This window comes from Streptomyces sp. NPDC079167 (genome assembly GCF_040686735.1).
Taxonomy (GTDB): Bacteria; Actinomycetota; Actinomycetes; order Streptomycetales; family Streptomycetaceae; genus Streptomyces.
Map to the genome: position 1 here is coordinate 1 of NZ_JBFBLO010000029.1, position 46,990 is coordinate 46,990.

The 46,990-nt window shown below is 71.6% G+C and carries 45 protein-coding genes and 3 pseudogenes; 21 read left to right on the forward strand and 27 right to left on the reverse strand.

Features of this window, described 5'->3' with window-relative positions:
• Both AB0P41_RS34700 and AB0P41_RS34705 read left to right on the forward strand, forming a co-directional pair.
• Positions 1–372: electron transfer flavoprotein subunit alpha/FixB family protein (locus AB0P41_RS34700; RefSeq protein ID WP_365936052.1), on the forward strand; the 372-nt coding region annotated here is incomplete at its 5' end.
• Between the two features lie 169 nt (positions 373–541).
• Positions 542–1,840, forward strand: coding sequence for an aldolase (locus tag AB0P41_RS34705; RefSeq protein WP_365936053.1), 1,299 nt, complete (start codon positions 542–544; stop codon positions 1,838–1,840).
• 40 nt (positions 1,841–1,880) lie between these two features.
• Here the strand turns inward: AB0P41_RS34705 and AB0P41_RS34710 are convergent, their stop codons facing one another.
• Entirely contained in the window at positions 1,881–2,909 is a 1,029-nt protein-coding gene (locus AB0P41_RS34710; RefSeq protein WP_356707255.1) for a LacI family DNA-binding transcriptional regulator, read from the reverse strand.
• A 183-nt stretch (positions 2,910–3,092) separates the two neighbouring features.
• On the opposite strand from AB0P41_RS34710, the gene AB0P41_RS34715 reads away from it, so the two are divergent.
• A complete protein-coding gene (locus AB0P41_RS34715) occupies positions 3,093–4,061 on the forward strand; it encodes an ROK family protein (protein ID WP_356707254.1) in 969 nt (322 codons plus the stop codon).
• A gap of 17 nt (positions 4,062–4,078) precedes the next feature.
• Here the strand turns inward: AB0P41_RS34715 and AB0P41_RS34720 are convergent, their stop codons facing one another.
• The gene (locus AB0P41_RS34720) at positions 4,079–4,255 is read right to left on the reverse strand and encodes a hypothetical protein (protein WP_187355896.1); all 177 of its coding nucleotides are present in this window, start codon (positions 4,253–4,255) and stop codon (positions 4,079–4,081) included.
• Positions 4,256–4,456: 201 nt separating this feature from the next.
• Here AB0P41_RS34720 and AB0P41_RS34725 point away from each other — a divergent pair, with 201 nt between their 5' ends.
• On the forward strand, positions 4,457–5,500 hold the full coding sequence (locus AB0P41_RS34725; protein ID WP_365936054.1) for an NUDIX domain-containing protein: 1,044 nt from the start codon (positions 4,457–4,459) through the stop codon (positions 5,498–5,500).
• An 18-nt stretch (positions 5,501–5,518) separates the two neighbouring features.
• Here the strand turns inward: AB0P41_RS34725 and AB0P41_RS34730 are convergent, their stop codons facing one another.
• Both AB0P41_RS34730 and AB0P41_RS34735 read right to left on the reverse strand, forming a co-directional pair.
• On the reverse strand, positions 5,519–6,199 hold the full coding sequence (locus AB0P41_RS34730; protein WP_365936055.1) for an MBL fold metallo-hydrolase: 681 nt from the start codon (positions 6,197–6,199) through the stop codon (positions 5,519–5,521).
• Between the two features lie 92 nt (positions 6,200–6,291).
• A complete protein-coding gene (locus AB0P41_RS34735; protein ID WP_356707252.1) occupies positions 6,292–7,656 on the reverse strand; it encodes a dipeptidase in 1,365 nt (454 codons plus the stop codon).
• A 194-nt stretch (positions 7,657–7,850) separates the two neighbouring features.
• Between AB0P41_RS34735 and AB0P41_RS34740 the strand changes: the two genes are divergently transcribed.
• Positions 7,851–9,116, forward strand: coding sequence for a geranylgeranyl reductase family protein (locus AB0P41_RS34740; protein WP_356707251.1), 1,266 nt, complete (start codon positions 7,851–7,853; stop codon positions 9,114–9,116).
• On the opposite strand, the gene AB0P41_RS34745 is transcribed toward AB0P41_RS34740, so the two are convergent.
• Positions 9,100–9,555: a nitroreductase family deazaflavin-dependent oxidoreductase gene (locus tag AB0P41_RS34745; RefSeq protein ID WP_365936056.1), complete on the reverse strand. Its 456-nt coding sequence runs from the start codon at positions 9,553–9,555 to the stop codon at positions 9,100–9,102. The genes AB0P41_RS34740 and AB0P41_RS34745 overlap by 17 nt on opposite strands.
• 138 nt (positions 9,556–9,693) lie before the next feature.
• Here AB0P41_RS34745 and AB0P41_RS34750 point away from each other — a divergent pair, with 138 nt between their 5' ends.
• Both AB0P41_RS34750 and AB0P41_RS34755 read left to right on the forward strand, forming a co-directional pair.
• On the forward strand, positions 9,694–10,425 hold the full coding sequence (locus AB0P41_RS34750; RefSeq protein WP_365936057.1) for a TetR/AcrR family transcriptional regulator: 732 nt from the start codon (positions 9,694–9,696) through the stop codon (positions 10,423–10,425).
• 170 nt (positions 10,426–10,595) lie between these two features.
• Positions 10,596–10,709, forward strand: a pseudogene (locus AB0P41_RS34755) (DNA-binding response regulator); the annotation flags it as partial.
• Here the strand turns inward: AB0P41_RS34755 and AB0P41_RS34760 are convergent.
• The gene (locus AB0P41_RS34760; RefSeq protein WP_356707248.1) at positions 10,670–10,966 is read right to left on the reverse strand and encodes a DUF6332 family protein; all 297 of its coding nucleotides are present in this window, start codon (positions 10,964–10,966) and stop codon (positions 10,670–10,672) included. The pseudogene AB0P41_RS34755 and the gene AB0P41_RS34760 sit on opposite strands and share 40 nt — an antisense overlap.
• Before the next feature lie 168 nt (positions 10,967–11,134).
• Here AB0P41_RS34760 and AB0P41_RS34765 point away from each other — a divergent pair, with 168 nt between their 5' ends.
• Positions 11,135–11,548: a MarR family transcriptional regulator gene (locus AB0P41_RS34765; protein WP_365936058.1), complete on the forward strand. Its 414-nt coding sequence runs from the start codon at positions 11,135–11,137 to the stop codon at positions 11,546–11,548.
• Between the two features lie 16 nt (positions 11,549–11,564).
• Here AB0P41_RS34765 and AB0P41_RS34770 read toward each other — a convergent pair whose 3' ends face one another.
• Positions 11,565–12,317 (reverse strand): maleylpyruvate isomerase family mycothiol-dependent enzyme, encoded by a 753-nt coding sequence (locus AB0P41_RS34770; RefSeq protein WP_356707246.1) that lies wholly within the window; start codon positions 12,315–12,317, stop codon positions 11,565–11,567.
• A 170-nt stretch (positions 12,318–12,487) separates the two neighbouring features.
• Positions 12,488–13,720 carry an MFS transporter gene (locus AB0P41_RS34775; protein WP_365936059.1) on the reverse strand — a complete coding sequence of 411 codons (1,233 nt, stop codon included), beginning with the start codon at positions 13,718–13,720 and terminating at the stop codon, positions 12,488–12,490.
• A 121-nt stretch (positions 13,721–13,841) separates the two neighbouring features.
• On the opposite strand from AB0P41_RS34775, the gene AB0P41_RS34780 reads away from it, so the two are divergent.
• Positions 13,842–15,056: an ROK family protein gene (locus tag AB0P41_RS34780; RefSeq protein ID WP_365936060.1), complete on the forward strand. Its 1,215-nt coding sequence runs from the start codon at positions 13,842–13,844 to the stop codon at positions 15,054–15,056.
• 45 nt (positions 15,057–15,101) lie between these two features.
• Here AB0P41_RS34780 and AB0P41_RS34785 read toward each other — a convergent pair whose 3' ends face one another.
• The 4 genes from AB0P41_RS34785 to AB0P41_RS34800 all read right to left on the reverse strand — a co-directional run bounded on the left by AB0P41_RS34785 (position 15,102) and on the right by AB0P41_RS34800 (position 17,493).
• Entirely contained in the window at positions 15,102–15,683 is a 582-nt protein-coding gene (locus AB0P41_RS34785) for a DUF4865 family protein (RefSeq protein ID WP_356707243.1), read from the reverse strand.
• 11 nt (positions 15,684–15,694) lie between these two features.
• On the reverse strand, positions 15,695–16,273 hold the full coding sequence (locus AB0P41_RS34790; protein WP_365936061.1) for a TetR/AcrR family transcriptional regulator: 579 nt from the start codon (positions 16,271–16,273) through the stop codon (positions 15,695–15,697).
• A 118-nt stretch (positions 16,274–16,391) separates the two neighbouring features.
• The gene (locus AB0P41_RS34795) at positions 16,392–16,916 is read right to left on the reverse strand and encodes an ATP-binding protein (RefSeq protein ID WP_356707241.1); all 525 of its coding nucleotides are present in this window, start codon (positions 16,914–16,916) and stop codon (positions 16,392–16,394) included.
• A 214-nt stretch (positions 16,917–17,130) separates the two neighbouring features.
• Positions 17,131–17,493, reverse strand: a complete 363-nt coding sequence (locus tag AB0P41_RS34800) for a hypothetical protein (protein ID WP_356707240.1) — start codon at positions 17,491–17,493, stop codon at positions 17,131–17,133.
• A 237-nt stretch (positions 17,494–17,730) separates the two neighbouring features.
• Between AB0P41_RS34800 and AB0P41_RS34805 the strand changes: the two genes are divergently transcribed.
• Entirely contained in the window at positions 17,731–18,864 is a 1,134-nt protein-coding gene (locus AB0P41_RS34805) for a PLP-dependent cysteine synthase family protein (RefSeq protein WP_365936062.1), read from the forward strand.
• 13 nt (positions 18,865–18,877) lie between these two features.
• On the opposite strand, the gene AB0P41_RS34810 is transcribed toward AB0P41_RS34805, so the two are convergent.
• The 3 genes from AB0P41_RS34810 to AB0P41_RS34820 all read right to left on the reverse strand — a co-directional run bounded on the left by AB0P41_RS34810 (position 18,878) and on the right by AB0P41_RS34820 (position 21,442).
• Positions 18,878–20,011, reverse strand: coding sequence for a PP2C family protein-serine/threonine phosphatase (locus AB0P41_RS34810; RefSeq protein ID WP_365936063.1), 1,134 nt, complete (start codon positions 20,009–20,011; stop codon positions 18,878–18,880).
• 95 nt (positions 20,012–20,106) lie between these two features.
• Complete coding sequence (locus AB0P41_RS34815; RefSeq protein WP_356707237.1) at positions 20,107–20,541, reverse strand: SRPBCC family protein; 435 nt, start codon at positions 20,539–20,541, stop codon at positions 20,107–20,109.
• Positions 20,542–20,611: 70 nt separating this feature from the next.
• Complete coding sequence (locus AB0P41_RS34820) at positions 20,612–21,442, reverse strand: DeoR/GlpR family DNA-binding transcription regulator (RefSeq protein ID WP_365936064.1); 831 nt, start codon at positions 21,440–21,442, stop codon at positions 20,612–20,614.
• A 279-nt stretch (positions 21,443–21,721) separates the two neighbouring features.
• Here AB0P41_RS34820 and AB0P41_RS34825 point away from each other — a divergent pair, with 279 nt between their 5' ends.
• Positions 21,722–24,124, forward strand: a complete 2,403-nt coding sequence (locus AB0P41_RS34825) for a hypothetical protein (protein WP_365936065.1) — start codon at positions 21,722–21,724, stop codon at positions 24,122–24,124.
• On the opposite strand, the gene AB0P41_RS34830 is transcribed toward AB0P41_RS34825, so the two are convergent.
• From AB0P41_RS34830 to AB0P41_RS34850, 5 genes are all read right to left on the reverse strand, one after another.
• Complete coding sequence (locus tag AB0P41_RS34830) at positions 24,094–26,526, reverse strand: right-handed parallel beta-helix repeat-containing protein (RefSeq protein ID WP_356707235.1); 2,433 nt, start codon at positions 26,524–26,526, stop codon at positions 24,094–24,096. The genes AB0P41_RS34825 and AB0P41_RS34830 overlap by 31 nt on opposite strands.
• A gap of 206 nt (positions 26,527–26,732) precedes the next feature.
• Positions 26,733–27,350 carry a hypothetical protein gene (locus tag AB0P41_RS34835; protein ID WP_356707234.1) on the reverse strand — a complete coding sequence of 206 codons (618 nt, stop codon included), beginning with the start codon at positions 27,348–27,350 and terminating at the stop codon, positions 26,733–26,735.
• Positions 27,351–27,491: 141 nt separating this feature from the next.
• Positions 27,492–28,316 (reverse strand): MOSC N-terminal beta barrel domain-containing protein, encoded by an 825-nt coding sequence (locus tag AB0P41_RS34840; protein ID WP_356707233.1) that lies wholly within the window; start codon positions 28,314–28,316, stop codon positions 27,492–27,494.
• A 45-nt stretch (positions 28,317–28,361) separates the two neighbouring features.
• Positions 28,362–28,847, reverse strand: a complete 486-nt coding sequence (locus tag AB0P41_RS34845; RefSeq protein WP_365936066.1) for a DUF6643 family protein — start codon at positions 28,845–28,847, stop codon at positions 28,362–28,364.
• 199 nt (positions 28,848–29,046) lie between these two features.
• Positions 29,047–29,769: a FadR/GntR family transcriptional regulator gene (locus tag AB0P41_RS34850; RefSeq protein WP_356707231.1), complete on the reverse strand. Its 723-nt coding sequence runs from the start codon at positions 29,767–29,769 to the stop codon at positions 29,047–29,049.
• A gap of 196 nt (positions 29,770–29,965) precedes the next feature.
• On the opposite strand from AB0P41_RS34850, the gene AB0P41_RS34855 reads away from it, so the two are divergent.
• The 4 genes from AB0P41_RS34855 to AB0P41_RS34870 all read left to right on the forward strand — a co-directional run bounded on the left by AB0P41_RS34855 (position 29,966) and on the right by AB0P41_RS34870 (position 35,560).
• Complete coding sequence (locus AB0P41_RS34855; protein WP_356707230.1) at positions 29,966–31,228, forward strand: SLC13 family permease; 1,263 nt, start codon at positions 29,966–29,968, stop codon at positions 31,226–31,228.
• A gap of 64 nt (positions 31,229–31,292) precedes the next feature.
• On the forward strand, positions 31,293–32,750 hold the full coding sequence (locus AB0P41_RS34860; protein ID WP_356707229.1) for an acyl-CoA synthetase: 1,458 nt from the start codon (positions 31,293–31,295) through the stop codon (positions 32,748–32,750).
• A 112-nt stretch (positions 32,751–32,862) separates the two neighbouring features.
• Positions 32,863–34,191 carry a GDSL-type esterase/lipase family protein gene (locus AB0P41_RS34865; RefSeq protein WP_365936067.1) on the forward strand — a complete coding sequence of 443 codons (1,329 nt, stop codon included), beginning with the start codon at positions 32,863–32,865 and terminating at the stop codon, positions 34,189–34,191.
• 76 nt (positions 34,192–34,267) lie between these two features.
• Positions 34,268–35,560 (forward strand): TerD family protein, encoded by a 1,293-nt coding sequence (locus AB0P41_RS34870; RefSeq protein WP_365936068.1) that lies wholly within the window; start codon positions 34,268–34,270, stop codon positions 35,558–35,560.
• A 19-nt stretch (positions 35,561–35,579) separates the two neighbouring features.
• Here AB0P41_RS34870 and AB0P41_RS34875 read toward each other — a convergent pair whose 3' ends face one another.
• Positions 35,580–36,755 carry a glycosyltransferase gene (locus AB0P41_RS34875; RefSeq protein WP_365936069.1) on the reverse strand — a complete coding sequence of 392 codons (1,176 nt, stop codon included), beginning with the start codon at positions 36,753–36,755 and terminating at the stop codon, positions 35,580–35,582.
• Positions 36,756–36,813: 58 nt separating this feature from the next.
• Here AB0P41_RS34875 and AB0P41_RS34880 point away from each other — a divergent pair, with 58 nt between their 5' ends.
• From AB0P41_RS34880 to AB0P41_RS34895, 4 genes are all read left to right on the forward strand, one after another.
• Positions 36,814–37,605, forward strand: coding sequence for an aspartate/glutamate racemase family protein (locus AB0P41_RS34880; RefSeq protein WP_356707225.1), 792 nt, complete (start codon positions 36,814–36,816; stop codon positions 37,603–37,605).
• Positions 37,606–37,663: 58 nt separating this feature from the next.
• Complete coding sequence (locus tag AB0P41_RS34885; RefSeq protein ID WP_356707224.1) at positions 37,664–38,227, forward strand: hypothetical protein; 564 nt, start codon at positions 37,664–37,666, stop codon at positions 38,225–38,227.
• 69 nt (positions 38,228–38,296) lie between these two features.
• Positions 38,297–39,928, forward strand: coding sequence for an apolipoprotein N-acyltransferase (lnt, locus tag AB0P41_RS34890; RefSeq protein ID WP_356707223.1), 1,632 nt, complete (start codon positions 38,297–38,299; stop codon positions 39,926–39,928).
• A gap of 10 nt (positions 39,929–39,938) precedes the next feature.
• Positions 39,939–40,418 (forward strand): NUDIX domain-containing protein, encoded by a 480-nt coding sequence (locus AB0P41_RS34895; RefSeq protein WP_356707222.1) that lies wholly within the window; start codon positions 39,939–39,941, stop codon positions 40,416–40,418.
• Positions 40,419–40,470: 52 nt separating this feature from the next.
• On the opposite strand, the gene AB0P41_RS34900 is transcribed toward AB0P41_RS34895, so the two are convergent.
• A complete protein-coding gene (locus AB0P41_RS34900) occupies positions 40,471–41,859 on the reverse strand; it encodes an MFS transporter (protein WP_365936070.1) in 1,389 nt (462 codons plus the stop codon).
• 502 nt (positions 41,860–42,361) lie between these two features.
• Here AB0P41_RS34900 and AB0P41_RS34905 point away from each other — a divergent pair.
• On the forward strand, positions 42,362–43,030 hold the full coding sequence (locus tag AB0P41_RS34905) for a hypothetical protein (RefSeq protein WP_356707220.1): 669 nt from the start codon (positions 42,362–42,364) through the stop codon (positions 43,028–43,030).
• A gap of 175 nt (positions 43,031–43,205) precedes the next feature.
• Here AB0P41_RS34905 and AB0P41_RS34910 read toward each other — a convergent pair.
• The 5 genes and pseudogenes from AB0P41_RS34910 to AB0P41_RS34930 form a co-directional block, all read right to left on the reverse strand.
• Positions 43,206–43,640, reverse strand: a pseudogene (locus AB0P41_RS34910) (transposase); the annotation flags it as partial.
• 8 nt (positions 43,641–43,648) lie between these two features.
• Positions 43,649–44,332, reverse strand: coding sequence for a hypothetical protein (locus AB0P41_RS34915; protein ID WP_365936071.1), 684 nt, complete (start codon positions 44,330–44,332; stop codon positions 43,649–43,651).
• A gap of 119 nt (positions 44,333–44,451) precedes the next feature.
• Positions 44,452–44,665: pseudogene (locus tag AB0P41_RS34920) on the reverse strand (leucine zipper domain-containing protein); the annotation flags it as partial.
• Positions 44,649–45,158, reverse strand: a complete 510-nt coding sequence (locus AB0P41_RS34925) for a hypothetical protein (RefSeq protein WP_365936072.1) — start codon at positions 45,156–45,158, stop codon at positions 44,649–44,651. The gene AB0P41_RS34925 and the pseudogene AB0P41_RS34920, both read right to left, overlap by 17 nt.
• Before the next feature lie 22 nt (positions 45,159–45,180).
• Positions 45,181–46,254 carry a MerR family transcriptional regulator gene (locus tag AB0P41_RS34930; protein ID WP_365936074.1) on the reverse strand — a complete coding sequence of 358 codons (1,074 nt, stop codon included), beginning with the start codon at positions 46,252–46,254 and terminating at the stop codon, positions 45,181–45,183.
• Positions 46,255–46,374: 120 nt separating this feature from the next.
• Between AB0P41_RS34930 and AB0P41_RS34935 the strand changes: the two genes are divergently transcribed.
• Positions 46,375–46,990 (forward strand): transposase family protein (locus tag AB0P41_RS34935; protein WP_365936073.1); only part of this gene is annotated, 616 nt, incomplete at its 3' end.

The window sequence follows — 46,990 nt, forward strand, 5'->3', positions numbered from 1 at the left end:
ACCGAGGCCGCGATCGTCGTCTCCGGCGGCCGTGGCGTCAACGGCGCGGAGAACTTCGCGATCATCGAGGCGCTCGCCGACTCGCTCGGCGCGGCCGTCGGTGCCTCGCGTGCCGCGGTCGACGCCGGCTGGTACCCGCACACCAACCAGGTCGGCCAGACCGGCAAGTCGGTCTCCCCGCAGCTGTACATCGCCTCCGGCATCTCGGGCGCGATCCAGCACCGGGCCGGCATGCAGACCTCGAAGACCATCGTCGCCATCAACAAGGACGCCGAGGCCCCGATCTTCGACCTCGTCGACTACGGCGTCGTCGGCGACCTCTTCGACGTCGTTCCGGCTCTCACCGACGAGGTCAAGACCCGCAAGGGCTGACCCGGCAGGCGCTCCGCCCGTACGAAGGCCCGGGGCCGCGTGGTGTTCTCACCGCGCGGCCCCGGGCTCTTTCCGATCACCATTGACGCCAAGGGCGGGGACTTATAACTTCACTATGCGGATGAAAGATTCCGGGAAGCGGAAATACTGATACGTGGAGGGTACGGTCATGGGTCAGCAGGAGAAGGTGGCGACGAGCCTCGCCGGCGCGGTCGGTGAGGAGATCAGCGCCTCCCTCACGTCGGTGGACGCCGAACTCGCCCGCCGGTACCCGGGAGACCCCGGCACGCGCCAGCCCGTCCACACCGTCTACGTGCCCGCGGACGACTTCACGCCCACGACCCTCCGCGCCTGGGGTGACCAGGCGCTGGCCGCACTGGACGAGCACGCCCCCGACGCCGCCGCCCTGGCCTCCGTCCTGGGCATCCCGCAGGAGCTGGCGGAGCCGGTCCACGACCGCGTACGCGCCAAGCTGGAGCGTGAGCCCGTCGAGGACCTGCGCATCGACTTCGAGGACGGCTACGGCCCCCGCCCCGACGCCGAGGAGGACGAGGCCGCCGCCCGCGCGGCACGTCTGGTGGCCGAGGCGTACGCCGACGGGACCGCGGCTCCGTACATGGGCATCCGGATGAAGTGCATGGAAGCCGCCGTGCGCGACCGGGGCATCCGCACCACGGACATCTTCCTCACCGGTCTGATGCGGGCGGGAGGCCTGCCCGAGGGGCTTGTCCTGACACTGCCCAAGGTGACGTACCCCGAGCAGGTCACGGCCTTCGTGCGGCTGCTGGAGGCCTTCGAGGCCGCCCACGGGCTGCCCTCCGGCCGCCTCGGGTTCGAGATCCAGATCGAGACGAGCCAGTCCATCCTGGCGGCGGACGGAACCGCCGCGGTGGCCCGCATGATCGACGCCGCCCGGGGCCGGGCCACCGGTCTGCACTACGGGACCTTCGACTACAGCGCCTGTGTCGGTGTCAGCCCCGCCTACCAGGCCAGTGACCATCCCGCCGCCGACCACGCCAAGGCCGTCATGCAGGTCGCCGCCGCGGGCACCGGTGTGCGGGTCTGCGACGGTTCCACGAACGTGCTCCCGGTCGGCCCCGCACAGCAGGTCCACGACGCCTGGCGGCTCCACCACGGCCTCACCCGCCGTGCTCTGGCCCGCGCCTACTACCAGGGCTGGGACATGCACCCGGGCCACCTGCCCACCCGCTACGCCGCCGTCTACAGCTTCTACCGCGAGGGCCTCGGCCAGGCCGCGTCCCGGCTCGCCGCCTACGTGGCCAAGGCCGGCGGGGACGTCATGGACGAGCCCGCGACCGCGAAGGCCCTGAGCGGCTACCTGCTCCGTGGCATCGACTGCGGAGCCCTGGACGCCACGGAGGTCACGGACCTCACCGGCCTGAGCCGTGCGGACCTCGACGGCTTCGCCTCGCCCCGGCGCGGCGGGCTGACCGTGACGGCGCCGTAAGGGTCTCGCCGGAACGCCCGGGGTCACGTGCCCCGGGCGTTCACGCGGGCGGGAGTTCTCCCGAGCCGCGCGGGATGAGCCGCGTCGGGAGCTCCACCCTCGCAGGGGCGTGAGCGGCGCCGTCGAGGCGGCGGAACAGGTGCTCCGCCGCGGTGCGGCCGACCGCCGCGGCGTCCTGCGAGATCACCGTGATGCCGAGCAGGTCGGCCAGCTCGATGTCGTCGAAGCCGACCAGGGCGATCCGGCGTTCGCACTCGGCCAGGACGCGGACCGCGGTGACCGTCACACGGTTGTTGCCCGCGAAGAGGGCGGTCACCGGCTCGGGCCCGGCCAGCATGGTCTCGGCGGCGGACCTGACCCGGGCCGGGTCGGTCGGGCCCAGGGAGACCCAGGCGTCCTCGACCTCGATCCCCGCGTCGGCCAGAGCCGCGTGGTACCCGCGCAGTCGTTCCGTCGCGGTGTGGATGCGCGGCTGGTCCCCGATGAAGCCGATCCGGCGGTGGCCGTGCGCGACCAGGTGGGCGACGCCCGCGCGCGCCCCGCCGAAGCTGTCCGACAGGACCATGTCCGCGTCGACCCGGCCCGCCGGACGGTCGACGAACACGGTGGCGATGCCGGCCTTCATCTCCGGCTCCAGATAGCGGTGGTCGTCACCCGCCGGGATCACGATGAGGCCGTCCACCCGGCGGGCGCAGAGTGCGAGGACGAGCTCCTGCTCGCGCTCCGGGTCCTCAGCGCTGGAGCCGTTGATCAGCAGAGCGCCGTGTGCGCGGGCCACCTCTTCCACGGCGCGGCTCAGAGGGCCGTAGAAGGGGTCGGCGAGATCCTCCAGCACCAGGCCGATCGACGCGGTGCGTCCCTTGCGCAGGACGCGCGCGCTGTCGTTGCGGCGGAAGCCGAGGGCCTCGATGGCTTCCTGGACGCGGCGTTCGGTGTCGGGGGTGACTCCGGGCTCGCTGTTCACCACCCGGGAGACCGTCTTCAGGCCCACTCCGGCACGGGCTGCCACGTCCTTCATGGTCGGCCTGTTGCCGTAGCGGGACTCGGAATGGCGGGCGGTCTCGGCCACGGTGCGCTGTCCTGTCGTCGGGGACGGGTGATTGCGGCCCTCTCGGCGGTGCCGGGAAGGGGCCGGATGCTGTGGCGTCGAGCATAGGCCCTGGACAACGTTGTCAAGAGAATGGAGACTGGGAGCATCATCAGACTGAAGCCGCAGGTCCTGCGCCTCACCCCCTCCGGAGAGTCCACACCGATGCATACCGACCTCGTCACCGCGCTCGACATCGGCGGCACCAAGATCGCCGGGGCGTTGGTGGACGGCGGCGGATCCCTTCTCGTACGGGCGCAGCGCCCCACGCCGGCCCGTGAGGGCGCGGAGGCCGTGATGGGTGCGGTGAGCGACGTCCTGGCGGAGCTGGCGGCCTCCCCGCTGTGGGACCGGACGCGTGCGGTCGGCATCGGGAGCGCGGGGCCCGTGGACGCCTCGGCCGGCACGGTCAGCCCGGTCAACGTCCCCGGCTGGCGCGCTTTTCCGTTGGTGGAGCGGGTGGCCGCGGCGACCGGCGGGCTGCCGGTCACACTGGTCGGCGACGGGGTGGCGATGACGGCGGCCGAACACTGGCTGGGTGCCGCCCGCGGTTACGACAACGCGCTGTGCCTGGTCGTCTCCACCGGTGTCGGGGGCGGTCTCGTGCTCGGCGGAAAGCTGCACCCGGGTCCCTCGGGCAACGCCGGGCACATCGGGCACATCAGTGTCGACCTCGACGGCGACCCCTGCCCCTGCGGTGCGCGTGGCTGCGTGGAACGCATCGCCAGCGGGCCCAACATCGCCCGGAGGGCCCTGGAGAACGGCTGGCGCCCCGGCCCGGACGGCGACGCCACGGCCGCCTCGGTGGCCGCCGCCGCGAAGGCGGGGGACCCGGTCGCCGCCGCTTCCTTCGAGCGGGCCGCCCAGGCTCTCGCCGCCGGGATCGCCGCCACCGCCACCCTGACGGACATCGACATCGCCGTGATCGGCGGGGGAGTGGCGGGAGCGGGCGAGGTGCTCTTCGCGCCGCTGCGCAGATCCCTGCGCGACTACGCCACGCTGTCCTTCGTCCAGAACCTCACCGTCACCTCCGCGGTGATGGGCACCGACGCGGGCCTGGTCGGCGCGGCGGCCGCGGCCTCGACGGTCCGCCACGGCGCCTCGAACGGCGTGCAGGCCGTAGCCACCCCGTAAGGGACGACCGGGGACAGTCAGCGGCCACGGTCCGTCGGCTGCTGGGGGACCACCACCAGGAAGGCGTCCTGGTCCAGGTCCATCACCACCTCGGCGGCCATGCCCTCGCCGCGGCGGGCGGCGGCGAACTCCTCCGCGGGCCGGCTGCCCCGTGGCCCTCCTGCGGGAAACTGCCCGAGTACCGTGCGGCGCACCGCGCCTCCCCTCGTCGTAACCGGTGACTGTCCGCTCCAACGACGTCCGGCCGTCACTCGTTACGGCACAGGGTGCCGGGCCGGGTTCGTACAGTGGCACGCGCCCCGGCGGCCGCGCCGGTGCAACCGCGTCACCCCTGCGGGGTTTCCGGAGCGGGGTGTTGCGGGCAAGCCACAGGGGGCTACGGAAGAGGGGGACCCGTGATCGTCTGGATCAACGGTGCGTTCGGTGCGGGCAAGACGAGCGCCGCGTGCGAACTGATCGATCTGATCCCGAACAGCACCTTCTACGACCCCGGACTGACCGGCGGCGGTCTGCGTCGGCTGCTGCCCCAGAAGAAGCTCGCCGAAGTGACCGACTTCCAGGACCTGCCGATATGGCGGCGCCTGGTGGTCGACACGGCCGCCGCGCTTCTCGCGGAACTCTCCGGGGTGCTGGTCGTCCCGATGACACTGCTGAGGCAGGAGTACCGCGACGAGATATTCGGCGGGCTCGCCTCCCGGCGCATACCGGTGCGTCATGTACTGCTCTCACCTGAGGAAACGATCCTGCGGAGCCGGATCGCCCAGCGCGAGGAATACGCCGACGATCCCCAGCGCAGCGCGCGCGTCCGGCAATGGGCCTTCGAACACATCGAGCCCTACCGGGCGGCCCTCGGATGGATCACCGCGGACGCCCACACCATCGACACCAGCGCCCTCACCCCGTACGAGACGGCCGAGCGGATAGCCGAAGCCGTCCGCACCGGCGAGGCCAGGGAGTGCGGCATAGTCCAGACCCCCGAACCGCGCGCGGAGACCGTCGCGTCCGGGGTGCTGCTCTTCGACGAGCAGGACCGGGTGCTGCTCGTCGACCCCACCTACAAGCCCGGCTGGGAGTTCCCCGGCGGTGTCGTGGAGCCCGGCGAGGCCCCGGCCCAGGCCGGGATACGCGAGGTCGCCGAGGAGCTGGGGCTTCACCTGGACACGGTGCCGGGACTCCTGGTCGTCGACTGGGAGGCGCCGCGGCCGCCCGCGTACGGAGGGCTCCGCTTCCTGTTCGACGGCGGCCGGCTGCGGAGCGAGGACGCCGCGCGGCTGCTGCTTCCGGGTTCGGAACTGCGCGGCTGGCGGTTCGTCACCGAGGAGGAGGCGGCCGGTCTGCTCCCGCCGACCCGCTTCGAGAGGCTCCGCTGGGCACTGCGCGCCCGTGAGCGGGCCACCGTGCTGAATCTGGAGGCCGGGGTGCCCGTGGACGGCCGGTAGTGTCCTGGGGGCCGTCGTTCATCGCGAGGCCGCCTGCAGGGCGGAGGCCGCGTCGGCGGTCAGCGGGTCGCCGTGGCCGAAACAGGCGACGGCCGGACGCAGGGCGGCCAGCCGGCGGAAGGACGCCCGGGCCTGTACGTGGTCGGTGTTGAACACCCCCAGCATCACCCGGTCCACCCCCGCCACGGCGTCCCCGGTGAACAGCACGCCGTGGCGGGGCAGGTGCACACCGATGGAGCCAGGGGTGTGGCCAGGGGAGTGCACCACCCGTGCACCGCCCCCGAAGGGGAGGTCGTCGCCGTCGGTCAGCTCGCGGTCGACCCGGGTGGGCGGAGCCGCGGGGACCGTCAGCGCATGGGCGTACAGGGGCCGCTCCCAGTCGTGCAGATCGGGATCGGGCATGCGTTCCCCGCCCCGGATCACCGGTGCGTCCAGCCGGTGCGCCAGGATCTCCGCGCCGCATCTGTCCGCCAGTTCCTGAGCGGCGCCGTAGTGGTCGGGATGGCCGTGGGTGAGGACGATCCGCCGGATCCCGGCCGGGTCCGCACCGAGCCTCCGTACGCCGTCCTCCAGGGCGGACGCCGCATGCGCGTCACCGGCGTCGATCAACGTCAGGTCCGCGCCGTCACGCCAGAGATACGCCTGGCCGACAGGGAAGCGGAACATGTGCAGCTGGGGGAGTACCTCGACACAGTCCATACGGCGAACGTACGGCCGGCGGCCGGCCGGCCGCCCGGAGTTCTGCTCCGGGCGACTTCGCCCAGCGCGTACTCCGGGGGCGGGCGTGTCTCTCAGCCGTTCCTGGACTCCGCGTAGTTCCGCAGGAAGAGGGCCTCGGCGACCGAGAGTCGCTCCAGCTCCTCGGGGGACACGCTTTCGTTCACCGCGTGGATCTGCGCCTCGGGCTCGCTCAGCCCGATCAGCAGGATCTCCGCCTCGGGGTACAGCGCGGCCAGGGTGTTGCAGAGCGGGATGGAGCCCCCCATGCCGGAGGCCTGCATCTCCTCACCCGGGTAGGCGAGCCGCATGGCCGCGGCCATCGACGCGTAGGCGGGGCTGGTGACATCGGCGCGGAACGGCTGCCCCTGGCCGACCTGTTCGACTCGGACACGCGCCCCCCAGGGGGCGTGCGACTCGAGGTGGGCGGTCAGCAGCTTCGTCGCCTCGGAGGCGTCGTGCCCCGGCGGCACCCGCAGACTGATCTGCGCCCGGGCGCTCGCCTGGAGCGACGGAGTGGCTCCGACCACCGGCGGGCAGTCGATGCCGATCACGGTGACCGCGGGCCGCGCCCAGATGCGGTCCGCGACCGTACCCGTGCCGATGAGCCCCACACCGTCGAGCACCTTGGCGTCGGCACGGAACTCGCTCTCCGGATACTGCAGTCCGTCCCACTCCGCGTCGGCCGTGAGACCGTCGACCGTGGTCGTGCCGTCCTCGGCCCGCAGGGACGCCAGCAGCTGGATCATCGCGGCCAGCGCGTCCGGTGCGGCGCCGCCGAACTGCCCGGAGTGCAGGTTCCCTTCGAGGGTGTCCAGCTGCACCCGCAGCATGGTCATACCGCGCAGCGTCGCGGTGACGGTGGGCAGCCCCACACGGAAGTTGCCCGCGTCACCGATGACGATCGAGTCGGCGGCCAGCAGCTCCGGGTGCTCCTCCGCGTACCGTTCGAGGCCTCCCGTGCCCTGCTCCTCGGAGCCCTCCGCGATCACCTTGACGGAGACCGGGACACCGCCGTTCGCCATGAGGGCGCGCACCGCGAGCAGGTGCATGATGAAGCCGCCCTTGCAGTCCGCCGTGCCCCGGCCGAACCATCGGCCGTCCCGCTCGGTCAGCTCGAACGGCGGGGAGAGCCAGGCGGACTCGTCCAGCGGCGGCTGCACGTCGTAGTGCGCGTAGAGCAGCACCGTGGGCGAGCCGGGCGGGCCCGGCAGGTAGCCGTACACCGACTGGGTTCCGTCGGGCGTGTCGAGCAGCGCGACGTCCTGGAAGCCCTCGGCGCGCAGCGCGTCGGCCACCCAGCCGGCCGCCGCCTCGCACTCGCTCCGGGGGAACTGTGCCGGATCCGCCACCGACCGGAAGGCCACCAGCTCGGCGAGCTCCGCTTTCGCGCGGGGCATCAGCGAGGCGACGGTCTCGGAAATCGGACGGGCGGTCATGGGCACGCTCCTCGTGGGTGCGACGTTAGGACTATGGCGCGGTGTGTACGCGGCCGGGGGCGACGCCGTGGACGCGGCGTCGCGTGTACAACGCATTCATGGCTGATCCTCCCACAGCGGAGTTCGGCCGCGACGCGCCGTAGGATGCCGTGAGCAGCTGGGGCCACTGGTCGGATCAGGAGCAGAAGCACATCGTGAGCAGCGAGAACGCAGACGCCGGACGTGAGCCGGATGAGACGTCGTCGGTACCGCCGGAGTCCTCGGTATGGGACGTCGTCGTGGTCGGCGCGGGCCCGGCCGGAGCTTCCGCGGCGTACGCGGCGGCCGTCGCAGGCCGTCGGGTGCTGTTGCTGGAGAAGGCGGAGATCCCCCGCTACAAGACGTGCGGCGGTGGAATCATCGGGTACTCGCGGGATTCCCTGCCGCCCGGGTTCGAACTCCCCCTGAAGGACCGGATCCACGCGGTCACCTTCTCGCTCAACGGGAAGCTGTCGCGCACCCGCAGGTCCAAGCGGATGCTCTTCGGGCTGATCAACCGGCCGGAGTTCGACGCGGGGCTGGTGGAAGAGGCCCAGAAGGCCGGCGCCGAGCTGCGCACCGGCGTGGCGGTGACGCGGGTGGAGCAGCACGGCACGGCCGTACCCGACCGGCGCACGGTCGCCGTCGTGCTGGCCGGCGGGGAGACGGTGCTCGCCCGGGCCGTCGTCGGCGCGGACGGCAGTGCCGGCCGCATAGGGGCTCACGTCGGAGTGAAGCTCGACCAGGTGGACCTCGGGCTCGAGGTGGAGATCCCCGTCCCGGCGACGGTCGCCGAGGACTGGGCGGGCCGGGTGCTCATCGACTGGGGTCCGCTGCCCGGGAGTTACGGCTGGGTGTTCCCCAAGGGCGACACGCTGACCGTCGGCGTCATCTCGGCGCGTGGTGACGGAGCGGGGACCAAGCGGTATCTGGAGGACTTCGTCGGACGGCTGGGCCTCGCCGGGTTCGAGCCCACGGTCTCCTCCGGCCATCTGACCAGGTGCCGCAGCGACGACTCGCCGCTCTCCCGTGGACGGGTCGTGGTCTGCGGCGACGCGGCCGGGCTGCTGGAACCCTGGACCAGGGAGGGCATCTCCTTCGCACTGCGGTCAGGACGGCTCGCAGGCGAATGGGCCGTGCGGATCGCGGAGTCGCACGACGCGGTCGACGCCCGCCGGCAGGCGCTCAACTACGCTTTCGCGATCAAGGCGGGGCTCGGTGTGGAGATGAGCGTCGGGCGCCGCATGCTCAGGCTCTTCGAGCGGCGCCCCGGGATCCTGCACGCGGTACTCACGGGCTTCCGCCCCGCGTGGAACGCCTTCGCCGGGGTCACCCGGGGGACGACATCGCTGGCCGAGCTCGTCCGCACGCATCCGCTGGCCCAGCGGGCGATGCACGTGATGGACCGCCAGGGGTCCGACGAGGTCAGCTCTCGACCGTGATCCGGAAGACCGGGTGGTCGGGGCAGGCCGCCAGGAGCTCGGCGTCGGTCGACTCGGCCGTGATGCCCTGGAAGTACTGGTTGACCTCCCAGCCCCAGCGCTTCAGATAGGCGCGGACGATCCGCACCTTCTGTTCGTCGTCCGCGATCTCCACGGCGGTGAAGGCGCGGACCTTCCGGCCGACCTTCAGCTCTCCGCCACCGGCCACGCGCATGTTGCGCACCCACTGGGAGTGGCCGCGGGCGGAGACCAGGTACTGGTCGCCGTCGTGGTGGTGGGGGTTGACGGGGATGCGCTGCATCCGGCCGCTCTTACGGCCCCGTACCGACATCTCGGCGGAGCCGAGGAGGCTGACTCCGTGCCGTGCGAGCCAGCCGACGACACCGTTCATGCGCTGGGCGAAGGCGTTGGCCTGGAGGTAGTACGGCTGCTGCGACATGGGTGGCTCCTGCCATCGAGTGCCGATTGGGAGAGCGGTGCTCTCGCTTGAGATCAGTGTGCACGAGTGCGGTGCACCAAAGCAAGAGCGGTGCTCTCATTTATGTTCAGTGCTCCGATCACGTGGCAGACTGGAGCCATGAGCACCATTCGAGGAGCCCGTGAACGCGCCCGCATCGAGATCACCGCGGCGATCAAGGACGAGGCCAGGAGACAGCTCGCCGCCGAAGGTGCCGCCAAGCTCTCCCTGCGTGCCGTCGCCCGCGAGCTCGGCATGGTGTCCTCCGCGCTCTACCGTTACTTCCCCAGCCGTGACGACCTGCTGACGGCGCTCATCATCGACGCCTACGACGCGGTGGGCGAAGCGGCGGAGAAGGCGGCGCGCGGCGAGGCGGGCGCCGCCGCCCTTCCTCACCCGGCCCGCTGGCTGGCGGTCGCCTGTGCCGTGCGCGACTGGGCCCTCGCCCACCCCCATGAGTACGCGCTGATCTTCGGCTCACCGGTCCCCGGCTACACCGCCCCGCAGGACACCGTCGGCCCCGCCTCCCGTGTGGGCCAGGTCCTGATCGGCGTCGTGCGCGACGCCTACCTCGCCGACGGCCTCGCCGTCCCCCCGCAGAGCGCGGAGCTGCGTACCGAGGGTGCCCGGATGGCGGCCGATCTGGCCGCCGACCTGCCGCCCGCCGTCGCGGTGGCCCTGGTGGCCGCGTGGGCGCAGCTCTTCGGGCTGATCTCCTTCGAGCTCTTCGGCCAGTTCAACCGCGTGGTCGAGGCGCGCGAACAGCTCTTCCGGCACGCTGTTCACGAACTCGGGCGCTCGGTCGGACTGCCGGCCGGCCGGCCCGCCGGTGCCGGAGGCGCGGGAGGATGACGCGGGGCGGGGAGCCGAGGGGTCGTGTCCGGCGCGCACGCTCGGGGCGCAGAGGCTGGGGAGACATCCCGGACGGGTGCTCCGCAGGGAGCCGCCGCGGGTCGGGCCGGGAGGCCGACGGGCCGGCCATGGCCCCCGTGGCGTGGACCGCACGACGGCAGGAGGGGCGCACCGCGAAGACCTGCGTCAGCCGAGCCATGGTCAAGCCGGGTGCCCGGGACAGGGCGCAACTCGTCGTGCCGGCCTACGGGTCGGGGCTCGTGCGGCCCGGCCGGCTCGGCTGAACCGCCGGCAGGCGCCGCTCCTCGGCCGCACGGGGGAAGCGCCGGAGCACGTGCACCACCCGAAGGGCGAACACCAGAGCGCCGAGCGCGGCCCCCACCCGGAACAGCACGCGTTCCACACCGCCCGGCAGCTGGAGGAACAGCGCGGGGAGGCAGACCCCGGCGAAGGTGGCCGCGGCCACCACGACTCCGCTGACCACGGCATAGCCGATCTCCACGGTCATGGCGTCCCGTTCCGCCTGGGTGCGTCGCGACATGCCCGAAGTGTCACAGGAGTCGCGGCCGACGACAAGGACGCACTTCCGCGCGGCATCCCGCGTCTGCTCTTGGCCTCCCGTCGTGCTCGGACCACCCTCGGAACGTTCTGATGCGTAGGCATTAAATGTGCGTGCATACATACTCCGCCCCTCTGCTAGCGTGCGGCCATGGCAGCGAAGAAGTCCGAGCAGGCGCTCGTCGGCGAGTGGCGCGACATGCTCGCACTGCACGCCAGGACCCTGGGTGAGCTGGACCGGGAACTGGACCGGCACGGCCTGGGTGCAAGTGACTTCGAGGTCCTGGACATCCTCGCGGAAGCCGGTGCGGAGGGCGGCGAAAGCTGCCTCCGGGTCCAGGAGATCGCCGCGCGGGTCCATCTCAGCCAGAGCGCGCTGTCGCGTCTCGTCGCGCGGCTGGAGAGGGACGGCCTCGTGCGCCGAGCGATGTGCAGCGAGGACCGTCGCGGTGTGCGGGTCGAGCTCACGGGAGCCGGCCGGACCCGCCATGCGGGGGCCCGGCCCCTTCAGCGGGCGGTGCTGTCCCGGATGCTGAACCGGGAAGCGGGAGGGCCGGGGATCTGAGCGGACCCGGCCGCGTTCAGGACCAGACGACGGCGGAGTTCCGCTCCCACAGCGCGATGACCTCGGGGTCTCCCGAGAAGCCGAGGGACGACAGCGGCACACGGTTCCACAGTCCCAGGTAGAGCTCCTCGGCCGTACCGCTCAATGTGCAGTCCACAGGCGTCTCCAGGGCGGCGGCTCCGCGCACCGTGAGCGGCGGATCGGCCGACAGGCGCACGGTCCACACCGCGTCCGAGTCCACGGCCCTGACCCGGAGAGCGCGCGGAGTGTCCGTACGGACACGGCTCTTGGTGCGGGCGTGGAAGCCGGCCAGCAGTTCGTCGATCCCGTCCACCGCGTGCGGCGGTGGCACGGAGGTCAGGCGGCCGCCCCGCGCCGCCTCCGCGTCGACCCGGTGGATCCTGGTCTCGTGCGCCTGCCGGCGCGCCCAGAAGGCGAGCGGGGCCGGCGAGGGGAAGAGCGTCCAGCACTCCAGGCCGTCCGGTGCGGCCCGGAGCGCGTCGAGAAGCAGGCGGTGGCCCTCGGTGAAACGGTCGAGCAGCGCGTCACCGTCGAGATCGGGTTCTTCTGCCGCCGGGTGATACGTCCGGTGCCCGCCGACGACCAGCGAGGTGGCCCAGCGGTGCACCATGCAGATGTGCTGGAGAAGGTCGCGCACCCGCCATCCCGGGCAGGTCGGGACCGGGGCGTCCGTCCCTGCCTCGCGTGCGGCCCGGGCGAGGGCGTGGCCATCGGCAGCGAGGGCTGTCAGGTGCTCGGTGGTCTCCACGCCGACGATTGTGCCAGAGCGGTTTCACACGTTTCGAGGATGCGCGGAACCACTCCCTGGGTGCCCGCGGAGGGGCTTCCGGCCGCGGTACGGGACCGAGGCTGATCCGCGAAGCCGCGTAGCCGAAGGTCGGTCGCGCCGGAGTGACCGGCTGCCGGCTGTCCGTCCCTTCAACCGCTCAGATGCTCGTTCACGTTGCGGGTGACACCGCCCAGCACCGCCGCCGTCGCAGCGAGCAGCGTCACTGTGGTGAGGGCGACCGGGAGGGAGATCCAGTCGGCGAGGAAGCCGATCACCGGCGGCCCCAGGAGCATCCCGCCGTAGCCGAGGGTCGATGCCGCGGCCACCCCGCCGGGCCCCGCCAGCGCGCCCGCGCGGCCGACCGCGACGGGAAATATGTTGGCCAGGCCCAGACCGGCCACGGCGAAGCCGAGCAGCACGAGCCAGACGGCCGGAGCCAGCGCGCCGAGCAGCATGCCCGCCGCCGCCGTGGCCCCGCCCGCCACCAGTGTCCGGGTCTGCCCGAACCGTTCGAGGAGAGCGGTGCCGCTGAGCCTGCCTATGGCCATCGTCAGCGCGAACAAGGAGTATCCGGCGGCGGCGAGACCGGGGGTGGCACCCAGGTCCTGGCTGAGGTGCAGCGCGCCCCACTCGGCCAGCGCCCCTTCGCCGTACGCCGTGCAGAGGGCGATGACGCCGAAGAGGACGACGACCCGGCGCGCCTGGGTGCCCATTCCCTTCGGCCGCTCACCGGCGTCCGCCGCCTGCCGCTCCGCCGGGAGCGCGGCGGTCCGGCCACGCAGGAGCACCGGGCCGGTCACCGCGGTGACGAGGAGTCCGATGCCCGTCAGCGCGAAGAGATGGGTGGCGGGCGACAGGCTGCCCGCGACCAGCCCGCCGAGACCCGCGCCCGCCATGCCGCCGAAGCTGAACGCGGCGTGGAAGCCCGGCATCACCGGGCGGCGCAACGCGGAGACCACTTCGACGGCCGCGCTGTTCATCGCCACGTTCAGCCCGCCGTACGCGGCCCCGAAGAGCAGGAGTACGAGGCCCAGGGTGAGAGCCGAACCCGTCTGCGCGGGAAGGGCGATGCTCAGTGACAGCAGGACACCGCAGACCACGGTGACCGCGTGACTTCCGTAGCGCCTGCACAGCCTCCCGGTGAGCATCATCGTGATCACCGCACCGGCGGAGACGCCGAGCAGGGCGAGCCCGAGGGTGGAGGCACTGGCCCCCGTCTGGTGCTTGATGGCCGGGATGCGGACCACCCAGCCGGCGAAGAGGAACCCGTCGAGGGCGAAGAACACGGTCAGCGCGGTACGGAGGCGGGCCGGCGAAGGTGGAGCGGTGTCTCCGCCACGTCCCCCCGACAGGGCCGTCCGCAGTTTGTTTACTTGCGGCACAAAGTGAGGATAGGGTCGCCCTGAGGGACCGCGCAAGACCGGTGCACCGATGACCGGCCGGTGAACGGTGCGGGGCGCCGGAGCGTCGGCAACGGCTCCGGATCATGGGAGACTCGCCCCCATGAACGGCAAGTCGACCACCACGCGGACGAAGTTGGAGAGGGGCCGCAGCGCGCTCGGGCCCGCCCTGGAGCTCGTGCACACCGGGCGTGCCCCCACCCGCGCGGTACTCACCTCCGAGCTCGGCGTCACCCGCGCCACGGCGGGCGCGGTGGCCGCGGAGCTCGAGGCGCTCGGGCTCATCAAGGTCGACTCGAGCCCGGGCTCCGCCGCCGGATCCCAGGGCCGCCCCTCGCACCGGCTGTCCGTCCGTGACAGCGGGCCCGTGGCTCTCGCGGCCCAGGTCCACTCCGACGGCTTCCGCGCCGCGCTCGTGGGGCTCGGGGGAAGGATCGTGGCCACCGCGCCCGGCTGTGTCGCCGTCATGGCCGATCCCGCCCAGGTCCTCGGCGAGGTCGTCGAGGCCGGGGCCCGGCTCCTGCGTGAGACCGGGCTGCGCTGTGTAGGGGCCGGGCTCGCCGTGCCCTCCGCCGTGGCCGAGCCCGAGGGGACGGCCCTCAATCCGCTGCACATCGCCTGGCCGGCGGGAGCGCCGGTCCGGGAGATCTTCTCCACCTGCGTACGCGCCGCGGGCATCACCGGGCCCGCGTTCACCGCCAACGACGTCAACCTCGCCGCCCTCGCCGAGCACCGGCACGGCGCCGGGCGTGGTGCCCAGCACCTGCTCTGCGTCGCCACCGGCCACCGGGGGGTGGGCGGCGCCCTCGTCCTGGACGGCCGTCTCCACACCGGCAGTTCGGGACTCGCCCTGGAAGTGGGGCATCTGACCGTCAACCCGGAGGGCGGCCCCTGTCACTGCGGCGGACGAGGCTGCCTCGACGTGGAGACGGACCCCCTCGCCTTCCTCACGGCGGCCGGCCGGGAGCCCGGTCCCGAGGAGTCGCTGCTCAAGCAGTCCGGCGGCCTGCTCCGCGCGGAGTACGGCGACCCCGATGTGCGGGCCGCGGCCGAGGAGCTGATCGACCGTCTCGGACTCGGCCTGGCCGGGCTGGTCAACATCCTCAACCCGGACCGGATCATTCTCGGCGGCCTGCACCGCGATCTCCTGGAGGCCGACCCCGAACGCCTGCGGGCCGTCGTCGCCGACCGCAGCCTCTGGGGGCGCAGCGGAAGCGTGCCGATCCTGTCCTGCACACTCGACCACAACAGCCTGGTGGGCGCGGCCGAACTGGCCTGGCAGCCCGTACTCGACGACCCGCTGACCGCACTGGCCTGACCGGCCGGCCGGGGCACGGCCACGCTCAGGCCGTGCGGACCGGGCTCACCATTGCTTCCCGTGCCTCAGCCGGTCACGCTCCGGCGACGACAGGTGCAGCACCTCGTAGCGGTCGCCCGGGCCGCCGGACGGCTCGTCCTGCCAGAGCGTGAAGTGGATCAGCTCCCAGCGGCGTGGGTCCACGGCCAGCGCGGTGGCGACGGCACCGGGAGCGGCGGCCAGCCGGCGGCTCTCCTCCAGCGCGGCCTCCACCGCGACAGCCGGGGCCGTGGTGTCCTCGATCCGCTCGCGGTGGCGGACAGCGGTGCGGGGGAGTGCCGCCGATGCCGCCCCCTCCTGGAAGAGGAGCCCGGTCCAGTGCTGCACCTCGGGGCGGCCGAAGTCGTCGACGATCCCCTGGAACCCGGGGCCCCAGAGGAAGGTGTTCATGCCCTCGGGGGCGGACCACAGGTACAGCGGTGCGTACTGGTTGACCGGCGAGGTGTCACCGCGTTCGCGGACCAGGTACGCCTTGAGGCCCAGCCCTGGAAAAGCGTCGAGGAGATGCCCCCTGGTCGCGACCCGTTCCCGGATGATCCCCATGTCGTAGTCGGCGGGCAGGGTGATCTCGTACTGCATGGCGTGCATCGCGTTGCCCCTCAGACTGTGCGGTTCGCTTGGACGTGCGGGGCGAGCAGGGAGAGCAGTCCCTGGACGGCCGAGTCGAAGGCCGCCGGCGATCCGGACGCCCGGGCCAGGACGTAGCCCCCCTGGACCGTGGCCACCACGGCCGCCGCGATGTCCCGGGGTGCGAGGCCCGGGGAGAACTCGCCCGCGTCCAGGCCTTCCTGGAGGATCTCGGCGAGCCGGCCGCGCAGCCAGTCGATCGTCTCGTCGACCGGTGCGCGCAGCGCGTCGCTGGCCACCACGTCGGGATCCATCGTCAGCCGCCCCACCGGGCAGCCCCGCAGCACGTCACGCTCGCGCAGCAGATAGGCCGAGATCCGCTCGTACGCCGATCCGGGGCCGTCAAGCAGGCGGCCGGCCGCCTCCCGCATCTCCGCGGATGTGCGGAGCACGGCGGCGAGCGCCAGGTCGGGCTTGCCCGCGAAGTGGTGGTACATGCTTCCCTGGCCCGCCCCGGCCCGCTGCTGGATGGCCTTGGGGCTGGTGCCGACATAACCGCGCTCCCACAGGAGCTCCTGGGTGGCTTCGACCAACCGGTCCGGAGTGCTCATGAACTCCACTGTACATACCAGTAGGTACAGAATCCATGGCGAAACGGAGCGGAGCGCGTCGGTCCGCGAGGACCGGCGCGCTCCTGTGTTCGGTGTACGGCCCTCGGCCGCCTTCCCGTCAGCCGACGACGGCCGACCGGGCCCGCGTCCGTGCTGTCGTCGGCTCCATGAGCCCCGCGACGTCCGAGCCGAACGGGCCGTCGGTTGTCGACCCGTACACCGGGAGAGGGGGCAGGGCGGTGGTGAACGACGGTGCGGGCAGGGTGAACCAGATGACCTTTCCCGCGTCGGCGCTCGGTCGTACGCCCCAGCTCTCGCTGAACGCGGCGATCATCGCCAGTCCGCGCCCGGAGGTGGCGGACGACTCGGCGTCGCACACGGTCGGCAGCCGGGGATCGTGGTCGTGGACGGAGACCGTCAGCCTGTCGAGCAGCAACTCGATCTCGACGGTGCATGATTTGTCCGGCTGTGCGTGCCGGTGGACATTGGTCAGCAGTTCGGTGACGCCGAGCGCTGCCGGGTCGATCAGAGGATCGAGATGCCAGTAGCGCAGTTGCGCCGAAATGATTCTGCGGACCTGACCGATCCGCGGCGGCAGGGCTTGGAGCTCCACCGCGCAGTGCCTGCTTGGCTCGCTGATCACGGCTGCGACTCCCCGAAATAGGTCCGGAAGAAGACGAAGGAACGGATCCAGCAGATGGCTGGCTGCTGTTTCTGGTCATGCGTGGTCCGCCCTGCGTGGCTCCCGGCGGGGGCGGCTTTCGCTGTCACCGCCGGTACACCATCAGTGACGTGTGACCAGCGTGACTCAGGGGGTTGGGCTCCGCAACTCGCGGTGTCCTTACCGGACCGTAGAGTCAGACACGCCGTCCAGCGGCGCTGCGCAGTGCCTCCAGGAATCTGCGCACCGGCGCTGCCCCACCGGGCCTGCGGTTGCGCTGCCCCATGGTCAGCCGGTACCGCACGCCGTTGATCCGGGCGACCGCCGAGTCGGCGGCCAGGAACCATGGCTTCCCGGCACTCACCGCGGTGACCGGGGCGCTGGCGATCTCCCGCCCGTTGCTCGTCAGCAGCACTATCCGGCCGTCCTCGACGATCACCTGGCCCGCTCTGGTCAGTGACCGCGCCCACCGGCGGATCCTGACGTCGCTCGCCCTGAACTCGGCAGCGCCGAACTCCCGCGCGCCGAAATCCGCAGGGCTGAATTCTGTCTCGGCCATGGCGACTTCGCCCCCCCTTGTACCGGCTTCTGCAATTCTGCCCGTGGAGGGGGCCCCTAAGCCAGGCCTCACCGCGATCGATTCCGGCCGCGGCCCGCACCGGACACGCGTCCGGGGCGTGCCGGTGGGACGCCCGGGCCAAGGGAGGCCTATGGGTCGCCAAAGTAAACGTTTGCGCAGGTGGGGGGAATATCGTGGGTCCTACGGAGAACCGTCGTCACCCGAAGGAGACCGCTGATGGACACCGGTGAGCACACACCTGGCGGTGGCGTCATGGAGACCGCCGACGTCGACCGGAGCGACCCCGACTACCGGGCCTGGCTCAAGGAGGCGGTACGCAAGGTCCAGGCGGACGCCAACCGTTCGGCGGACACCCATCTCCTGCGCTTCCCGCTGCCCGAACACTGGGGCATCGACCTCTACCTCAAGGACGAGTCGACGCACCCGACCGGCAGCCTCAAGCACCGGCTGGCCCGCTCCCTCTTCCTCTACGGCCTCTGCAACGGCTGGATCCGCCGCGGCAAACCGGTCATCGAGGCATCCAGTGGCTCGACGGCCGTCTCGGAGGCGTACTTCGCGAAGCTGATCGGCGTGCCCTTCGTCGCGGTGATGCCCAGGACCACCAGCCCCGAGAAGTGCCGCCTGATCGAATTCCACGGTGGGCAGTGCCACTTCGTCGACGACTCCCGCAGGCTGTACGAGGAGTCGGCGGCCCTCGCGGCCGAGACCGGCGGTCACTACATGGACCAGTTCACCTACGCCGAGCGCGCCACCGACTGGCGGGGCAACAACAACATCGCCGAGTCCATCTACCAGCAGCTGAGGCTGGAACGGTATCCCGAACCCGCCTGGATCGTCGCCACCGCCGGCACCGGCGGAACCTCCGCGACCATCGGGCGCTACGTCCGCTACATGCAGCACGACACACGGATCTGCGTGCCGGACCCGGAGAACAGCTGCTTCTTCGACGGATGGACCCGCCACGACCAGCTGGCGACCAGCGACTGCGGCTCACGCATCGAAGGCATCGGCAGACCCCGGATGGAGCCGAGCTTCGTGCCCGGGGCCATCGACCGCATGATGAAGGTCCCCGACGCGGCCAGCGTCGCCGCCGTCCGGGTGCTGGAGCGCGCCATCGGCCGCAAGGCGGGCGGCTCGACCGGCACCGGGCTGTGGAGCGCCTTCAAGCTGGTGGCCGAGATGGTGGAGAGGGGAAGCGCCGGGAGCGTCGTCACGCTCTTCTGCGACCCGGGCGACCGCTATCTCGACAAGTACTACTCGGACGAGTGGCTGAGCGGGCAGGGGCTGGACATCCGGCCGTACACGGAGACGATCGACCACTTCCTGGCCACCGGCACCTGGCCCGCCTGAGCCGGGCGGCCGCTCACCCCGGACCTGGAAGCCGTTCCACCGCGACGAGGGCGGCGTCGTCGCCCAGGCGGCCGCCCGCGTGGCGCAGCAGATCGGCGCAGACCCGCTCCAGCAGGGGCTCGGGACCCATACCCGGCCACGAGGCCACCCGCTCCGCCAGCGGATAGAAGTCGCCCGAGCCGTTCCGCGCCTCCGTGACCCCGTCCGTGTACAACAGCAGCACGTCACCGGCCCGGAAGGCGAACACGTCCTCGGTATGGCCCCCCGCGGTCAGCGGTCCGACCCCGAGAGGCGGAGCCGGCTCCGTCGCGTCGAGGGCGTCCACGCGGCCCGCCCGCAGGAGCAGTGGCGGCGGATGTCCGCAACTGACGAGACGGAGCTCCCGCACCGCATCCGGGACGTCGAGTACGGCCGCGGTGACGAACACCTCGGCGATGTGCTGGTCATCGGCCGGATCCTCCGCCTCGGTCAGGGAGTCGATCTGCTGGGCGGCCACACTCGACTCGAGCCGGGCGACCAGACCGGGCAGATGTTCCTCCTGGCGGGCCAGGGCACGGAAGGCGCCGAGGACACCGGCGGCGCTGCTGATGGCGTCGAGGCCCTTGCCGCGGACGTCACCGATGATCACCCGGGTCCCCCGGGGCGTGCGGGCGGTCGCGTACAGGTCACCGCCGAGCTGGGCGCCCTCCTCGGCCGCCAGATAGACCGAGGCGAGGCGCAGCGGGCCGCTGCGGCCGGGCAGGGGCCGGAGCACACTCCGCTGGGCCGCCTCGGCCACCGTGCGCAGCTGCACCATCTCCGCCGCGTGCCGCTCCCGCAGGTGGGCGAAGAACGTCACGATCGCCGAGATCAGGAAGAGGGCGGCGATCTGGTACATGTGATTGAGGTCGGTGATGGTGGTGCGTGCCAGCGCCACGACCGCCTGGGCCAGCACCGCCACCGCGCCGACGAACGCGGTCAGGCGCGGACCGGCGAACGACGCGGTGAGCGCCGGGGCCGCCACGAGGAACGGACCGAGGTGCACCTCGGGCGGAACGACGACGTCGACCACGGTGACGACGGCGATCAGGGCGAAGGCCACCGCGAGAGAGGCCCGGGTCCGCCGGGTACCGCCGTGGAGTCCGTGTACCGATCGCCGCACACCCATGGATCCGGGATACCGCATCACACCCCTCGCCGCCCCTCCAGGACGATGGCACCCCGAGACACCGCACCCCGTCGGCCGGAAGGCGCGGCCGGGCGTCAGTCGTCGAGCAGGGTACCGAGCACCCGGCCGAAGACCCGCCGTCCCGCGCCGGCCAGCAGTGGATCCGTCCAGCGCGGCAGCAGCCTCACACGCAGCTCCTCGACCCAGATCACATGCGAGCCCGATCCGGTGGGGCACACGTCGATCGACGCCTGGCCGCGCACCACGGAACCCCGCTTCTCCAGCCGGCACAGCCCCGCCCGCCCGGCGGCCGGCGGGGTCCACCGCACCACTTCCATCGGATCGTCGAAACCCAGCGGCCCCACACCGGTGCGGGCCACGAAGACCGTCCCGGTCCGGGTGGGAGAGCCCGCGCGCACGGTGACCGAGGTGAACGGAACGGTCCCGCCGTGCCGCTCCCAGTCGGTCACCCGTCGCCACGCCTCGGCGGCGGGGAGGGGAGTGAAGCGCTCTATGCGGAATACGGCCACAGTCCGATCCTAGGACGTCCGCCGCCCGCGGGCCCGGGAACGGAAGGCGTGGGCCGCACCCGTCGCAGGACTACTCGTCCGCCGGCCCGCCCGCCACCACCAGGCCCGGAAGGTGCTCCTCGATCTCCTGCCTGATGAGGTCCGGCAGACCCGCGTCCGTCACGAAGGCATCGACCTCGTCGAGCGCCGCGAACGAACTCAGGCCCACCGTGCCCCACTTGGTGTGGTCGGCGACCACGACGACACGCCTGGCCGCCCGCACGAAGCGGCGGTTCGTCTCGGCCTCCGCCAGATTGGGCGTGGAGAGACCGGCCTCGACCGAGATCCCGTGCACACCGAGGAACAGGACGTCGAAGTGGAGCGAGCCGATCGCGCGGTCCGCGACCGGCCCGACGAGCGAGTCCGAGGGCGTACGCACCCCGCCGGTCAGCACCACCGTGGCCGCACCGGCCCGCCCGCCACCCGACGCCGTCGGCCGCTGCGCGCCGTGGAACACATCGGCGACCCGCACCGAATTCGTCACCACGGTCAGGCCCGGCACCTCCAGGAGATGCCTGGCCAGCGCGTACGTGGTCGTGCCGCCGGAGAGTGCGATCGCGCTGCCGGGCAACGCCATCCCGGCCGCCGTGCGCGCGATGTCCTCCTTCGCGCTGAGCTCCAGCGTCGACTTCGCCTCGAAACCGGGCTCGTGCGTGCTCGCCTCGACGACCGGCACGGCTCCGCCGTGGACCTTCTCGATGACACCCTGGCGCGCCAGCGCGTCCAGATCCCGGCGGATGGTCATGTCGGAGACGCTCAGCTTGCGGGTCAGCTCGTTGACCCTGACCCCGCCGCGCTTGCGCACATCGTCCAGAATGAGCGCACGCCGCTGCTCCGCGAGCAGATTCTGATTCTCGCTCAACGCCGGGCCCCGGTCCTTCGCTCTGTCCGCACGGTCCGGCAGCGGTCCTGCGGGACCCCCTCATCCTCCCACGCACGCGTACGAGCCGTCCCACTGGGGAGATTCGGTGAGAGCCGGTGCGGCGGACGGCTCCCGTCGGCGATGGTGGTGACTGCGCATCAGCCAACTCGCCCCGCGCACACCAGCCCAGCTCGCCCCCGCGCATCAGCCCGGCGCGTTCCGGACGAACAGCCACCCCCCGGCCGCGAGCCGGAAGGACCAGAGAGCGAGTCACCGACATTGCCCCCTGCCCCCCAGGCCGAGGCCGCGCAGAGCGGCGGCGTCGCACTGGAACTGCTCGTCCACGGTGTCGGCGGAACCACTCCGCAGGAGATGCTCGGCGACCCGCGTACGACCAGGATCACCGGTGACGCCACGGCCGCCATCCACCGGCGCACCGAGGACGTCGGAGCCGAACACCACCCCGAGCGCCACCGGGACGGCCCCATCGAGGAGGCCTACTGCTGGTCCAACCTCACCTCGGGCAACGGCTCCCGCGCCCTGTGGCTGCTGCTTCTCCCCTTCATGGTCGTCAACCTCGCCCACTGGATGCGGCCCGCCGCCCAGGGGCGTAAGCGGACGGTCCGGCTCTACGGGGTGCTGGTACGGCTCCTCGCGCTCAGCCTGACCGTGCTCCTGACCGCGGCGGTCTGCGAGGTCGCCCTCGACCTGGTGGCCTGGCAGTGCGCGGGGACGCCCGAGTGCTCCGTGCAGCGCTCCTGGCTGGGCTTCCTCTCCACGCGGCAGGACGGCTGGTTCTCCCAGCCCGGACGCCGCCTCGCCGTCGCGGCGCTCGTGCCCGCCGCCCTGGTGGGACTCCTCTGGTACCTGTCCAACCGCACCTGGAGCGCCTACGAGTCACAGCGCTCCCTGACCTGGGACGAACCGGACAGTGCGGAGACGGACGAGGAGGCGGACACGGACGCGGCCGCGCGGGCCGGCGCCCCCGTCGTCCGTCCGGCCATGGGCAGGCCCGGCTTCTGGTACGGACGCAGGCTGGTGGCCCGGCTGCGCGCGGCTCACACCGCTGCCGGCCTCCTCACGGTCGCGGCCGCGGTCGGCAGCACGGCTGCGCGGCACGACCGATCCGCCGACAGCCCCGTACCACCGGTCGCCGGCTTCCTGTTCGAGACCGTCCTGGTCCTGTGCGCGATCGTCGTCGTCACGGTGGTCTGCCACCGGGGACGCAGCGAGCGACGCCTCGACAACCGCCTCGACCGGGCCGTCACCACCTTCCTGCCCGGCGCCGCCCTCGCCCTGCTGCTCGGCGCTGTCGTGTACGCCGGCTGGTCGCGCCCCGGCTGGGTGTCCTCGGGCGCCCTCTCCGGCGAGACGGTCTTCCGCACGCTCGCTCTGGGCCAGGGGCTGCTCGTCTCCGTACTCGCAGTGGTGGCCCTGAGCCTGTACCGGCGCGCTCCCGAGCCGCGCACCACCCTCCACGGTCTCGGCGGACCGGCGGTGGCCATGCTCGCCTGTGCGCTCGGCGGGGTGATGACCGGCGGGATCGCCCAACGCGTGGCCGACTGGCTCGACGGCCCCGGGACGCCCGGCATGGGTGCGGGCGCGGACATAGAGGGGCCGCCCGCGCTCCTCAGCTGGCAGGCCTCCGTCATCCCGGTCCTGCTGCTGCTCCTGCTTCCGCCCGTGGTCTGGCTGGCCGTCCGCACCGTGCGCCGCGCTCGCCGGCTGGGGCCCGCCGTCGAGGCGGAGTACGAGGAGAAGCACCCCGAGCCCGGGCGTACCCGGCAGATCGCCCGCACCCGGGCAACCGCCGCGCTCACCGATTCGGCGCCGGGGATCCTCGGACTGCTCTCCGCCGCCACTCTGCTGCTCGGCGCCGGAGCGGTGACCGGTTCCTGGCTCACCGGCGAGGTCCCCGGCCTCGCGACCGACGGCACGGGCCCGCTCGTCGAGTCGGCCGCCGAGACCGCCCAGTCGACCGGCTCCTGGATGACCGGTTTCGGCGTGATACTCCTCGTCACCTGGGGACGCCGTGCCTACCGTGACGTCTCCGCCCGGCGCACCATCGGCATCCTCTGGGACGTGGGCACGTTCTGGCCGCGTGCCGCCCATCCGTTCGCACCGCCCTGCTACGCGGAGCGGGCCGTCCCGGACCTCTCGTCCCGGATGTGCGCCTGGACGGGGAGCACCCGGGGCAGGCTCGTCATCTCCGGCCACTCCCAGGGCAGTGTGCTCGCCGCGGCAGCGGTGTGGCAGCTCCCCGACTCCGCCCGGCGCCGGGTCGCGCTGCTCACCTACGGATCCCCGATCGAGCGCCTGTACGGGCGCTGGTTCCCGGCCTACTTCGGCCGGGTCCCCCTCGAAGGGCTGCACCGGTCCGTCCACTGCTGGCGCAACCTCTGGCGTTCGACGGACCCGATCGGCGGCCCCGTCAGGATCGACGAGGGGCCGGACCACGAAGTGGACCGGGGCCCGCTCAAGGACCCGCTGGTCTACGGACGCACCCCCGAACACCCGCTGCCGGAGCCCGTCCTGGGGCACTCGGACTACCAGGCCGACCCGGTCTTCGCCGTCGAGCGTGCCGCGCTCCTGGAACGGCTCGATCCGGTCGTACCCCAGCAGGCGGGCGCGGTAGGCCGGGGCAGCACCGCTCAGGGAAGCGCCGGAAGGTCCTCGGGATAGAGCATGGTCAGCTCCTCGGTGGTCGGTTCGGGAAGCTGGGCGACCCGGCCCGCGTGCCGCTCCACCATCGACTCGAAGGTCTGACGAGCCGTCCGGCCGTTACCGAAGGCGGGGCCCTTGGGAAGCGCCGTGAAGTACTTGAGCAGCGCTTCCCCCGTCCCCTCCGCCAGGCTGTACTCGTGCTCGTCGCTCTGCTGCTCGACGATGCGCAGCAGTTCTTCGGGCTCGTAGTCGCTGAAGGTGATGGTCCGCGAGAAGCGGGAAGCCACACCGGGGTTGACGGTGAGGAAGCGCTCCATCTCGTGCGTGTACCCGGCCACGATCACCACCACGGCGTCGCGGTGGTCCTCCATCAGCTTCACCAGCGTGTCGATGGCCTCCCGGCCGAAGTCGCGGCCGGAGTCCTCGGGTGAGAGCGCGTACGCCTCGTCGACGAACAGGACCCCGCCGCGCGCGCGGTCGAACGCCTCCTGGGTGCGGATGGCGGTGGACCCGATGTGCTCGCCGACCAGATCGACACGGGACACCTCCACGAGATGGCCGTGCTCCAGGACACCGAGCGAGGCCAGGATCTCCCCGTACAGCCGGGCCACCGTCGTCTTGCCCGTGCCGGGGGAGCCGGTGAAGACCAGGTGCCGGCGCACCGACGCCGCCTTCAGACCGGCCAGCCGGCGGCGCCGGCCCACTTCGATCATGTCGGTCAGCGCCCGCACCTCACGCTTGACGCTGTCGAGCCCCACCAGCGCGTCGAGCTCGCCCAGCACGGCGCCCGAGTCGCGCACCGGCTCGACGGGCGCCGCGGGGACGGCAGGGGGCTCGGCCGTCCGCTGCCCGGGCATCGCGCCCAGCAGCCCGGGCGTGGTCTGCGTCGCGGTCAGGACCGGCGGGGGCGGGGGAGTGGCGCCGCGCAGGCCGCTCTCGTCGCTGGTGCAGTCCCGCGCCACCGGACCACCGGCGCTGCCGTCGCCGCCGGAGCCGTCGGCGAACTCGTATCCGCCCCGCGCGCACCGCTCGGTCCGGCACCGGGTCAGGGTCGAGCGGCAGCCGTCCATCACGTGGAAGCCGTAGCCGTCGCTCCCCGTGACCCGGCAGCTGTCGAAGGTGCCCCGGCCCTCCGCGGAGACATAGAAACCCGCCTCCGCGGGCGAGGTGACCGTGCACCTCTCGATGGTCGGGTCGGCGCCCTTGGTCACGATGACCCCGGTCTGCGCCGCGTCGATCGTGCAGTTGTTCAGTGTGCCGCCGCTGCCGTGGTCCCGGAACCACGCTCCGGTGGAGGCCTCGCGGATCCGGCAGTCGTCGAGCTGCGCGGTGGCACCGTCGCTCACCGAGACCGCCGTGTTGCGGATCTGGGTCAGATCGCTGTCCACGACGTCCGCGCGTGAGCCCCGGTCGAGGACGAAGAGGGCGTCGGGCACGTCATGGACACGGCACGAGTCGAGTATCACCGTGGCGCCGTCGCTGACCCACACCGCCGGATAGTCCCCCGTGCTGTCGTGGATCTCGCACTGGTTGGCGTCCACGCGGGTGCCCGGGTCCCAGACCGAGAGACCGTTGCGGCCGAATCTGCGGACGGTGGAGCGGGTGAGGGTGAGGACCGAACGGGAGCGCAGGTCGATCGCGTTCTCCGGGATGTCGTGGATGTCGCAGTCCGCGAGCGTGAGGACCGCGTCGGTGTCCAGGGTGACCCCGTCGGCGGACGTGCGGTGCACCCGGCAGTCCGTGAGGTGCGCGGTGCCCCGGGAGGAGACCTGCACCCCACTGCCCTTGATCTCGTACACCTCGCAGCCCACCGCCTCCAGTCCGCTGCCCTCCCCGGTCACGCTCAGCCCCGCGCCCGACGAGTGGTGCACGCGGCAGCGCTCGAGCCGGGGGTGTGCGCCGTCGCGGACCGAGACGCCGGACTGGCCCGCCGAGACGATCTCGCACTCCTCGAACACGCCCCCGGCGCCGTCGAGTACGGCGATGCCCACGCCCGCCGGGTTGTCGACCGTGCAGCGGCGCACGGTCGGCCTGGCGGCGCCCCGCACCTCCATGCCGGCGGCCGACCTGGTCACGATGCGCAGGTCCGACAGTTCGGGGGCGCCCTCCTCGACGAGCAGCGCCGGGGCGGCCGAGTCCTGGCCCTCCACATGCAGGTCCTGGACGACGGCGGAGGCGCGGACGGTCAGCGGGACACCGTCGGCCGGCGCGATCCGTACCGAACCCGCGGATCCCTCGGGTCCGCGCAACGTCACCGCGCGGTGGACGACGAGATTCTCCCGGTAGGTGCCGGGGGCGATGGTGAGGACGTCACCGTCCGCTGCGGCCTCCAGGGCTGCGGTGAGGGATGCGTATTCGCCCGTGCGGCGCCGCCATCGCGATGTGCCGGTGTGCGTCACCTGGACCGTGCCCTGTGCCATGGTGCTGCTGTGCCCCCACCTCGTGCCGTGTGCGCTGCCCCGTACGTGTCCGCAAGGGCCGCCGGTCGGCCGGCAGCCCTCCGGCCCGCCTGCCGAGGAGTCGGGCGGGCCGGTCCACCGTAGCGCGCGTGACGGGCGCGAGTTGACGGGTCGGCCGCCGAGGGCCACTGGTCAGCCGGATACGCGGGGGACCTGCGCCCCCGGGGTCAGCTGCCCGTACCCGTTCTGCCCCAGTCGGGGCCGACTTCGGCCCACGCGCGGTCGAGCCGGGTGTACCGCCGTTGCATCATGCGCCATACGACGAGCCTGCGGGCGGTTTCGGTCAGACCGCCCGCGATCAGCGTCGCACCTATGCCTGCGAGCACCGCGTGGGTGCGGGCGGTGGACATGTCCATGGGACGCATCGCGGGGCGGCCCCGGTCGTCCGTCCAGATCCGGATCCGGGTGCCGGGCGCGGTCTCCGTGGACCCCGTCGACACGGTGCCCGTACGTGCCGTACCGTCCGGGGCGAGCCAGTCGGCCACCACCGACGTACGCAGGGAGCCCTCGGCGACGGCCGCCTCGGGGTCCTGGGCGAAGCGGGAAGCGCCCGGGGCCGCGCGGACCACGACGGCCGCGGTCGGATGGCGTTGCTCGTGCTGGGCCCGCACCGTCCGCCGGAGCGCGTCGTCCGTGAGCGCGCCGGCCTTCCAGCCGATGGCCGGTGCCGCCAGCAGCATCAGGAGCAGCGCGGTCAGCGCCACCCATGCCTCGTGCCGGTCGGTGGCCCGGCACACCGGATTGTGCCGCCACCGCCGGATTCCCAGAACCGCTCGCACAGTCATGCACCCCCTTCCCTGTCCGTGATAACCCGCGAGGGCGGCGATTGCGTCCTCCGACGGCGAAGAGAGAGCAACCTCACGCCGGCAACGGCCCCCGTGCCCCGCCGAGTTCCGGTCCGCTCCGGCTTCCGGTGCGCCCGGTGGTCAGCCGGGGATCCGCACCGGGTCCCCGGGCCGGATCACGCCGGTGCCCTCCGGGACCATGAGCCGGCCGAAGAGAAGGTAGCTGCCGTCCCGGCGGTGCCGGGCGAGCGTGCGCAACGGCTCCTTGCCCCGCTCACCGGTCCGCTGGTCGGTGGTCGCGATGACGCACCGTCCGCACGGCTTGACGACACGGAACGCGACCTCCCCGATCGTGATCCGTTTCCAGTCGTCCTCGGCCCAGGGCGCGGTGCCGTCCACGACCACGTTCGGCCGGAAGCGGTTCATCGGCAACGGCCCCTCGTCCGGATGATCCCCCTGGGCCACCAGCGAGTTGAGCGCGTCCAGCGAGGCACGCGTGGTGAGGAGCAGCGGGAAGCCGTCGGCGAGCGATACCGTCTCGCCCGGGCGGCCGAACTCCGGATCGAGGGGTCTGCGGTGCGACGGCGCGTCGAGATGGACGAGCCGGACCTCCGCACCGAGACGCGCCCCGAACCACGCGTGGGCGGCATCAGCGGCCGGCACCGTCGTGACCTTGCTCCGGTGGAGCTCCGCGACGACCGTGCGGGCCGGATCGGGCACCTCCACCGTCAGGGACGGGCTCCCGGGTGCCGACAGCACGAGCCCGCCGCCCGGCACCGGCTCGGCGGACAGCTGCGCCATGCGCGGCTGCTGACGCTGTGTGACGACCCTGCTCGCGCTGTCGATCAGCATCCAGCGGCGGTCGCCGGCGAGTCCCCATGGCTCGACGACGGCCTCGTCGGCGGCGTGGGCAGCCAGCGACTTGACCGGGTGGATGTGTACGGAACCGAGCACAGGCGAGAACATGCGCTCATCCTGACACCCGTCACCGACAACGGCAGGCGCCGTCCGTCAGTAGCCCCGGCTCTGGTAAGGGCGGTTGTACGGATCCTCGTACGGCGACTGCGCGGGAGCGGGCACGGGCCGGGCCGCCGCGGGACGCATCGCCTCGTAACCCGTGCCGGGCCGCTGCTGTTGCTGCTGGTATCCGCGGGGCGACGACGGCTGCTGCGGGATGTACGGGGCCGGAGCGTGCTGCAGCTGCGCGGGCTGCATCATCGGCGCCTGCTGCATCCCGGCGTTCTGGTACTGCGGCTGAGGCGCCTGCTGCGGGTAGCCGTAGGACCCGGTCTGCTGCGACGGGGCCGCGGGCAGCGCCGGAAGCGCCGACGGCAGGGCCGGCAGGTAGCTGTTCCCGGTGTCGTAGGCGGCGGGCACCCGGATCGGTGCGATCTGAGGGGTCCCCCGCTCGGCCACGAGGGAGTCGTAGATCGGGGTGTCGGGGAACGACGGCGCGGCGTAGTAGCCGCTGCCGTAGGTGGAGCGGGGGGAGGTCATGAGACATAAGTTAAGCCCACGATGTGCCGGTTGGGGAGCCCCAATCCTGCGGTTATCCGATTTACGCTGTTTCTGGCCGTCTGACCTGCTGAAACACGGCTCAAGCTTCCGTGAACGGCGGGGGCTTTTCTCATGGCCTGCGAGAAGCGACGCACGCGCCGCGCGGGGCGGCACCCGCCCGGCCCTCGCCCGCGCCGGTTCAGGACGTCCTGTCGGTGGTGTCCGGTTCGGGGTTCCAGTCCAGGAGCCTCACCTTCGCGACGGTGCGCACATGGCGCCGCATCGCCGCGGCGGCGGCCTTGCCGCGCCGCTCCTCGATCGCGTCGAGGATCGCCTGGTGCTGGGTCAGGGAGCGGCCGGGCCGCCGCGGCTGGCGCAGGGACTCGTGCCTGCTCTCCGTGATCTGGTCGGCGATCGACCGCATGAAATCGGCCAGCAGCGCGCTGTGGGCGGCAGCGGTCACCGCGGCGTGGAAGCGCCGGTCGCCTTCGATGCCGTGGCCGCCGTCGGCGATCTCCGCGGCCATGTGGGCGAGCGACGCCCGCAGCGCGGTCAGATCCTCCTCGGTGCGCCGTTCCGCCGCGAGTTCGGCAAGTTTGGTCTCCAGTGCCTCGCGCGCCTCCAGCACGTCGGGCAGTCTGCGCCGGCGCTCGACGAGCCGCTCGACGGGTTCGGCGTCCAGCCCGTCCCCGAGGAGGTAGGTGCCGCCCCCGTGCCGCACCTCGACGAGCCCCTGCACCTCGAGGACGACGATGGCCTGCTTCACCGAGGCCCGGGACACTCTCAGGCGCTGGGCGAGGTCGCGCTCGGGCGGAAGCCTGTCGCCGGCCACCAGACCGCTCTCGGCGGCGAACGAGCGCAGCCGGTCGAGCACTTGCTCGTACAGCCGCGTACGTCCCATGGGCCGCAGTGCGTCGGACATCCCCTGCCCCTGTTCCGGAGGCCCCCGCGCCCTCCTGGCACCGGCAGCGTAGCAGCGCCGGGTGGTCCGGAGGCTGAACCAATTCCTGCGCACCCCCTTGACGGCTGTTGCCGCTCCCCGGACTCTGAGTGCCGTCAACAGGCAAAGTGGCTCATCCACCAGACCAATGAGGGTCGGCCCAGGACAGGAGCCCGCAATGTCCGCGGAACTCATCTCTATCCTCGTACTCGTGGTGGTCTTCGTGATCGCCACCACCCGCTCGATCAACATGGGCGCGCTGGCCTTCGCAGCCGCCTTCGTGGTGGGGGAACTGGTCGCCGACCTGGACGCGGACGGCATCTTCGCCGGGTTCCCCGGCGACCTCTTCGTCGTCCTGGTCGGCGTCACCTATCTGTTCGCGATCGCCCGGGCCAACGGCACCACGGACTGGCTGGTGCACGCCTCCATACGCCTGGTCGGCGGGCGCATCGCCCTGATCCCCTGGGTGATGTTCGTGATCACCGGGGCGCTGACGGCGATCGGCGCGGTCAGTCCCGCGGCGGTGGCGATCGTCGCCCCGATCGCCCTGAGCTTCGCCGCCCGTTACGGCATCAGCCCGCTGCTGATGGGTGCGATGGTGGTGCACGGAGCGCAGGGCGGCGGATTCTCCCCGATCAGCATCTACGGCTCGATCGTCAACGGCATCGTGGAGCGCGAGAACCTGCCGGGCAACGAGATCGCCCTGTTCCTCGCCTCGCTGGCCGCCAACCTGGTCATCGCCGGTGTGGTGTTCGTGCTCTTCGGCGGCCTGAAACTCCCCCGGCACGGTGCCACGGACGGCGACGAGTCACCAGGGCCCCCCGCCGAAGAGGAGACCACCCGGCTCGACGCGCCCCGGGCGGCCACCCTCGTCGCGCTGATCGCCCTGGTCGTCGCCGTGCTCGGCTTCGATCTGGACGCGGGCCTGACCGCCATCACACTCGCCGTGCTGATCAGCGCCGCGTGGCCGGACACCAGCCGCAAGGCGGTCGGCGCGATCGCCTGGCCCACCGTGCTGCTCATCTGCGGCGTCCTGACCTACGTCGGCGTGCTGGAGGAGATGGGCACGATCACGTGGGCCGGGGAGGGCGTCGGAGGCATCGGCGTACCGCTGCTCGCGGCGCTGCTGCTGTGCTACATCGGCGCGATAGTCTCGGCGTTCGCCTCCTCGGTCGGCATCATGGGGGCGCTGATCCCGCTGGCCGTGCCGTTCCTCGCACAGGGAGAGATCGGGGCGATCGGCATGATCGCGGCACTGGCCGTGTCGGCGACCGTGGTGGACGTCAGCCCCTTCTCGACCAACGGCGCACTCGTCCTCGCCGCGGCGCCGGACGTCGACCGGGACCGCTTCTTCAGACAGCTGATGGTCTACGGCGGTGTCGTCGTCGCGGTGGTACCCGCCGCGGCGTGGCTCGTCCTGGTGGTGCCGGGATTCGGATGACTCCCGGCGGACCGCCGCCCGCGGCCCTCCCTCTCCCGCCGTTCCGTCGATCGGAGTACGACGCGTGAATGCCCCCACGGCACTGTTCCCCGCGCTCGCCGAGCGCAGTGCACGGCCCGCCCTGCGGTTCGGGGACCGCACCCTCTCGTACGAGGAACTCGCGGCGTCGGCGGGCTCCCTCGCCGCGGCCCTGGGCACGGCCCGCCGGGTCGCGGTCTGGGCGACGCCGACCCTGGAGACCGCCGTCGGTGTGGTGGCGGCCCTCCTCGCCGGGGTGCCCGCGGTGCCGCTCAATCCACGGACCGGCGAGCGGGAGCTGGCGCACATCGTGTCAGACAGCGCGCCGACGCTGGTCCTGGCCGCAGCGGACGACGCGCTCCCCGCCGCGCTGGACGGACTGCCCCGCCGGAACATCGACGCACACGGGGGGCCGACGGGAGCGGTGCCCGCCGAACCCGGCCCGGACCACCCCGCCCTGATCGTCTACACCTCCGGCACCACCGGCCCGCCCAAGGGCGCCGTCCTGCCACGCCGGGCCCTGACCAGCACGCTGGACGCCCTTCAGGACGCCTGGGGGTGGGACGCCGAGGACGTACTGGTGCACGCGCTGCCGCTCTTCCACGTGCACGGGCTCATCCTCGGCATCCTCGGGCCCCTGCGGCGCGGGGGATCGGTGCGCCACCTCGGGCGGTTCAGCACCGAGGGGGTGGCACGGGAGCTGAACGCCGGGGCCACGATGCTGTTCGGGGTCCCGACCATGTACCACCGCATCGCCGAGGTCCTCTCCACGGCGCCGGGCGACCCCGCGCTCGCCCGGGCGCTGTCCGGTGCGCGCCTGCTCGTGTCGGGATCGGCGGCGCTTCCGGCGCGTGACCACGAACGGATCGCGCAGGCGACGGGCCGGACCGTCATCGAGCGCTACGGGATGACGGAGACCCTGATGAACACCAGCGTGCGCGCGGACGGCGAGCCTCGGGCCGGAACCGTCGGAGTGCCCTTGCGCGGGGTCGAGCTGAGGGTCGTCGACGAGGAGGGCGCACCGGCCGGCACGGGCCCGGACGTCGTGGGCGAGATCCAGGTGCGGGGCCCGAACCTCTTCACGGAGTACCTCAACCGGCCCGAAGCCACCGCCGAGGCGTTCACCGCGGACGGGTGGTTCCGCACGGGAGACATGGCGGTGCTCGATCCGGACGGCTACGTCCGCATCGTCGGCCGTAAGGCGACGGACCTCATCAAGAGCGGCGGCTACAAGATCGGGGCGGGTGAGATCGAGAACGCGCTGATGGAGTACCCCGGCGTGAGGGACGCTGCTGTGACGGGCGAGCCGGACGCCGACCTCGGCGAGCGGATCGTGGCGTGGATCGTGCCGGAGGACCCCCGGCACCGCCCCGGCCTGGCCGAGCTGGCCGGTCACGTCGCCGCTCAGCTCGCCCCGCACAAGCGTCCGCGGACCGTGCGCTACCTGTCCGAGCTCCCCCGTAACGACCTTGGCAAGATCATGAAGCGGGCTCTTCGGGCGTGAGGCCCGGGCACGGACGGGCGTAAGCGCACGGGCCCCTGAACCTCCCGCCGGAGCGCGGCCGGAGGACACCGGCACACGAACCCCTCCTCTCTCCGCACGGAAAGGCAAGCCGTTGATCCAGTCCTTCCTCGCCCGAGCCCGCCGCCTCCGGGCCCCGCAGGGCAGACGTACCTCGATCGCGTTGGCCGCCACCGCGATGGCCGCGGCGCTCACCGTCTCGGCACCCACCACGAACGCAGTGGGTGACACCGCGTCCGGGCAACAGGCCGGCACGCGTGGCTGGTTCACGTCCTGGGCGAACTCGCAGCACGACCTCGCCCCCACGCCCTTGCATGACCAGACCGTCCGCATGATCAGCCACCTCAGCCAGGGGGGTGACGCGCTCCGCATCCGGATCCAGAACACATTCGGTACGACCCCCCTCACGGTGGACGCCGCCACCGTGGGACTCACGGACGGCAGGAGCGCTGCCACGCGAGGGCGCCCACGGCCCGTCACCTTCGACGGTCGGCCGGAGGCAGTCATCCCCGCCGGCGGTGAGCTCTGGAGTGACGCCACGGCCCTGAGGACCCGCGCCCGGACGGACATCGCGGTCTCCCTGTCCGTCTCCGGCACCGTCGTCCCCGGCCGGCACGGGACCGCGTTCCGTACCAACTACCTGACCGCTCCCGGCACCGGGGACCACACCCGCGACACGGGTCCCGCCGCCTACACGGAGACGACCGAGTCCACCTACCTGGTCACCGCCGTGGACGTGCACAACCCGCGCCTGAAGGGCAGCCTCGTCGCCTACGGCAGCTCCGTGGTCGACGGGGTCGGGTCCACCGACTGCGGCCCCGGCTGCACACGACTCGGCGCCAACCGCCGGTGGACCGACGACCTCGCACGGCGGATCAACACGGAGCTGCCCCCCACGGGCCGGCTCGCGGTGGCCAACGCCGGCGTCAACGGCACCACCAGCGCCCCCGACTGCCCGAAGCTCGCGGGACCCCTGCGCGGTCTGGACGCTGGGGCACGCCTGGAGAGGGACGTCCTGGCCCTCCACGGAGTCACCGGGGTCCTCTACTACTACGGCACCAACGACCTGCCCGCCGGATGCGACGCCCAGCAGGTGCTGGCGAGCTACCGTGACACCTTCCGACGGCTGCACGAGGCCGGCATCAAGGTGTACGTCACACCGGTGACCCCCCGCCCCGGCTACACCGACGAGCACAACAGGGTCCGCCACACCGTCAACTCGTTCGTCCTGAACCGGAACGACTGCAGTGGCACCTGCGACGGCATCATGGGCTTCGACCAGGTCCTCAAGGACCCGGTGGAACCGAACGCCATCAACCCGTCCTACGACACCGGCGACGGTGTCCACGTGAACATCTCCGGGCAGGAGGCCCTGGCCGGCACGCTCTCGCTGCCGATGCTCGCGTCCTCGGCACATCGGTGACTCCCGTCCAGGTGTGGGCTCCCCGCAGGTCCGGGGATTAGGTTGGCGGGAGACTCTCCGGGCAGCCGGACTCGTGATGGGGGCGAGCATGACCATGCAAAAGGGAACCAATGTCGCGGTGCCGGCCCGGACCGTACGGGTCGAACTGGGCCGGCGTACGTCACCCGGGACACCGGACGTGGACGCCTCGGCACTCCTTCTCGTGTCCGGCAAGGTCCGCAGCGACGCGGACTTCGTCTTCTACAACCAGCCGGAGCACGCGTCCGGAGCGGTGCGCCACGAAGGCAAGCAGACGTCGGCGGGCGCCGTCACGGAAAGCCTCGCCGTGGATTTCTCGCGCATGGAGCCGGCGATCGACCGCGTCGTGATCGCTGCCTCGGCAGACGGCGGCACGTTCGGACGGGTGACCGGCCTCTACGTGCGGATCGTGAACCCGGCCGACGGCTCCGAGATCGCGCGCTTCGAGAGCGCGGACGCGACCGTCGAGACCGCGTTCATCCTCGGTGAGCTCTACCTGCGCCAGGGCGCGTGGAAGTTCCGGGCCGTAGGACAGGGATACGACACCGGACTCGCGGGCCTCGCGACGGACTTCGGTATCTCCGTCGACGAACCGCAGCAGGCGCCCTCGCCCCGGCAGCCGCAGCAGGCGCCCCCGTCCCGGCAGCCGCAGAGGGCTCCCGAGCAGCCCGCCCGTCCTGCCGCCCCCACGCCGCCGCCCGCCCCGCCCGCTGTGCGGCTGACCAAGGTCACGCTGACCAAGGAAGCCCCCACGGTGTCGCTGTCGAAACAGGGCGGCACATCCGGAGCGCTGCGCGTCAATCTCAACTGGGAAGTGCGCAAGCAGTTCAAGGGCTGGGGCGCCAAGCTCGGCAGGGCCGTCGCCATGCACGCGGACCTGGACCTCGATCTCTGCGCACTGTACGAGCTCACGGACGGCAGCAAGGGAGTCGTGCAGGCGCTGGGAAACGCCTTCGGCTCCCTCCGGCAGCCGCCCTACATCCTCCTGGACGGGGACGACCGTACGGGCGCGGTCTCGTCCGGCGAGAACCTCACGGTCAACCTCGACCACAAGGACCGGCTGCGCCGCGTCCTGATCTTCGTCACGGTCTACGAAGGCGCCCGGAGCTTCGCCGACCTGCACGCCACGGTCACGCTCCAGCCGCAGAACGGCGCGGCGATCGACTTCTCCCTCGACGAATGCACCGTGCCCTCCACGGTGTGTGCCCTTGCGCTGATCACCAGCGACGGGGGAGACCTCACCGTGCAGCGCGAGGCCCGCTACCTCGTCCCCCAGCGCGGTGTCAGCCCCCAGCGGACCATCGACGCCGCCTACGGGTGGGGCATGAACTGGACACCCGGGCGCAAGTGACCCGCCCCGGCCGCCGCGATCAGGGCTCCGGCGCGGCCTCGGGGCGGGCGTACGTACGCCCCTTCCAGGCCGCGCCGAGCCCCCGGTAGTGCCGCACCGCGGAGTCCACCGTCATCAGGAGGTAGAGGACCGCGGTGAAGGGCAGCAGCGGTGCCAGCCACAGCGACTGCCGGTAGTACCCGAGCATGGGCATGTAGGTCCCCGCCATCACCGCCCAGGCCGCCCCGCCCGCCGCCGCTGCCACCGGATCGCCAGTCAGCAGCCCCGCCGCCAGCGTGACGGGCGGCGCGACATAGACCAGGCCCAGGCCCAGGACCGTGCCCGCCAGCAGTGCGGGGCTGTGCCGCAGCTGCGCGTACGCACTGCGCGCGACCATGTGCCACAGGTCCGCCAGCCGGGGATAGGGCCGCACGCTGTCCACCCGGTCGGCGAGCCCCAGCCAGATGCGGCCCCCGCCGCGGCGCACGGCGCGCGCCAGCGACACATCGTCGATCACCGCCGAACGGATGGACTCCGGGATCCGCGCCCGCTCGACGGCTCCGGCCCGCAGCAGTACGCAGCCGCCGGCCGCCGCGGCCGTCCGCGACCCCTTGCCGTTCACCCGGCGGAACGGGTACAGCTGCCCGAAGAAGTAGACGAAGGCCGGCACGACCAGCCGCTCCCAGGTGCTCGTCACCCGCAGCCTGGCCATCTGCGAGACCAGGTCGAAACCGTCCTGGCTCCCGGCCGCGGCGACGAGCTCCCGCAGGCTGTCCGGTTCATGGGCGATGTCGGCGTCCGTCAGCAGCAGGAACTCGGGCTTCCGCCGCCGGGCCAGCTCCATCCCGTGCCGCAGGGCCCAGAGCTTGCCCGTCCACCCCGGTTCCGGCTCACCGGGCGTCACCACGGTCAGCGGCAGCCCGCCGTACCGCTCGGACAGCGCCCGGGCGAGCCCGCCCGTACCGTCACCGCTGCAGTCGTCGACCAGGAAGACCTCCGCCTCACCCGGATAGTCCTGGGCGAGCAGCGACGGCAGACTCATCGGCAGGACCTCGGCCTCGTCCCTCGCGGGTACGACCACGGCCACCGAGGGCCAGCGCGCCGGGTCCGCGCGCGACGGCAGCCGCTGGTCGGTCCGCCAGAAGAAGCCCTGGCCGAGCAACAGCCACATCCACACGGTCAGCGAACCCACGGCGGTCCAGGCAACGGCACTCATCCGTCGAAGTGTGCCCCACTCCGGCGGTGCCGCAAGGGCTGTCGACTATGGTGACCGGGTGAAGATCGCACTCATGGACTCGGGAATCGGCCTGCTCGCGGCAGCGGCCGCGGTACGCCGGCTGCGGCCCGACGCCGATCTGGTGGTGTCGTCGGATCCCGGTTCGATGCCCTGGGGGCCCCGTACGCCCGAGGACGTGACCCGGCGCGCGCTCGCCGTGGCCCGCGCGGCGGCCGCCCACCGGCCGGACGCCCTGATCGTCGCGTGCAACACCGCCTCCGTCCACGCCCTGCCCGCCCTTCGGGCCGAACTGGAGCCCGGACTGCCGGTCATCGGCACGGTGCCCGCGATCAAGCCGGCCGCCGCGGGCGGTGGGCCCTTCGCGATCTGGGCCACACCGGCGACCACCGGGAGCCCTTACCAGCGTGGGCTGATCAACGAATTCGCCCGCTCCGTGGACGTGACCGAAGTACCCTGCCCGGGCCTCGCCGACGCGGTGGAGCACGCCGACGAGGAGGCGATCGACCGCGCGGTGGCCGCTGCCGCTGCCCTCACCCCCGCCGGGGTGACGGACGTCGTCCTGGGCTGCACCCACTACGAACTGGTGGCCGAACGCATTCGCGCCGCCGTCGAGAGCACCCGGCCCGGCCGCGCCCCCCTCGTGCTCCACGGCTCCGCCGACGCGGTGGCCGCGCAGGCGCTCCGCCGTGTCGGGGCGGTGCCCGCCCCGTCGGCCGAACCGGTCGGCACTCTCGCCGTCCTCCTTTCCGGACACGCGGCCGACCTGCCCGAACCCGCTCTGGCCTACGCCGAGGGCCTGCTGCTCAAGGCCGTCACCCCCGCGCTCTGAGCGCCCCGCCCGACGCACGCCCCTCCCCGCGGCGCGGAACGTGGGTACGCTGCTTGGCATGACGGACCACCCCGGTAACACGCGGCACGGTTCGAGCCAGGCCCCGAGCACGGTCTGGACGGGACGGGCCACCAATCGCTTCCAGTGGCTGCTCGCGGCCATCGGCGCGGCATGTCTGGCGCTCGGCATCGAACTCGCGGTCGACTCGGCCTGGCACGGCGGATTCGCCCCGCTGCTCATGTCCGTCATCGGCTGTGTCGCCGCGGGGCTCCTGATCCTCTTCGGGACGCTCGCCTTCGTCCACGTGGCCGTGAAGGTCGACGGCGACGCCCTGGAGGTGCGCTGCGGCCACGCCGGACTGCCCAGGCGCCGGATCCTCCTCACCCAGGTGGTGGGCGCGGACTTCGTCCCGAGGGTCACCCCACGCCAGTGGGGCGGCTGGGGTTACCGCTGGCGCCCCGAGCAGGGCACGGCCGTGGTCGTGCGCCGGGGGGAGGCGCTGGTGCTCCGGCTGGGGGACGGCATGACGTTCACCGTCACGGTGGACGACGCGGAGGCCGCCGTACGATTCATCCGGGACCGCCTGCACCTGACGGCCCCCGGAAAGCCCCCCGGAAGCTGAGCCCGGCCGGGGCCCGGGACGGCAGGAGCGGCTGCCGCCCTCACAGCCGCCCACCGTAGACTCCGGCAGGTGAGCGCCACCATCACCACCGCCGAACCGCCGCCCGCCCCCGCGTCCCGCAGCAGGAAGCTGTGGCCGCGGCTCGTCCGGCCCGCCGCCGCCGTGCTGTCCGGTGTGCTGCTCTACGCGAGCTTCCCGCCCCGGCCGCTCTGGTGGCTGGTGCTGCCCGGCTTCGCCCTGCTGGGATGGGTCCTGACCGCCCGGCGGCTGCGTGCGGCACTGGGCCTCGGCCTCCTCGCGGGCCTCGGCTTCATGCTGCCCCTGCTCCACTGGACGGGGGAGGAGGTCGGCCCCGTACCCTGGCTCGCGCTCGCGCTGGCGGAGGCCCTGTTCATCGCCGTCGGCTGCGTCGGGATCGCTGCGGTCTCCCGGCTCCCGTACTGGCCCGTCTGGGCAGCGGGCGTGTGGACCCTGGACGAGGCGCTCCGCGCCCGAGTCCCGTTCGGTGGCTTCCCCTGGGGCAAGATCGCCTTCGGTCAGGCCGACAGCGCGTTCCTGCCGCTCGCCGCGCTGGGCGGGACCCCCCTGCTCACGTTCGCCGTCGTACTGTGCGGCTTCGGGCTCCTGGAGGCCGTCCGGCAGGTCCGCCGCTACCGGGCCGACGGCACGGTGGCCCGCTCCGCCGTCGTCGCCGCGGCCGTCACCGTGGCCGCCCCGGTCGCCGCCGCCCTGGCGGCCCTCCCGCTCGTGGACGACTCGCCCGAGGACGGCACCGCCACGGTCGCGGCGGTCCAGGGCAACGTGCCGCGCCTGGGGCTCGACTTCAACTCCCAGCGCCGGGCCGTCCTGGACAACCACGCGGAACGCACGGAACAGCTCGCGCGGGACGTGAAGGCGGGCAAGGTGCCGCAGCCGGACTTCGTGCTGTGGCCGGAGAACTCGTCCGACCTCGACCCCTACCGCAACGCCGACGCCCGCGAGGCCATCGACCGGGCCGTGCGCGCCATCGGCGCCCCCACCGTCATCGGCGCCGTCCTCACCCCGGACACCGGACCGCTCCGCAACACCCTGATCGAGTGGGACCCGGAGAGCGGACCGGTGGACACCTACGACAAGCGGCACATCCAGCCGTTCGGCGAGTACATGCCGATGAGGTCGGTGGCACGGATCTTCAGCAAGGACGTCGACCGGGTGCAGCGGGACTTCGGCCCCGGCAGCGAGGTCGGCGTGTTCGACCTGGCGGGCACCAAGGTCGGGCTCGTGACCTGCTACGAGGCGGCGTTCGACGACGCCGTACGCGACACCGTCAAGAACGGCGGACAGCTGATCGCCGTACCGAGCAACAACGCGACCTTCGGGCGCAGCGAGATGACCTACCAGCAGCTGGCGATGAGCCAGGTGCGGGCGGTCGAGCACGGGCGGTCCGTCGTCGTGCCCGTCACCAGCGGCGTCAGCGCGGTGATCCGGCCGGACGGCACGATCGTGGAGAAGACGGAGATGTTCACCCCGGACGCCCTGGTCGACGAGGTGCCGCTGCGGTCCTCACTCACCCCGGCGACCCGTCTGGGGACCCTGCCCGAAGCCGTCCTGGCACTGCTCGCGGTCGCCGGTCTCGGCTGGGCGACCGCCCGTTCGGTGCGCGCGAGGAAGCAGCGGCAGGACCGGTCGGCCGGTCCGGAGGACGTTCCGGCCGCCACGTAGGCTCGGCCGCATGGCTACTCCTGACTTCATCCGCGACATCCGCGCCACCGCCGGCCACCAGCTGCTCCTGCTCCCGGGAGTCACCGCCGTCGTCTTCGACGACCGGGGCCGGGTGCTGCTCGGCCGGCGGTCGGACACCGGCAAGTGGTCGGTCATCGGCGGGATCGGCGAGCCGGGCGAGGAGCCGGCGGCGACCGCGGAGCGCGAGGTGTACGAGGAGACGGCGGTGCGCTGCGTCGCGGAGCGGGTGGTGCTCACCCAGGCGCTGAAGCCGGTGCAGTACGCCAACGGCGACCGCTGTCAGTATGTCGACATCACCTTCCGGTGCCGGGCCACCGGCGGTGAGGCGCGGGTGAACGACGACGAGTCGCTGGAAGTCGCTTGGTTCGACGTCGACGCGCTGCCGCCGCTGAGCGAGTTCTCCATTTTCCGGATCAAGCAGTCCCTCACGGACGGCCCCACCTGGTTCGAGCGGACTCCCGAGGACTGACGGGCCCGGCTCCCCGGCTCACGGCGGAGACGGGCCCTTCGGCACGGCCGGGTCAGACGCTACGGGCGTCGGCCGCCGGCGTCGCGGTGTCCGCGGCCCGCCGGCCGGCGTCCGGCTCGATGTCGGCGAGGTCCCGGCTCCTGGTCTCCTTCGCGCAGACGATCGCCAGCACGGTGAGGAGCGCGGCGGCGATGACGTACAGCGAGATCGGCGTCGAGCTCCCGAAGTCGGCGAGCAGAGCCGTGGCGATGAGGGGCGCGGGGGCTCCCGCGGCGACCGACGAGAACTGGGCGCCGATCGACGCGCCCGAGTAGCGCATCCGCGTCGCGAACATCTCGGCGAAGAAGGCCGCCTGCGGCGCGTACATGGCGCCGTGGAAGATCAGTCCCACGGTGACGGCCAGCAGCAGACTCCCGAAACTCCTGCTGTCGATCAGCGCGAAGAACGGGAACATCCAGAGCCCCACACCGATGGCACCGACCAGATAGACCGGCCTTCGCCCCACCCGGTCGGACAGTGCCCCCCACAACGGGATCACCGCGAAGTGCACGGCGGACGCGACGAGCACGGCGTTCAGCGCCGTCTGTTTGCTCAGGTCCGCGGACGTCGTCGCGTACACCAGGATGAACGCGGTGATGACGTAGTAGCTGATGTTCTCCGCCATCCGCGCGCCCATGGCGATCAGGACATCGCGCCAGTGATGCCGCAGAACCGCGACCAGAGGCATCTTCTCGGCGGGTGCGGCCGCCGCCTTGCGCTGCTCGGCCTGGGCCAGGGCCGCCTTGAAGACAGGGGATTCATCGACAGAGAGACGAATCCACAGACCCAGGATCACGAGCACCCCGGAGAGGAGGAAGGGTATCCGCCAGCCCCACGCCTCGAAGGCGGACTCGGACATGAGCGCCGTGAGCGCGGAGAGCACCCCGGTCGCGAGCAACTGGCCCGCGGGCGCGCCCGTCTGGGGCCAGGACGCCCAGAACCCGCGCCGTTTCGCGTCGCCGTGCTCCGACACGAGCAGCACGGCCCCGCCCCACTCGCCGCCGAGGGCGAACCCCTGCACCAGCCGCAGGACGGTGAGCAGGACGGGGGCGGCGGAACCGATGGTGGCGTGCGTCGGCAGGAGGCCTATCGCGAAGGTCGCGCCGCCCATCATCAGCAGGCTCAGCACCAGCAGCTTCTTGCGCCCGAGCCGGTCGCCGTAGTGCCCGAACACCAGGGCCCCGATGGGGCGCGCGGCGAAGCCCACGGCGTAGGTGAGGAAGGAGAGGAGCGTACCGACGAGCGGGTCGGACCCGGGGAAGAACAGTTTGTTGAAGACCAGTGCGGCGGCGGAGCCGTAGAGGAAGAAGTCGTACCACTCCACCGTGGTCCCGACGAGGCTCGCGGCGACGACGCGGCGGAGGTTGGACGGTGGTGGGGGAGCGGTGGTCGGTGCTGCCATGGATACCACTTCCGGACAGTTGGCGGGGACGTTTCCGTGTCGCCATACCGTAGGAAGGGCCAGTTCAGGGGCACATGTGGCGGGGCGACATAGTTCGAGGGCGGGCTATCCCTGTGGCCCCCATGCCGACTCACGGAGGGGCGGTTCAGGGGCACGATGGTGGTCGGGACGCGGGCCGTCCGGGACGCGTAGTTCAGGGGGATTTGGCGTTGCTGACTCCTGCGCTGGCCGGTGCTGACCAAGAGCCCACGTCATCACCCGACTTCACCGTCCCGTGCTGATGAGCAGAAACGTCGGCCGCGCCTGGTAGTTCCCCGATGCCGGCCCGCGAATGGCCGGATCTAGGTTGTCGGCTCTGCGCAAGAATGGTCCAGGCTGACCTTTCTGAACCCATCGGCTCGTCTTCTCCAGCGCGGAGAGGAAAGCAAGCCAAGGGCTGTCCCGCAAAGGGCCGGTGGAACGAAAGTTATGCGATCCTGCAGCATGTGTAAGAGACTGTGGGGTGCCTACTTCCAGATCGCTTGCAGCCTCCGAAGAGATTCGCGCGTATCTCATCGATAAGTTGAACCATGCCCTGCGTCGCCCCGGAATGTTCGGGAAAGAGCTGGCCTTGCGCATGCTGATAGATCACTTGCTGTTCGTGGAGTGCCAGCCCGAGGCATTCGCCGAGCAGCAGCGCGTGTGGGAAGAGCGCGGCGCCTGGTCCAGCATCGGCGTTGCGGGCGCGTTTCGCGATCTGATCCCGGACAACTACTACGAGTACGGCATGGCCTCGGTCTATGCCGAGTTTGCTCACAGTCGCGGCTGGCTCAAGTCCGACCGTGTGCTGGACTCCGACGAATATGCAGCGCTGCAGGGCGAGGTCCGCCAGTGGGCGGGCGAGGACCGGGTTTGGGCAGACGTCGTCGACAAGTTCGGTCCCCCATCCATGCTGTTCGGCGGGACCAACCCCTTGTACGGCAAGACCCTCGGCTACCTCACTGAGAACCCGGAGGAGCCGATGGTGTCCTTCCATCTCTGGAACGGCAGTACACCGGAAGCCGAACAGTCATGGCCACCCGAGCATGCGGAACCCCTGCTGCTCGCAGTGCGCTTCGGAACGGGACCTTTCCGCCGGACCTTCACCTTCACCCCGGAGGGGCGGCGACGGCTTCCCACGAAGGATAACTAAAGATCAGCGGGTGGTCCTGCCCGCTCCGCTTCTGACTCGGTCACTGCGCTGGTGCAGCGAAGACTGGTCCTGACGCGCCAAGAGAGAAGACGTGCGCGAAGTGGAGCGGGTCGGCACCATTGGCGAGGGGGACCAGCCTGTCCGTCCAGAACGTGCCCACCGCCGTTGTCCGGGTGAAGGTGTGCTCGACGCGGGCGCGGACACGTCGGTGTTCGGCGTTGTCCTCCTCCTGGCCGCGCAGGAGCGGGCGTCCGGCTCTTCTGCGGTGCGGGACGGTCAGTCCGGTCCCCAGGTAGGCGTCTGTGATGACCGTTGTCCCGGCCCGCGATGGCGGGAAGGTCCGATTCTCGCCAGGGTGGGCGTCAGCCTTGTTCCCGGGGACGGGGCGGGCGGAGGCGATCACCAGGCGGCTGTCCGCGTCGATGATGACCTGCATGTTCGCCGAGCATCGAGAGTTACGGGAGGACGCGGCGACCCCGCGGTCGCGGGCCGGGACGAGGGTTCCGTCGACGATCCACAACCGTTCGACGTCCGCGACGGGCCGCGGCGCCGGCTCGACCGCGAAAAGCGGCCGCAGGCGATGGATGACCCGGCAGACGGTGGCCGGGGATTCCAAGATCATTCGACCTGCAACGGATGGACCGTCTCAAGCCTCCTTCGCTCTCCTTCCGGGGTGAAGGTGAAGGACTGGCGGAATGGTCCTTCACCGAATCGCACGGCAAGAAGCAGAGGCTGCTCGTGCTCCGGCGGCCAAGCAGCGCTTCCTCGAGCGCTGCCGTGCCACAAGTGGAAGACCACCATCGGCTGCCCCATATCCTCGCTGAGATAGCCAAGCGTCTTCCCGTACAGGGGGTTGGTCCCTCCAAACAGCACGGAGGGGTCACCGAACATCGCCGTCACGTCCGCCCACGTGCGGTCCTCTCCGGCCCACTGCCGAACCGAACCCTTCAGGGCTTCGTACGCATCGGCGGTGAGGAGCCGGTCCGACTGCAACCAGCCACATCGCTGCGCGAACTCCGCATACACCGACGCCATTGCGTCCTTGCAATCCAGCTCGGGAATCAACTCCCTGTAGAACCCCGTCACACCGTTGGGCCTGAATGCCCCGCTGTCCTTCCAGACGCGCCGTTGCTCGGCGAAGACAGCCTCGGTCCTACGTTCCACGAAAAGAAGGTGCCTGATCAAAAGGTGTAGTGCAACCTCGCCCCCGAACTCTCCAGAGGAGCGGAGCGCACGGTTGAACACTTCAAGGAGGTGGGCGCGTATCTCTGGGGCGGTTGCCAGTGAGTCGGTAGGAGTCACCTCCGCATTATCTCGCGCAAGGAGCCCGTGCAGCGCACCTCGTCGGCGGGCAAGACGGCGGTCGCAGATTCTTCGGGCCTCCAGCGAAAACCAAGGCTGTGCCTTGGGACTTCGCGCGTGGTCGCGGTCGGCTGGTGGTGTGGCGTGGGCGAGCGGTCTTCCAGTCCGAGTGCCCGTGGTTCCGGAATCGATTGACCACTTCGAAGCGCACGCCCGGGACACCGTCATCCCGGCTGCGACATGCGCAATCGGTCTCGTCCGGCAACGCTCGACCAGCCGACGGCGTCCCTCGACGGTGAGAGGCGCGTTTCGGTAGTCATGTAGTGGGGCCAGGCGCGGAGGGCCGCTTGGTGGTGTCCCGCCGGGAGATGGCCTCTGCCACCTCATCAAGGGCGTCGCGCAGGAAGGTGCCATATGCGTCCTGAGGGAGGCTGGGGGCGTGCTCACCGGCCGCGTTGATGTGCTCCGTGGCCGCATCGAAGGACCCGAGTCGGCGGTAGTTGTCGGCCAGATTGAGGTGGAGGGAGGGGTAGAACCCGGCGATGTGGAGGCTGGCGTGGTGCTCCTGGACGCGCTGCTCGGTCACGGCGTCCGCAGCGTCCAGGGCCCGGACGTCCCAGGCGAGGGCCTGGGCCGGATCTTCGTAGAGATCTGCCAAGTAGTGGGCGAGTGAGCAACGATGCAGCGGGTCGCCTGTGACACCGATCGCCGACCATAGATTCAGAAGCTTCTGACGGGCTGAGAGAGTGTTGCCCGTTCGGCCTTCGGTAACGGCCTGGCCGATGGCTTCCATCGTCGGGTCGGGGCCGGCGGGTGCAGTAGACATGACGTGTTCCTCGCTGTCGTTCTCAGGTTGAGTGGTCGTACTTCACGGGCATGGCCAGGGTGGTGAGATCGCCGCGGTCCGCGGAGCGGATCGTGACGGGCCCGTCGTGTCCCCTCAGGTCGAGCATCACGTCAGGACCGATGGCTGTGCTCACTGCGGGATAGAGCGTGGTCATCTCGAAGCGGATCTGCAGAGCCCCGCCCGTCACGCTGCCGGGGAGCTCAACACCGGGGTCCTCGTCGTTCGAGGGCCGGACGTACACTCCGTGATCGGAAAAGTGCAGCGCGATGTGTTCGCCGGGGTATTCTTCCAGGGCACGCAGCAGGAGGTCCTTCGGGACTGTCGCGCGGGTGCTGATCTCGCCCAGGGAGGCGAGCACCAGCCGGTGATCAGGGAAGTCCTCGGACAGCAACCTGCAGTGCTGGTCATCCCGCTCAGGCATACGCAGCCAGAGCCCGTGAGGCACCGCTTCGATACGGACCAGCGTACTGCGCCGGACCGTGGCGACAGCGGCCCGCAGGTCATCGCCGTCGATGGTGCCGACCCACGTCTGCTTCGCCGGCCGCGCTGGCACCAGGGTACGGGTGGAGAGCCGATACCGGTCGGTCGCCGTCAGGGCGATCGCCTCATGACTCGCCTCGATGTGCAAGCCGGACAGCACCGCCAACCCCGGCTCGTGCGCGGTCGCGGTCAGGACCTGCTCCACCGCATCCGCAAGTACGGGCCCCTTCAGCATGGCGATCAGCACACCGGGAACGCTGCCGCCGAGCGCGGACTTGATGACAGCAGCCTTCTGCCGTGCCGTCGCCGCATCATCGACAAGTTTGGCAACATGCTCGTCGAGCAGCCGCGCTGCCTCGTCGGCCCGGGCGTCGAGGACTGCCTCGACCGCAGCGAGGGGCATGGCGATCTCACGGAGCTGACGCAGCGCGGTTGCCCGTGCCATCTGGTCGGCGCCGTAGTAGCGGTAGCCCGAGATCGCATCCACTTCGGCAGGGGCCAGCAGCCCGGAGTCGGCGTAGAACCGCAACGCGCTGGAGGTCAGACCACTGCGCTGGGCAAAGACCCCGATTGGCATCAGTTCAGAATTTGGCACCTCGCCATCATTGGGCTTCAACCAACTCGAAGGTCAAATCGACGTGGGGCGTCACCGACATCATGGCCAGCAACAACTAAAGGTTGTTGCAGAACGTCTGGGATAGGGCATTCCTCTTGTATGGGTGGGGTGTTGCGGGCTGAGCCGTTGTGGGTGGAGACGTTCACCGGCTTGCGTATGGGCCGGTTCGAGAAGTTGGTGAAAGTAGTACGGGAGCGGGGAGGAAACGGTCCCGGGGGAGGGCGCCCATGGTGCCTGCCACTGGCGGACCGGGTCCTCCCGGTGGCCGTCTACTACCGGACCAACCTCACGATGCGCCAGCTCGCCCCGCTGTTCGGGATCTCCCCAGCCACCGTCTGCCGGGTCGTCCATCGCCTTAGGCCGCTTCTCGCGCTGGAGCCGGCGCCGCGGCCCGTCGCGGATGTCGAACGGTTGTGGATCGTGGACGGGACCCTGGTCCCGGTCCGCGATCGCAGGGTCGCCGCGTCATCCCGTAACTATCGGTTCTCGGCGAACGTGCAGGTCATCATCGATGCGGACAGCCGCCTGGTGATCGCCTCAGCCCGCCCTGTCCCCGGGAACAGGGCCGACGCCCACGCCTGGCGAGAATCGGACCTGCCCGCCATCGCGGCCGGGACAACGGTCATCGCAGACGGCGCCTACCTGGGCACCGGACTGATCGTCCCGCACCGCAGAAGAGCCGGACGCCCACTCCTGCGCGGTCAGGAGGAGGACA

Coding starts and splice junctions, on each gene's coding strand:
- AB0P41_RS34805 (WP_365936062.1), top strand. CDS start 17,731: ATGGACACCGGTGAGCACACACCTGGCGGTGGCGTCATGGAGACCGCC.
- AB0P41_RS34800 (WP_356707240.1), bottom strand. CDS start 17,493: ATGGCCGAGACAGAATTCAGCCCTGCGGATTTCGGCGCGCGGGAGTTC.
- AB0P41_RS34780 (WP_365936060.1), top strand. CDS start 13,842: ATGAACGGCAAGTCGACCACCACGCGGACGAAGTTGGAGAGGGGCCGC.
- AB0P41_RS34925 (WP_365936072.1), bottom strand. CDS start 45,158: ATGTCTACTGCACCCGCCGGCCCCGACCCGACGATGGAAGCCATCGGC.
- AB0P41_RS34730 (WP_365936055.1), bottom strand. CDS start 6,199: ATGGACTGTGTCGAGGTACTCCCCCAGCTGCACATGTTCCGCTTCCCT.
- AB0P41_RS34735 (WP_356707252.1), bottom strand. CDS start 7,656: ATGACCGCCCGTCCGATTTCCGAGACCGTCGCCTCGCTGATGCCCCGC.
- AB0P41_RS34875 (WP_365936069.1), bottom strand. CDS start 36,755: ATGAGTGCCGTTGCCTGGACCGCCGTGGGTTCGCTGACCGTGTGGATG.
- AB0P41_RS34895 (WP_356707222.1), top strand. CDS start 39,939: ATGGCTACTCCTGACTTCATCCGCGACATCCGCGCCACCGCCGGCCAC.
- AB0P41_RS34830 (WP_356707235.1), bottom strand. CDS start 26,526: ATGGCACAGGGCACGGTCCAGGTGACGCACACCGGCACATCGCGATGG.
- AB0P41_RS34870 (WP_365936068.1), top strand. CDS start 34,268: ATGGGGGCGAGCATGACCATGCAAAAGGGAACCAATGTCGCGGTGCCG.
- AB0P41_RS34840 (WP_356707233.1), bottom strand. CDS start 28,316: ATGTTCTCGCCTGTGCTCGGTTCCGTACACATCCACCCGGTCAAGTCG.
- AB0P41_RS34760 (WP_356707248.1), bottom strand. CDS start 10,966: ATGTCGCGACGCACCCAGGCGGAACGGGACGCCATGACCGTGGAGATC.
- AB0P41_RS34745 (WP_365936056.1), bottom strand. CDS start 9,555: ATGTCGCAGCAGCCGTACTACCTCCAGGCCAACGCCTTCGCCCAGCGC.
- AB0P41_RS34765 (WP_365936058.1), top strand. CDS start 11,135: ATGGCAGCGAAGAAGTCCGAGCAGGCGCTCGTCGGCGAGTGGCGCGAC.
- AB0P41_RS34835 (WP_356707234.1), bottom strand. CDS start 27,350: ATGACTGTGCGAGCGGTTCTGGGAATCCGGCGGTGGCGGCACAATCCG.
- AB0P41_RS34750 (WP_365936057.1), top strand. CDS start 9,694: ATGAGCACCATTCGAGGAGCCCGTGAACGCGCCCGCATCGAGATCACC.
- AB0P41_RS34785 (WP_356707243.1), bottom strand. CDS start 15,683: ATGCACGCCATGCAGTACGAGATCACCCTGCCCGCCGACTACGACATG.
- AB0P41_RS34885 (WP_356707224.1), top strand. CDS start 37,664: ATGACGGACCACCCCGGTAACACGCGGCACGGTTCGAGCCAGGCCCCG.
- AB0P41_RS34845 (WP_365936066.1), bottom strand. CDS start 28,847: ATGACCTCCCCCCGCTCCACCTACGGCAGCGGCTACTACGCCGCGCCG.
- AB0P41_RS34790 (WP_365936061.1), bottom strand. CDS start 16,273: ATGAGCACTCCGGACCGGTTGGTCGAAGCCACCCAGGAGCTCCTGTGG.
- AB0P41_RS34855 (WP_356707230.1), top strand. CDS start 29,966: ATGTCCGCGGAACTCATCTCTATCCTCGTACTCGTGGTGGTCTTCGTG.
- AB0P41_RS34810 (WP_365936063.1), bottom strand. CDS start 20,011: ATGGGTGTGCGGCGATCGGTACACGGACTCCACGGCGGTACCCGGCGG.
- AB0P41_RS34705 (WP_365936053.1), top strand. CDS start 542: ATGGGTCAGCAGGAGAAGGTGGCGACGAGCCTCGCCGGCGCGGTCGGT.
- AB0P41_RS34715 (WP_356707254.1), top strand. CDS start 3,093: ATGCATACCGACCTCGTCACCGCGCTCGACATCGGCGGCACCAAGATC.
- AB0P41_RS34900 (WP_365936070.1), bottom strand. CDS start 41,859: ATGGCAGCACCGACCACCGCTCCCCCACCACCGTCCAACCTCCGCCGC.
- AB0P41_RS34850 (WP_356707231.1), bottom strand. CDS start 29,769: ATGTCCGACGCACTGCGGCCCATGGGACGTACGCGGCTGTACGAGCAA.